Consider the following 55726-nt stretch of genomic DNA (forward strand, 5'->3'; position numbering starts at 1 on the left):
TATCCCCGAAGGAATAACTCCGCTCGACTTGCATGTATTAGGCACGCCGCCAGCGTTCGTCCTGAGCCAGGATCAAACTCTCCATAAAAGTGGCTTGTCCGAAAACTCGCCATTGTATGAATTCGCTTGTTAGCTCATTCAAAATACTAGCTTGCGAAACGTTAATTTCGCGATTTAAGACCATTTGACTGGTCGCTCATTGTTCAGTTTTCAAAGAACAAATTCCGTTGTTCATTCGCCCGTGTCTCAGCGGCGACTTGATTAATATATCACACGCTTTATAAACAATGCAAGGCTTTTTTTGATTTTTTTATCCACATGTTCATAACCCCTTAAAAAACCGTTGATATCAGCGGTATGTACGCATATTCAGGGCATAACGGGACAGCTCTTTCGGAGAGGCAATACGAGCATACATGCGGAAGATGACCTTATAGCGTTTGGCAATCGCGGTTTTAATATCGCCGTCTAGCCGGGAATCGTTCAAATCGAGCAGCATTTCGTCAAGTTCTTTGCGTAGTACGTAGTCGAGTTCTTTACATTCTTTGTCGTTGAACAGAATTCCGAGCATATCCGTTGGTGGCCCCCTTCAAATAATCGGCCGAAAAATATCGGCCAACATGAAGAAACTGCGATTAACGCCTGAAAACGGCACAATTACTTCATATTATCCAAATTTCAACAAAGCGAAACGAATATTCGCACTCCGAAATTTAGAAAAAGCGGCGCCTATCGCATGACACGATAAACGCCGCTTTATTGTTATGCTCAAATAATTGGAAATTTATTACTAACTAAGCAACCAAACTGTTACTGTACTCTCAATAACTGCTGCAACAATCAACATCACCACAATTAAAACCATAACCGGCAGCGTTCGCATCACGAACAGCTCAAGCTCTTGCCCCCAGCCTTTACGCTTCGTAAAGACGGTTCCAAGCCCCTGCAGCATCATTCTGCCAAACCGCAAACCATATGCACAAGCTATTATAATTGCCGCGATCTCGATGATACCGTGTGGCAGCAGCCCTTTAAACACCATTGTAAATACAGCTTCATTCCCCTGCTCCGCTGTCTTGTGAACCAAGTAACCGAGCAGCATGCCATTAATCGCTAAGAAAGCAATGGGTACGATCCCGAACAGCGAACCTACATACATGACCAGTATCGCTTTAATGGCATTATTGAAGAAGATAAACAGCATTAAGAATAAGGTCGGATGCGAGCTCGAATTAATATTTTCCGCAACCCCCTTCAGCCCACTGAGCTGACTGTTGATAAAGGAGTCTAAAACCGGGTTAGTTGCACCTACCACGATGCCGGCTAGCAGAAAAATCGTGCTGAACGCGATATAGTGCCGCATCGTCTGCAAATGTCGAAGGACTTCTCTTGGCGAAAACATAAGTAGGCGTCACCTCTTTGGGCTGTTTTTGGGATAACACGAATAAGTTGTTGGTACGAGCATAGATTGTACTAGAACAAGCCCTTATTGGAGAGGAGTGCAATTGTAATGAATATGTTTTATGTGATGAATGGACGGAAACTAAAGCGTTACTTTCTAGTCACCGTAGGTATTTTGTTTGCTGCGGGCGTTATTTACGCGGAGAAGGACAACATTACGGTGTTTGCTCCCAATCAGCCTGCGGCCATCTACAGCGTTCCGACAGATAAGAAGGTGATTGCCCTGACGTTTGACATCAGCTGGGGAGATAAACGCACGGAGCCGATCCTTGAAGTATTGAAGGAGAAAGGTGTGAAGAACGTCACGTTCTTCCTCTCATCGCCTTGGAGTCAAACCCACCCCGATATCGTCAAGAAGATCGTCGACGGCGGTTATGAAATCGGCAGTCATGGTCACAAGCATGACAACTACAGCACGTTCAGCGATGAAGAAATTCGCAGCCAGATCGAAACCGCTCAAACGATTTTGACGCAAGTTACCGGTAAGACACCAAGCCTGATCCGTATGCCTAATGGAGATTTTGACAAACGCGTCCTTCGTATTGCCGAGCAAATGAACTACAAAGTCATTCAATGGGATACCGATTCGCTCGACTGGATGAATATCGGCACGGACAAAATCATCAATCGTGTCGTCAGTAAAGCACATCCCGGGGATATCATTCTGATGCATGCCAGCGATTCCGTGAAGCAAACCCATGAAGCACTGCCTGCCATTATCGAACAGCTGCGCTCCAAGGGCTATGAATTTGTGACGGTATCGGAATTAATTGCCCAAACGGAGCTCCAAGGCAAGACGGTACAGGATAAAACAGCGATGTTCGAGCAGCTTGATGCTTCAGCCGAACAATAATAGCCCTTATACAGCCGGTTTCGCATTTGATGCGGAATCGGTTGTTTGTTGTTTGCGCACCAGTTTGTGCAGCCACAAGATTTGGTAGGCATTACAGACGAACATTGGGATGATCATAAATATCATTGCCGTTACATTGCTTTCCTCGCCTCTGAGGCTTGGCCATGCTTCGAGCAGCGTAACTACAACTTGTAGGAATAACGTCGGAATGAATGCATTATTGTTCGTTAGCTTGGCTTTGTAATAGGCTACTGCCCATGAGGCCAGTCCAAGTCCAAGCGGCAGCACCCAGAAAATCCAATTGTTATCGAGCTTCACGCGATCCTGGTAAAGCAAGTAGCCGATGCCGCCCAGTGCAAACAACGTCGTATACGCCTGAAGTGCGTTCCACATGTACTTTCTGCGGATGACGCTAAGTGCGATGTAATTCAAGGTCATGTAAGCAAAGAAGCCCATTTGACTGAATGCGCCGAAAAGCAGGCCGACTAGGGCCATCATGGCTGCATTAAAGCCTGCTGCCTCCAAGCCCATGAAGCCAAATGAAGCATCGGTCCATTGCATGATACTGCCGACAACAATGGTCACGACACCGCCAACGGCCATCGTACTCCAAAATAAGAAAAACAATTTGCGCAAGTTCACTATTTTCCACTCCTACAGGTTTGTTGAGATTGATGAATCCGGTATGTTTCAGGCGTTTATCGCCAGCGTTTCCGAATATGCCGAAACTATCCTTCATTTTACCATGTCCCATACAAAAAGCCATGCCGCTTCCATGATAATACGATGAACATTGTCGCATACTACACACAGCAACAGTTGCTTTTTCAGAAGGGAGACACTGACAGCATGGTTAAACGAATTACATGGCTTGGTGCCCTCATTGTCCTGACATTCAGCCTGTCAAGCTGCGGTACGCAGCAATCCAGCGCATCGAGTGAGCCCATCAGCTATAAAGACATGAAGTCTATGGTAATTGACATACTCAAAACCGAAGACGCGCAAAAAGCGCTCCAGGAATCGGCTTCCGCCGCAAGCGGCAACAACGGCACCAGCCTCCGGTCGTTGTCCGTGCAGGATCAAGAGCAGGTTCGACTGGCAGTCAAGGAAACGTTGGTGGCACCGGAGTACAGCAAGGTAATAGAGAAGTTGATGACCGATCCTCGTTTTGCTGGTGAATTCGCGAAGGCCGTAAATAAGCAAAATAAGCAAATTCACAAGGATTTGCTGAAGGATCCTACGTATCAGAAGGACCTCATTCAAGTGATGAAGAGTCCGGAAATGGACAAAATGATTCTTGAAGTGCTGCAAAGCACCCAATACCGGAAACAAACGATGTCGCTCATGCAGGAATCCATGCAAAATCCTCTGTTCCGTCTTGAAATTCTGGATCTGCTCAAGAAGGCGGTACAAGAGGAGCTTAAGCCTAAGCCGGATGAGAAAGTTACGAAACAAAAAGAAGGCGGCGATAAAAGCGGAGAAGGTGAAGGTGGCGGAGAAGGAGAAGGCGGCGGCGAGGGAGAAGGCGGCGGTGAAGGTGACAGCGGTATGAGTGATCAAGGCGGTTGATGATTAGATGACCAAAAAGCCGGTATCTCACACGATTAGGTGTGGGATACCGGCTTTTTCTACGTGATCGATTAGATCGGCTAGATTATGCTTCGCATTTCGCAATGACGCGGTCGGCGATGTCTAGGTAAATGCGGCCATTGTCCGTATCGGCTTTGTACACCGAAGGTGCGAAATCCGGCTCTGACGGATGGTTGTCCGGCGCGCCGAGCGGAATTTGAGCCAGCAGCTCGGCATTCAGCGATTCAGCCAGCCTTGCGCCGCCTCCGCGTCCGAATACATACTCATGCTCTCCATCCTTGCTTATAAAGTAGGACATGTTCTCGACGATACCGATAATCTCATGTTCGGTCTTAATCGCCATCGCCCCTGCGCGCGCAGCAACAAACGCGGCTGTCGCATGCGGCGTCGTGACGATGATTTCTTTGCTTTGCGGAATCAGCTGATGCACGTCAAGCGCTACGTCCCCTGTTCCCGGCGGCAGGTCCAGCAGCAAGTAATCCAGCTCGCCCCACTCGATCTCCGCAAAGAAATTGCGGAGCATCTTGCCCAGCATCGGCCCACGCCACACGATTGGCGCATTATCTTCTACGAAGAAGCCCATCGACATGACGCGTACGCCGAATTTCTCGATCGGGATGACGCGCTCATTCACGATCTGCGGGCGATCCTCGATGCCCATCATATCGGGCACGCTAAAGCCGTAAATATCCGCGTCGATGATCCCGACGCGTTTGCCCTTGCGGGCTAAGGCGACCGCGAGATTGACGGTCACCGTGGATTTGCCGACGCCGCCCTTGCCGCTGGCGACGGCGATGAACTGCACCCCGCTGCTGCTGCTCAGCAGCGGATGTGCCTCCAGCCCGGCCCCGTGCCCACGTACGGGGCCGGAGGCTGCAGCCTGCGGCTGCGCTGCCGCGGGCTTCGCTGCCGCAGGCGCGCCTTCGCCGGTGCGAAACCGGAAGTGCGCGGTTTCGGCCCCGGCGGCGGCAAGCGCTGCTTGCAGCGCAGCCTCGAGCGCGCGCTCAGCGCTCGCGCTTGCCCCAAGGACCGTCATCGAAACGTGACGGTCCTCCTTAACCATCACATCGCGGAAGGTAATCGCACCTTCCGCCATATAGGGGGCCGCCGCAGACTCAGCGGCCGCTAAAGCTTCTATGCGGGTCAACATGTTTAACCGTCTCCTCTTGTCCTTGAATAAGTGCTTATATTAATGGGTGTGTATGTACTTGCTCCATTATAACAAGACCAAGACCCTGTTCCAAGCCGTGGTTATTGGGGATCATTCGGTTCCGTGCCTGCGGCTGCTCCCCATTTCTCACCGGCAGTGAAGCGAAGAACACCTTGATAGATGGAAGCCGCAACCTTCTTCTGGTACTCGGCATCTGCAAGCCGCGCTGCTTCTCCCGGATTGGATAAGAATCCGACTTCCACTAAGGCGCTCGGCACTTCATCCATAGCCTTAAGCAGATATACCGTGTTAACAGTAGCAGCTACCCGCTCGGTATTTGCCAAATTGCGCTTAATTTCATCTTGAATCAAAGAAGCAAGGACCGCATTCTCCGGTAAATTCGGATAAAAGAACGTCTGAGCCCCAGACCAACGAGGGGAAGGGATACTGTTCATATGAATGCTGAGCAGCATGGCGGCGTTCTTTTCTTTTACAAATTTGGCGCGGTTCACTAAGTCCTGTGTCTTACGTTTGCTTATCTTCGACGTGCCTTCCTCAGCCAGATCGTAATCCCCTTCTCGTGTCATAACCACGATCGCGCCGGCTTGCTGCAAATAATCTCTCAGCTGCAAAGCTATGGCTAAATTCAAATCCTTCTCTACCATCCCCTGCTTGCTGACCGCTCCGCCATCAACGCCGCCGTGACCTGCATCTATCGCGATCACCTTACCGGATAAAGGCAGTGTCCAATACGTCCAGGTGCGTGTGGCTGGCACCTCCTGCGTGAGCAGAATCACAGTTAGTATAACCGCCGCCACGCCAAGGGAAATGCGTGCAGCACCGCGATACGTGATCCAGATGACGAAACGTTTCCGAACTCCGCGCATACAAAAGCCACCCCTATCTCCATCCGATGATCGTGCACAGGAGTCTGTCCTGTACTCTTTATCATCCTATGGGACGAGGTGGCTTGTTATGCTTTGATCAACTTCTTATTAATTAACTGGCTGCTCTGACATGCCTTCAATAAGAATTTTGGCGACTTCCGGACGCGAGAATTCCGGCGGTGGGCAAACACCATCACGCAGCAAAGCGCGAACTTTCGTACCCGACAGCGTCAGATGACTCTCTTTGTCATGCGGGCAGGTTTTGCTCGACGCCATATTGCCGCATTTGGTGCAGAAGAAGCTGTGCTCGAAATAAAGAGGAGTAATGCCAAGCTCATCCGCTGTAAAGGAACGCAATAGATCCTGGGCTTCATACGTGCCGTAGTAGTCGCCTACACCGGCGTGGTCGCGACCGACGATAAAGTGGGTGCAGCCGTAGTTTTTGCGAACCATAGCATGGAAGATCGCTTCACGTGGCCCAGCATAACGCATAGCCGCCGGGAACACGCCAAGGAATGTCCGATCAGCCGGATAGTAGTTCTCCAGCAAGGCGATATAACTCTTCATTCGAACATTTGCAGGAACATCATCCGACTTAGTTTCACCTACAAGAGGGTTCAAGAACAACGCATCTACGATTTCCATGGCACACTTCTGAATGTACTCATGTGCACGGTGAACCGGGTTACGCGTTTGGAAGCCGACAATCGTACGCCAGCCTTTCTCTGCGAAGATCCGTCTAGTCTCAGAAGGATCAAAATAAAACTCATTGAACTTCTCAGGCACCGGACGGTTAAGAACCGTAATCGGTCCGCCAACATACGTATTAGGTCGGCTGAACGTTTTGGCAACACCAGGGTGTTCGATGTCATCCGTCTTATACACATTAACAGCCTCATGCTTCTGATCAACGCTGTAAATGCTTTCGATATCAATAACGCCATAAACAATACCGTCTTCGCCTACAAGTGCTGCACGCTGGCCTGTAGAGAGCTCGGAGGCTTTCGCCTCTTCTACTGCCAATGTAATTGGAATGCTCCATACCGTGCCGTCTGCAAGGCGCATACGTTCAACTACCGAGCGGTAGTCAGCTTCATTCAAGAAACCGGTAAGCGGCGAGAATGCGCCAACTCCGATTAGATCCAAATCCGATACTGCCCATGTGTTAACAATGATGACCGGTAATGCTGCCGCTTCTGCCAGCAGCGCATCGCGCTCAGCTCCGCTTGCGACTCGGTTGATGAGTACGCCGCCATGTGGCTTAATGCTGCTCATGCTCTGAAAGCCCCCTCTTATTTATGCAATCCGCATTCTGTTTTTTCTTGACCGGACCAGCGGCCTGCACGTGGATCCTCACCAGGCATTACCTGACGTGTGCAGTGCTCACATCCGATACTCGGATAGTGATTGTCGTGAAGCGGATTGTAGTACACATTGTTCGTACGGATATAATTCCATACATCTTCGGAAGTCCAGTTCGCAATTGGATTGAATTTCACTAATCCAAACTTTGTATCGTATTCAATCTTCTTCGCGTTCGCGCGTGTAGGCGCTTGGTCACGGCGAATACCTGTAATCCACGCTTCATATTTGGAAAGGATTTGCGTCAGCGGATCTACCTTGCGAATATTGCAGCAATGGGATGCATCGCTCTTCCAGAGCTCTTCGCCAAATTGAGAAGCTTGCTCTTCCGGCGTAATTGCAGGCTTTACTTCTACAAATTTCAAATTGTAGATTTCCGCCATTTTATCGCGGGTTTCATAGGTTTCTTTAAAGTGGAAGTCCGTGTCCAGATAGAAAATATCCGTTTTCGGGCTGATTTTTTGCAGCATATCGACAAGTACGACATCTTCCGCACCGAAACTGCAGGCAAACGTAATGTTCGGGAAAGTTTCTACTGCGAATTTAATGATCTCCTGCGGCGATGCTGTTTCCAACTCTTCCGCTTTCTGCCTGATTAGTGCTTCCTTTTCAAACAAGTTCATGGTGAAGACCTCCATATTCAAATTCCTAGTAAACTAATCTACATTAAATTATACGTCGATTGCTCCATTTGTTCAATATTTTTAAATGATAACCGGAATATGAAAAAAATGCCTTCTCTGCATGCAGAGAAGGCATTTTCGTAAGTCGATATTAACGTTTGGAGAATTGTGGCGCGCGACGTGCTGCTTTAAGACCGTATTTTTTACGCTCTTTCATACGTGGGTCACGAGTCAAGAATCCTGCACGCTTCAAGGCTGGACGGAATTCCGGATCTGCTTTAAGCAGAGCACGGGAGATACCGTGACGGATAGCGCCGGCTTGACCGGAGATACCGCCGCCGTGTGCGATTACCAAGATATCGTATTTGCTTGCAGTCTCAGTAAGAGCAAGCGGTTGTTTAACGATCAGCTTCAGTGTTTCCAGACCGAAGTAATCATTCAAGTCACGTTTGTTAATAATGATTCGTCCTTCACCCGGCACGAGACGTACACGTGCTACAGAGTGTTTACGACGACCGGTTCCATAGTATTGAACTTGTGCCATGAAACTGTCCTCCCTCTATTTACCCGCGAAGTTCGTAAACTTCTGGATTTTGTGCTTGATGTGGATGTTCTGGTCCGGCATAAACTTTGAGCTTCATCTTCATTTTGTCGCCAAGACGATTCTTTGGAAGCATGCCGTAGATCGCTTGCTCCAATACTAGCTCTGGTTTGTTCTTGATCATGTCCTGAGCCGGAGTTACTTTAAGTCCGCCTTGGTACATGGAGTGACGGTAGTACATTTTGTTTTGAAGTTTTTTACCAGTAAGGTGAATTTTCTCCGCGTTGATGACAACTACAAAGTCACCAGTATCAACGTGTGGAGTAAAAGTCGGTTTGTGCTTGCCGCGGATCAGGCTAGCAGCTTCGCTCGCTAAGCGACCAAGCGTTTTGCCTTCTGCGTCAATGACAAACCATTTGCGATCAACTTCGCTGGACTTTGCCATATAGGTAATGCGCATGGATGTTCCTCCTTGTTCATTCAAACATTGGTTCTAAATTAATTTATAATGTTACGGTACGTTAGAGATGAATGGTGGATCGACCAAAGGTCTACTCTAAGCCATCATCTGTAACCGGCTCGATTCCATTCAAAAATGCTATTGTTGGTTGGCGATCTCAGTCGGGGCTGTGGGAGAGCCACTAAGAAAGCACAAGTTATATTCTACAACATAGGATTAACAAGTGCAAGCTATTTGTTTAGGCATTATGCCCTCAGAGCACTGGTAATACTCGTCAATCGTCGTAGGAAACTTCCCAAAGCATCAGACCGTGAGCCATCGCTGTCGGTCCGGCCGCAGTACGGTCCTTCGCATCAAGGATTCGCTCAAAGTCAGACACGGTCAGCTTCCCTTCCCCTACCCATAGTAAGGTACCCACAATGATTCTCACCATGTTATAGAGAAAGCCATCTCCAGTCACAAATAGATCCAATTTCCCTTCACCTTGTTCGATTCTCGCCTCTAGAATCGTTCGCACATGCGTACGCTTCGTAGAACGCAGCGATGCAAAGGAAGTGAAATCATGCTTGCCAACCACTTTGGACAACGCTTCCCTCATTTCAGGCAAGCGAAGAGGCATGGGATAATGGAACCGGTAATCCCGTTCGAATACATCTGCAAACTTATTGGTGTCGATGGAGTAGCGATACGTTTTTCGTTTCGCACTGTAGCTTGAATGAAAATCAAGGGGTACTTCATCGGCCTTTAAGATGGCGATGTCAACCGGCAGTCGTGAGTTCAAGGCAAGCGCCCAGCGACCGACCGGAATTGGCGAGGAGGTGACGAAATTAAACACCTGCCCCCTCGCGTGCACACCTGCATCCGTTCTGCCGGATGCCACGATATGAACCTTCTCACCGGTCAACACATGAATCGCTTGCACAAGTACGTCCTGCACCGTATTTCCGATGGGCTGCGTTTGAAAGCCATGATAATGCGTGCCTACATAGCTGACAACCATCCGTATGTTCTTCATCCCATATGGTCCCCCTAGTGAACGGTATCAAGGGCAACAAAAAAAGGTGGCCGCAAGGTCCACCCTTTCCGAAAGAAACTTTCGCGGGCGCCAGTATATGTCGCCAGCCGTTTCTTCTTGCTACGCGCGATCCACCAGTTCCAAGTAAACCATAGGTGCCGCGTCACCGCGACGTGGTCCTAGTTTCAAAATACGCGTATATCCGCCCGGACGTTCCGAGTAACGGGTAGCCAGTTCGGAGAACAATTTTTGAATTGCATCTTGTTCACCAGCTACCAAAGACTCACGGCGAACGAAAGCTGCAACTTGACGACGAGCGTGCAGATCACCACGTTTTGCAAGTGTGATTAGCTTCTCAGCGATTGGACGAAGCTCTTTTGCTTTCGCCTCAGTCGTTTGAATGCGCTCATACAAGAACAAGTCTGTAACGAGGTCACGGAACAATGCTTTCCGGGAGCTTGCGTCACGGCTCAATTTTGAATATGCCATCGATTTTCCCCTCCTTAAAACAGTCTATCGACCTTTAGTCTACGCTGCTTTTTATTCTTCCATGCGGAGGCCAAGACCCAGTTCTTCGAGCTTTTCTTGAACTTCTTCCAAAGACTTGCGTCCGAGGTTACGGACTTTCATCATGTCTTCTTCTGTTTTCGTGATCAGCTCTTGGACGGTGTTGATACCTGCACGTTTCAGACAGTTATAAGAACGTACCGAGAGATCGAGCTCTTCGATCGTCATCTCAAGTACTTTCTCTTTCTTGTCTTCTTCTTTTTCAACCATGATCTCAGCATCTTTCGCTTCGTCAGTCAAACCAACGAACAGATCCAGATGCTCAGTCAAAATTTTGGCGCCGAGGCTTACAGCCTCTTCCGGACGAATGCTTCCGTCGGTCCAAACTTCAAGTGTGAGCTTATCGTAGTTAGTCACTTGACCAACGCGAGTGTTCTCAACCGAGTAGTTTACACGAGTAATTGGTGTGTAGATGGAATCAACAGGAATGACGCCAATTGGTTGGTCTTCCCGTTTATTCCGATCTGCTTGCACATAACCGCGTCCGCGATTAGCAAATACCCGCATGTGGAGCCGTGCACCGGAGGCCAGCGTCGCGATATGAAGATCAGGGCTTAAAATCTCGACATCGCTGTCTGCGCGAATATCGCCAGCCGTAACGTTGCCATCGCCTTCCGCGTCAATCTCCAGTACCTTCTCTTCGTCGGAATGGATTTTCAGCGAGAGGCCTTTGAGATTCAGGATGATTTCGGTAACGTCCTCCATCACACCTGGAACCGTAGAGAACTCATGAAGTACACCATCGATTTGAACAGAGGTTACCGCTGCACCAGGCAGCGACGACAACAGGATTCGGCGAAGCGAATTCCCGAGCGTTGCTCCGTAGCCACGTTCAAGCGGTTCAACAACGAACCTTCCGTACGTGCCATCCTCGTTTAGTTCTACGGTTTCGATTTTCGGCTTTTCGATCTCAATCACAATAGTACCCTCCCTCAAAACGTCGCTCCGTTACCATTATCGCATAAGTAGTCAAATCATGTAGTATGGCAAACCTTCACAACCATTATTCACAAGTTGTAGTCATTTGATACCACAAATATTGACTATACGCGACGACGTTTTGGCGGGCGGCATCCGTTGTGCGGAACTGGAGTAACGTCTTTAATAAGGTTTACTTCCAGACCAGCTGCTTGTAGCGAACGAATCGCTGCTTCACGGCCTGCGCCAGGACCTTTAACCATTACTTCAACAGTTTTCATGCCGTGTTCCATTGCCGCTTTTGCTGCAGATTCAGCAGCCATTTGAGCTGCGAACGGCGTGCTCTTACGGGAACCTTTAAAGCCGAGGTTACCCGAGCTTGCCCAAGAAATCGCGTTTCCGTGCGGATCAGTAATCGTAACGATCGTATTATTGAATGTCGAGCGGATATGCGCTACGCCAGTATCAATATTTTTACGGTCACGACGTTTCGTACGAACCACTTTTTTTGGTTTAGCCATTTCGGTTATCCCTCCTTCTTATTTCTTCTTGTTCGCTACAGTCCGGCGAGGACCTTTACGCGTACGAGCATTTGTTTTCGTCCGTTGACCACGAACCGGAAGTCCACGACGGTGACGTACACCGCGGTAGCAGCCGATCTCGATCAGACGTTTGATGTTAAGCGAGATTTCGCGGCGAAGGTCGCCTTCTACTTTAACCGTTTTATCGATTGTTTCGCGAAGTTGGCTGACTTCATCTTCTGTCAGATCACGAACGCGAGTATTTTCGCTAATACCGGTTGCGCTAAGAATTTGATTAGCAGTCGTTCTGCCAATACCGAAGATGTATGTCAGAGCGATGACAACGCGCTTATCACGCGGTAAGTCTACACCAGCAATACGTGCCATGTATCGTTATTCCTCCTTATCCTTGTTTTTGTTTGTGTTTCGGATTTTCACAAATCACCATAACATTGCCTTTGCGGCGAATGACTTTACATTTCTCGCAAATCGGCTTGACCGATGGTCTAACCTTCATTGTGATTACCTCCCGAATTCTTTCGTCGGCAAGCCTTTTAAGGCCTACTTCCGATAGGTAATGCGTCCTCTAGATAAATCATAAGGCGACAATTGAATGACTACTTTATCTCCTGTCAGAATGCGGATAAAATGCATTCTCAGTTTGCCCGATACATGGGCGAGAATTTGGTGTCCATTCTCAAGTTCAACCTTGAACATGGCGTTAGGTAGTGGTTCGATGACCGTACCTTCGACTTCAATGACGTCTTCTTTGGCCATAGTCATTCTCCTTTCCCTTGCACAGCCTTCTGAATAGCATAACGCAGTTTAGCGTTAGTAACACGGCCGGTTTCCCGCATGCTGTCAGCCACTTCATGACTGACGACCGGTTGCATCAGAAGATGCAGTACGTTCTTCTTCTTCGATTGATCGAAGCGCCGCTTGTCTCCGTCAGCTACAAGGACGAAACGTTCATCCAGAACCTGAATGATGACGGCGTATGAGCCTCCGTCTTTTCCTTTAAGGACCTTAACTATACGGCCGATCTCCGGCATATGTTCCAATGCACTCAACCTGCCTGCTCCCTGGATAGGGTTAAGATTTCGCAGCCGTCCTCTGTGACGGCAACCGTGTGCTCGAAATGAGCGCATCGGCTGTTATCCTGTGTCACGACTGTCCAATTATCCTCCAGAGTACGCACATATCGCTCACCGATGTTGACCATCGGTTCTATCGCCAGCACCATTCCTGGTTTTAGACGAGGTCCGCGATCGGGTAATCCGAAATTCGGGATTTGCGGTTCTTCGTGCAGATCTGCACCAATGCCATGCCCCACAAAGTCTCGAACAACAGAAAAACCAGCAGCTTCAATCACTTGTTGAATCGCATGCGAGATGGTTAACAAACGAACATCCGGTTTCACGAGCGCGAGTCCTGCATAAAGCGATTGTTCTGTAATGTCGAGCAGCCGCTGAGACTCTTCACTAATACTGCCTACACCGTAGGTCCAAGCGGAATCGCCATGGTAGCCTTTATACTGTGCGCCAATATCTATGCTGATGATGTCGCCATCATGCAACTTACGTGATCCTGGAATACCGTGTACCAGCTCATTGTTTACAGAAGCGCAGATACTGGCAGGAAATTGATTGTACCCTTTAAAAGAAGGTATTGCGTCCTGACTGCGAATGTACGACTCAGCAATAACGTCCAATTCTTTGGTCGTAATGCCGGGACGAATAGCTTGTTTGAGCAAGCGATGCGTCTCCGATACAATTCGGCCAGCTATTCTCATTACTTGCAATTCCGATTCGGATTTGCAAATGATCATTCTGCTGTTCCCCGCAGGCAGCTAACGATGTCAGCTGTAACTTCGTCGATTTCTTTCTCGCCGTCTACTTCGCACAAAACGGCTTTACTTGTGTAGTACTCAAGTAATGGAGCTGTTTTGGAGATATATTCGTCGAGACGCGTGCCTACTTTTGCTTCCGTATCGTCTGACCGCTGGTACAGCTCGCCGCCGCATTTATCACAAACGCCTTCTTGCTTCGGCGGGTTGAACATAACATGGTAAGTGGAGCCGCATGCTTTACAAATGCGACGACCGGTCAGACGCGCAAGCAGTAGACCGCGGTCAACCTTCAAGTTAACAACATGATCGATACTGCGTCCCATTTCAGCCAACATCCCGTCCAGCGCCTCAGCTTGTTGCAGCGTGCGAGGAAATCCATCCAGCAGGAAGCCGCCATTACAATCCTCAAGTTGGAGACGTTCACGAACGATGCCGTTCGTAATTTCATCCGGGACAAGAAGACCTTGATCCACGAATTCTTTAGCCTTCAGACCAAGAGGTGTGCCTTGCTTCATTGCTAAACGGAAAGCATCGCCAGTGGAAATGTGCGGGACACTGAAAGTGTCCACGATACGTTCCGCCTGTGTGCCTTTGCCGGCGCCCGGAGGGCCCATGAATAAGATGTTCATTAGCGTGTTCCTCGCTTTAAACATAATAGGCTCGGCCGGGTCCCGCCACACAATTAGATGCGCGGAAGCCCGCTTGCGAACCTATTGTTATTTATTGATAAACCCTTTGTAGTGGCGCTTGATCAATTGCGTCTCGATTTGCTTCATCGTATCCAGTGCAACACCGATTACGATTAGCAGCGAGGTTCCGCCTAGCTTCACATCACGAGGCAAATCAGCGAGCGTGCCGAAGAGTACCGGCAAGATCGAGATGAGCGATAGGAAGATCGCTCCGCTGAGTGTGATCCGCGACATGACGCGCGTAATGTAGGAAGATGTAGGCTTACCAGGACGAATGCCCGGGATATAACCACCATTTTTCTTCATTTGATCGGCCATCTGCACCGGATTGATTTGCACAAACGTGTAGAAGAACGTGAAAGCGATAATCAGAATTACGTACAACACCATGCCAAGCGGCTTGTCGTAGTACATATGAGTTTGAACCCAAGATGCCCAAGCATGTGTCGACCAGAAGTTCGCGATCGTAACCGGGAACATCAGAAGCGATACCGCAAAGATAACCGGGATAACACCTGCACCGTTAACTTTCAGCGGAATGTGGGTAGATTGCCCACCGTACATTTTCCGTCCAACAACGCGCTTAGCGTATTGAACCGGAATTTTACGAATACCTTGTTGTACAAAGATAACGCCGACGATAATTGCGACGATCGCAATTACAATCACCACTACCTTGATAATGCTAAGGAAGATGTTGCTTGCATCAACAAACTCCGCTGTGTAGATCGAACGGATGTGAGAAGGAATTGCTGCTACGATACCGGCAAAAATCAAGACCGAGATCCCGTTGCCGATGCCTCTCTCTGTAATCTGCTCACCGAGCCACATGAGGAAGGCTGTTCCCGCCGTTAGAATTATCGCAATCATAATATAATCCGTAACCGTTGCACCAGGAATCATATCGTACTGATATTGCCGGTTAAAACCAATTGCAGTACCAAAACCTTGGACTAAACCAAGAACAATCGTACCGTAACGAGTAATCTGAGCAAGTTTACGTTTACCGTTCTCGCCTTCCTTCGCCCATTCGGCGAATTTAGGGATAACGTCCATCGACAGAAGCTGTACGATGATCGATGAGGTAATGTAAGGCATGATCCCGATCGCGAAGATCGAGAACTGGAACAGTGCCCCACCGGAAAACGTATTAAGCAAACCAAACAATTCAGAACCGGCCTGATCAGTTTGTGTAAATACATCTTTATTGACACCAGGAACCGGTATAAAGGAACCGATCCGGTAAACCAATAGGATGAACAGCGTGAACAGGATCCGCTTGCGAAGGTCTTCCACTTTCCAAATGTTGGACACGGTCTTGAACAATTAGATCACCTCGGTTTTACCGCCGGCAGCCTGGATTTTCTCTACCGCAGATTGAGAGAACTTGCTTGCTTTTACCGTAAGCTGAACAGTGATTTCGCCGTTACCCAAGATCTTGATTCCGCTCTGTGGGTTTTTAACGATACCTTGCTCAAGCAGAAGCTCAGGTGTTACCTCTGTGCCAGCTGCAAAGCTGTTCAACTCATCGATGTTCACAATCGCATACTCTTTACGGAACGGGTTGTTGAAGCCGCGTTTAGGCAAGCGACGGTACAATGGGTTTTGTCCGCCCTCGAAGCCTGGGCGAACGCCGCCACCGGAACGAGCATTTTGACCTTTATGACCACGACCGGCTGTCTTACCGTTGCCGCTACCGATACCGCGGCCTTTACGGAAGCCTTCTTTACGCGAACCCGGTGCTGGTGAAAGTTCATGCAATTTCATCGTACGTTGCACCTCCTTAATGTTTTACGCTGCTTTCTGTACGAGTTTGCTTCATCAGCAAAACTCGTCTTTGAAAGCATACTTTTGAAGCGGTATATCGTTTACGCCATTAAAGACGATTTAAGCTTGTACTTCTTCCACTTTAACCAAGTGGCTGACATGAGTGATCATGCCACGAATAGCCGGGCTGTCGCTGTGGACAACCGATTGACGAATCTTGCGAAGACCAAGCGTAGCAACTGTCGCACGCTGCTTCTCGTTACGACCGATCAGGCTGCGAACGAGGGTGATTTGCAATTTTGCCATCGTATTCTCCTCCTTAGCCCAAAAGCTCTTTCACGGTTTTGCCACGAAGTTTAGCAACGTCCTCGGCACGTTTCAGACGGGAAAGTCCTTCTAGTGTCGCGTTAACCATATTCATGGAGTTTGAAGAACCAAGCGATTTGGTTAGAATGTCGCCAACACCTGCAAGCTCAAGAACGGCACGAACCGGTCCGCCTGCAATTACTCCAGTACCTTCAGATGCTGGTTTAAGCAATACACGGCCAGCGCCGAAGTGTCCGAGTACTTGATGTGGGATTGTTGTTTTCACAAGTGGTACATGGATCAGGTTTTTCTTAGCATCTTCGATACCTTTGCGGATTGCATCCGGTACCTCGCCAGCTTTACCGATCCCTGCGCCAACATATCCTTTACCGTCACCTACAACTACCAGTGCGCTAAAGCTGAAACGGCGTCCGCCTTTTACTACTTTCGCTACACGGTTGATTTGAACTACTTTTTCAGTTAGTTCCAACGTATTTGGATCGATACGCAAGTCGACTTACCTCCTTCATAAGTATTATCGATTAAAACTCAAGTCCTGCTTCGCGAGCTGCATCAGCCAGTGCTTGAATTCTTCCATGGTACAAGTAACCGCCGCGGTCGAAAACCACTTGGTCTACGCCTTTCGCTTTAGCGCGAGAAGCGATAACTTCGCCGATTTTACGAGCAGCCTCGATGTTACCACCATTGCTGAATTGTTCTGCGATTTCTTTATCAAGCGTGGACGCTGAAGCGACCGTTACGCCTAGAACATCATCAATCAATTGTGCATAGATGTGTTTGGAGGAACGGAATACAGAGAGACGCGGACGCTGCGTAGTTCCGTTGATTTTCTTACGCACACGCAGGTGACGTTTGAGACGTGCTTTGTTTTTATCGCCTTTTGTAATCATTCGTTGTACACTCCTTTCCTTGTGCTTATGAAGCTATCCGATTAAGCAGCGCTAAGCGCCTGCTTATTTCTTCTTACCAGCTTTACCTTCTTTACGAAGGATACGCTCGCCTTCATACTTGATACCTTTACCTTTATACGGCTCAGGCTCACGTACGGAGCGAATTTTCGCAGCAGTTGCACCAACGAGTTCTTTATCGATGCCTCTAACAGTGATTTTCGTGTTCGATGGAACATCGAACTCGATTCCGCTCTCAGGAGTGATTTCAACTGGATGCGAGTAACCTACGTTAAGTACGATTTTCTCGCCAGTTTTGTTTGCACGGTAACCAACGCCTACTAGCTCAAGGTTTTTTGCAAAACCTTCAGTTACACCACTAACCATGTTAGCGATGACGCTGCGAGTTGTACCGTGTAGGGAACGATGCAATTTATTGTCAGAAGGACGCTCTACAGTAATTACGCTGTCTGCTACTACCACTTTCATATCCTTGTGGATTTCGCGGCTCAGTGTACCTTTAGGTCCTTTAACAGTGATCAAGCTGTTGTCCAAGTCGATGTTTACGCCACCTGGAACTTGGATCGGTTTACGGCCAATACGAGACATTGTTACACCTCCAATCGTTGTGACAGTTAATTACCAAACGTAGCAGACGACTTCGCCGCCGGATTTAACTTGGCGTGCTTCTTTATCAGTCATAATTCCTTGGGACGTGGAAATGATAGCCATTCCCAGGCCGCCCAATACGCGAGGCACTTCAGTGCTTTTCGTGTAAACGCGTAGACCCGGTTTGCTGATACGTTTCAGCCCCGTAATTACACGCTCTTGGTTCGGGCCGTATTTAAGGAAAATACGGATCATCCCTTGTTTGTTATCTTCAATATACTCGGCATCGCGGATAAAGCCCTCGCGTTTCAAAATTTCAGCGATTTGCTTCTTTACTTTCGAAGCAGGCATTTCTACGGTCTCATGACGCACAACGTTTGCGTTGCGAATGCGTGTAAGCATATCTGCGATCGGATCAGACATAACCATTGTGTAAACCTCCTTCCCGAACTAGGCTGATTACCAGCTTGCTTTTTTAACGCCAGGAATCTGGCCTTTGTATGCTAATTCACGGAAACAAATCCGGCAAATTTTAAACTTTTGCAAAACGGAATGCGGACGGCCGCAACGTTCGCAGCGTGTGTAAGCCTGCACTTTGAATTTAGGAGCACGTTGCTGCTTAACCTTCATCGAAGTTTTTGCCACTTGGTATTACACCTCCTGTGGATTACTTCGTAAACGGCATGCCCATTTGGGTCAGCAGTTCACGAGCTTCTTCGTCCGATTTTGCCGTCGTGACGATGACGACGTCCATACCGCGTACTTTGTCAACTTTATCATACTCGATCTCAGGGAAGATCAATTGCTCTTTCAAACCCAGAGTGTAGTTACCACGGCCATCAAACGCTTTGTTTGATACGCCGCGGAAATCGCGTACGCGTGGAAGTGTGACATTGAACAGTTTATCAAGGAAGTAGTACATACGCTCACCGCGTAGTGTTACTTTAACCCCGATCGGCATGTTCTCGCGAAGTTTGAAACCAGCGATCGATTTCTTGGAGCGAGTTACTACAGGCTTTTGACCAGAGATCAAACGCATGTCTTCAACAGCAACATCGAGAACTTTAGAGTTGGAAACAGCCTCACCAACACCCATGTTGATTACGACTTTCTCGATCTTAGGCACTTGCATTACTGTTGTATAGTTGAACTTCTGCATAAGAGCAGGAGTGATTTCATTCAGGAAACGATCTTTCATTCTTGCTGCCATGTAACGTGGACCTCCTTTCCGTATCGGTCAATTAATCAATTACCTCGCCGGATTTTTTAGCGATCCGGACTTTTTTGCCGTTATCAAGCACTTTATATCCGATCCGAGTTACTTTACCGCTCTTAGGATCGATGTGCATAACGTTGGAAACGTGAATCGCCGCTTCTTGCTCGATAATGCCGCCTTGCGGATTAGCTTGCGAAGGACGAGCATGTTTCTTCACCATATTGACGCCTTCAATCAGTACGCGGTTTTGGCGCGGATACGCAGCAATAACGCGGCCTTTTTTGCCTTTGTCTTTGCCCGTAATGACCATTACCGTGTCGTCTTTCTTCACGTGCAATTTATTGTTATGGGATTCTAACACTTTCTTCAACCGTGGCATGAGTTACACCTCCTGCGTGCTTGCGCGGAATGCGCAAAGTACTTTTTAGATAACTTCCGGAGCAAGCGATACGATTTTCATGAAGTCGCGGTCGCGAAGTTCACGAGCAACTGGTCCAAAAATACGTGTGCCGCGCGGGCTTTTGTCTTCTTTTACGATAACCGCTGCATTCTCATCAAATGCGATGTATGAACCGTCTTTACGGCGAACCGCACGTTTCGTACGTACGATAACCGCTTTAACTACATCACCCTTTTTGACAACGCCACCGGGTGTTGCTTGTTTGACGGAGCAGACGATCAAATCGCCGATATGGCCAACACGACGTCCAGTACCACCGAGCACACGAATGCACATCAGTTCTTTAGCGCCGGAGTTGTCAGCGACAGCTAAACGTGTAAATGGTTGAATCATTTCAACGTCCTCCTTTCGGGAAAATGCTTACTAGGAAGCATTTCTTACAAAATAACAGCAGCTTCAACGATTTCGACTAAACGGAACCGTTTGTCTTTGGATAGCGGGCGAGTTTCCATGACTTTAACGATATCACCGATCTTAGCTTGGTTGTTCTCGTCGTGCGCCTTGAATTTTCTCGTGTATTTAATACGTTTGTGGTATAGATCGTGTTTTTTGTAAGTTTCAATGGCAACAACGATTGTTTTGTCCATTTTATCACTCACGACTTTACCTACTTGAACTTTGCGGGCATTACGTTCGCTCATGTTCATCCTCCTTCCATGCATTCGTTATCGCTCACGGACAATCGCAGTTTAGCTGCTGATTCCGAGTTCTCTTTCACGAAGAACGGTTTTGGCACGAGCTATATCCTTACGTACGTCGCGGATGCGAGTTGGGTTTTCCAGTTGGCCGGTAGCCAATTGAAAACGAAGGTTGAATAGCTCTTCTTTGAATCCAGCGACTTTTTGTTCGAGTTCAACAGAGGTTAGGTTGCGGAAATCATTAGCTTTCATTTGCTTCACCACCCACTTCTTCGCGTTTCACGAACTTCGTTTTAACTGGGAGTTTATGTGCTGCAAGGCGCATAGCTTCACGTGCGATCTCTTCAGATACGCCAGCAAGCTCGAACATTATTTTGCCCGGTTTTACGACAGCAACCCATTTTTCTACGTTACCTTTACCGCTACCCATCCGGACTTCAAGAGGCTTTTGCGTAATTGGTTTCGCAGGGAAAATCTTGATCCATACTTTACCGCCACGTTTAATGTAACGAGTCATCGCAATACGCGCTGCTTCGATTTGACGGTTAGTGATCCATGAAGGCTCAAGTGCTTGTAGACCGTATTCGCCGAAGGCTACTTCAGTACCGCCTTTAGCGCGACCTTTCATATGACCACGTTGTTGCTTACGATGTTTGACACGTTTTGGTACCAACATGATTAGTTGCCTCCTTCCTGTGGAGCTTTCTTCTTAGTTGGAAGGATTTCACCGCGATAGATCCATACTTTAACGCCGATACGGCCGTATGTTGTCGCAGCTTCTGCTGTTCCATAATCAATGTCTGCACGCAGCGTATGAAGTGGAACTGTACCTTCGCTATAACCTTCTTGACGAGCAATCTCAGCGCCGCCCAAACGACCGCTAACGGCAGTTTTGATACCTTTCGCGCCCATACGGATTGTACGTTGGATGGATTGTTTCATTGCACGGCGGAACGAGATCCGACGCTCAAGTTGTTGTGCAATGCTCTCAGCTACGAGAATCGCATCAAGTTCTGGATGTTTGATCTCAGAGATGTTGATGTGCACTTTTTTGCCTTTAGCGATTTTCGACAGTTCGGAACGAAGGTTTTCAACTTCAGATCCGCCTTTACCGATTACCATACCAGGCTTAGCTGTATGAATTGTAACGTTAACGCGGTTAGCTGCACGCTCGATTTCGAACTTGGAGACAGCCGCATCTTTCAATTTGTTTTTGAGGTACTCACGGATTTTAACATCTTCCATGAGCAATTCGCCGAAGTCTTTGCCTGCGTACCATTTGGATTCCCAATCACGGATAATACCAACACGTAGACCGACCGGGTTTACTTTTTGTCCCACACGTTTTCCCTCCTTATTTTTCGGATACCACCAAAGTAATGTGGCTGGTTCTTTTGTTAATCCGGCTAGCACGACCCATTGCGCGCGGGCGGAAACGTTTCATTGTTGGCCCTTGGTTAACAAACACTTGTGTAATCACAAGTTTGTTCACGTCCAATTGGTAGTTGTGCTCCGCATTAGCAATTGCGGAATTCAGCAGCTTCTCAACGATTGGGGAAGCCGATTTTGGTGTGTGGCGCAGAATCGCGATTGCTTCGCCGACTTGCTTACCACGGATCAAATCAACAACCAGCTGAGCTTTACGAGGTGCAATGCGGACGTGGTTAGCGAACGCTTTAGCTTGTTGCATGGATGAACCTCCTCTCGACCTTTATTACCTAACTATTTAACCGATTAACGACGACCAGTCTTCTTGTCATCGTTACCGTGTCCTTTGTACGTACGAGTTGGCGCGAACTCACCGAGTTTGTGGCCAACCATATCTTCCGTCACATATACCGGCACGTGCTTCTTACCGTCATAAACAGCAAAAGTGTGTCCGATGAATTGCGGGAAAATTGTAGAACGACGCGACCAAGTTTTGACAACCGTCTTCTTCTCAGCCTCGTTCAGAACTTCAACCTTTTTCAGCAAGTAACCGTCAATAAACGGTCCTTTCTTCAAACTGCGACCCATGGATGATCCTCCCTTCACGCTAGCGTTACGCGACGCAGCGCGTCACGCTCATGACGCCGAGGCGCCTATTACTTCGTACGACGACGAACAATGTATTGGCTCGATGCTTTTTTCTTTTTGCGTGTTTTGAAACCAAGTGTCGGTTTGCCCCATGGAGACATTGGAGATTTACGTCCGATTGGCGCACGGCCTTCACCACCACCGTGTGGGTGATCGTTCGGGTTCATTACAACACCACGTACTTCAGGGCGTTTGCCCATCCAACGGGAACGGCCGGCTTTACCGATTTTCACGAGTTCGTGATCTTCGTTACCAACAGAACCGATTGTCGCACGGCATTTTTTCAGAATACGACGTACTTCGCCAGACGTCAAGCGAATTGTGACGTATTGCTCTTCTTTACCAAGAAGTTGAGCAGTTGTTCCAGCAGCACGAACCAATTGTCCGCCTTTACCTGGTTTTAGCTCGATGTTGTGGATAACTGTACCTACCGGGATGTTTTCAAGCGGCAACGCGTTACCGATCTTGATGTCTGCATCTGCTCCGGAAACGATCTTATCCCCAACTTTAAGGCCTTTAGGTGCGATGATGTAGGCTTTCGCTCCATCCACATAGTGGATAAGTGCGATGTTGGACGTACGGTTCGGATCGTATTCGATCGTCGCGACGTTACCTACGATACCGTCCTTGTTACGTTTGAAGTCGATGATCCGGTATTTACGTTTATGGCCGCCACCGTGATGACGAACCGTAATTTTACCTTGGTTGTTACGACCAGCTTTTTTGAAAAGCGGCGCAAGAAGCGATTTCTCCGGTGTGCTTGTGGTGATCTCTTCGAATGTCGAGACGGACATACCACGTCGCGCTGGAGATGTCGGTTTATACTTCTTAACTGGCACTTCGATTCCCTCCTTAACCGATATCTAACGTTCTTTCACGAGAAGCCATGGGCTTCTTCGCTACTTAAACTGTTTCGAAAAATTCTAGCTCGTTGCTATCTGCGCTCAATTGCACGATCGCTTTTTTCCACTCGGATGTATATCCGCTGTGTTTACCGTAGCGTTTAGGCTTAGCCGGCATGCGAAGCGTGTTCACGCTCGATACTTTCACTTTGAAGATCGATTGAATCGCAAGTTTGATCTCTGTTTTGTTAGAACGGATATCAACTTCGAATACATACTTCTTATTCGCCATGAAATCACTTGTTTGTTCAGTAATGATTGGGCGCTTGATAATATCGCGAGGATTTTTCATTACGCAAGCACCTCCTGTACTTTTTCAACCGCTTCTTTAGTGATAATCAGCTTGTCGTATTTCATAACGTCTAGAACATTGATGCCATCGGCTGCAACGAACTTCACGTTAGGAATGTTACGAGCTGCAAGTGCTACATTATCTTCGTAGCCAGCTGTTACAACCAGTGCTTTACGAGCCACTTTCAGGTTGTTCAGAATCGCTGCGAATTCTTTAGTCTTCGGTTGCGCGAACGCCAGTTGATCCAGAACGATAATTTCGTTGTCGATCACTTTGGAAGACAAAGCAGATTTGATTGCTAAGCGACGAACTTTCTTAGGAAGTTTGAAGCTATAGCTGCGTGGAGTTGGTCCGAATACTGTACCACCGCCAACCCATTGCGGGGAGCGAATGCTACCTTGACGTGCACGGCCTGTACCTTTTTGTTTCCAAGGTTTACGACCGCCACCGCGTACTTCGGAGCGTCCTTTAGTTTTGTGCGTACCTCTGCGTTCAGAAGCTTGCTGCAAAAGAACTGCGCTATGCAATACGTGAACGTTTGGTTCAATTCCGAATACCGCTTCGGACAATTCAACCTCGCCAACTTGCGAGCCATTCACGCTATAAAGTGCTACTTTCGGCATTTCATGTTCCTCCTTTCTTAGGTGATTATTTCTTCACCGTAGATTTAACTTTTACAAAACTATTTTTAGGGCCCGGAATGGAGCCTTTAACGAGCAATACATTACGTTCTGCATCGACGCGCACGATTTCAAGGTTTTGGATTGTAACAGTTTCGTTACCCATGTGACCTGGAAGGTGTTTGCCTTTTGGTACGCGGTTCGCTTGGATGGAACCCATCGAACCTGGACCACGGTGGTAACGCGAGCCGTGCGCCATAGGGCCGCGGCTTTGGTTCCAACGTTTGATGTTACCTTGGAAACCTTTACCTTTGGAAGTAGCTGTAACGTCAACGAACTCGCCAGCTGTGAATAGGTCAGCCTTCAATTCCTGGCCAACTTCATATTCAGCAATGTTGATGCTGCGGAATTCACGAACGTAGCGCTTAGGAGCCGTATCCGCTTTTTTAGCGTGGCCGATTTCTGGCTTAGTAGCTCTCGATTCTTTCTTGTCGGAGAAACCAAGTTGTACGGATACGTAACCGTCATTGTCTTGGTCCTTCTTCTGCAAAACAACACAAGGGCCTGCTTCGATAACCGTAACCGGGATTACGTTACCTTCAGGAGTAAACACTTGCGTCATTCCAAGTTTTTTACCTAAGATACCTTTCATGTTGACACCTCATTTCCTTTCCATTTTCAAATATGCATAACTTACAGTTTGATTTCGATATCTACACCGGATGGCAGATCTAAGCGCATCAATGCATCAACCGTTTGCGGCGTTGGGTTAACAATGTCGATCAAACGCTTATGAGTGCGCATTTCGAATTGCTCCCTAGAATCCTTGTACTTGTGTACCGCACGCAGAATGGTGATGATTTGCTTCTCAGTAGGAAGCGGAATCGGCCCAGACACGCCTGCACCGGAACGTTTCGCAGTTTCAACAATCTTCTCTGCGGATTGATCCAGAATTCTATGATCGTATGCTTTCAAGCGAATACGAATCTTTTGCTTAGCCATATAAGTCCCTCCTTCTATCGCCCAATTTAGTATCGGACATACTCCGCAAGAAAACCCGACACGCCCCTCATGGCAAAGGAGCCGTGTGTGTCGGCAACCTCTTGCATCATCGCAACGTCACAGACCAACGCTCACTATTATATCTGAAACGATGGGCGAATGCAACAAAATTATCGACTTTCTTGAAAAGAATTAACTGGGATCCATAGATCGCTACGCTGCGCGGGAAATGGCCTTCGGCTGCTGTTGAAATTGAGTTTCTTCATTAATTAATTGCTTCAGCTGTAGATACTCAATTTCAAAGGCAGCACGTAAACTCTCCGGCTCATTTCCCACTCCGCTACGCTTTGTGGATTCCCGAGAACATTCATAATCAATAAAGCCACAAGAGAAAAGGTCAAAATAAAAAATGGCTTATATAATGAAGCCATTTATCGATAACAGCATGAACTTTGTTCTCTTTGTTTCTGCGCGTCTTTGTCTTCACTTATATTAATGAATGTGCGGCTTTTTCGCAAACATCAAAATTTAGTAATAAAAAAGCCCCCACGGATGTGGGGGCTTTATGAGCTGCAGCTTACGCTGCAGGTTCATTATTTTTGGATGGAAGCTACAGCGCCGGCGCCTACAGTACGGCCGCCTTCACGGATCGCGAAGCGAGTACCATCTTCCAGAGCGATTGGAGCGATAAGCTCAACCGTTACTGTGATGTTGTCGCCTGGCATAACCATCTCAGTACCTTCAGGCAAGCTGATGATACCAGTTACGTCAGTTGTACGGAAGTAGAACTGTGGACGGTAACCTGTGAAAAAAGGTTTGTGACGTCCGCCCTCTTCTTTAGTCAGAACGTAGATTTGAGCTGTAAAGTTCGTGTGTGGTTTAACGGAACCTGGCTTAGCAAGTACTTGACCACGCTCGATGTCTTTACGGTCTACACCACGAAGCAATGCGCCGATGTTGTCACCAGCTTGTGCGGAATCAAGCAATTTGCGGAACATCTCTACGCCTGTTACAACGCATTTGCGAGTTTCTTCAGCAATACCGATGATTTCAACTTCGTCAGATACTTTAACTACGCCACGCTCAACGCGTCCTGTAGCAACTGTACCACGACCTGTGATTGTGAACACGTCCTCAACTGGCATAAGGAACGGCTTGTCAGTGTCACGTTGTGGAGTTGGGATGTAAGTATCAACGTGCTCGAACAGCTCGATGATTTTGTCAGCCCATGGGCCATCTGGGTTTTGAAGAGCTTCACGAGCAGCGCCACGGATGATTGGAGTATCATCACCTGGGAACTCATATTCGCTAAGAAGGTCGCGAACTTCCATCTCAACCAATTCAAGCAACTCATCATCTTCAACCATGTCGCATTTGTTCAGGAATACGACGATGTAAGGTACGCCTACTTGGCGGGAAAGAAGGATGTGCTCACGCGTTTGCGGCATTGGGCCGTCAGCTGCGGATACAACCAGGATTGCTCCGTCCATTTGTGCAGCACCAGTGATCATGTTTTTAACATAGTCGGCGTGACCTGGGCAGTCAACGTGTGCATAGTGACGGTTAGGAGTTTCATACTCAACGTGAGCTGTGGAGATTGTGATACCGCGCTCGCGCTCTTCTGGAGCTTTGTCGATTTGGTCGAATGCTACAGCAGCACCACCGTATCTTTTCGAAAGAACTGTAGTGATTGCAGCCGTCAAAGTTGTTTTACCATGATCGACGTGACCAATTGTACCAATGTTAACGTGCGGTTTATTACGTTCAAATTTAGCCTTAGCCATTGAACTATTCCTCCTTAATAAGTAGAAGATTATGTGATCGGCTGTGCGGGAGCTTAATGCCCCCACTTTCAGCCAAAGTGCAACTTATGAGATACAAGTTGTTTAAGAGCTACTAGTTAGCAGCGCCTTTGGATTTGGAGATGATCTCTTCCGAGATCGAACGTGGTACTTCTTCATAGTGCGAAAGCTCCATGGAGAACACGCCGCGACCTTGTGTACCGGAACGAAGTGTAGTGGAGTAACCGAACATCTCAGCCAGAGGCACCTTAGCGCGAACGATCAACGCACCATGGCGTGTGTCCGAACCTTCGATACGACCGCGGCGGGAGCTCAACATACCCATTACGTCGCCCATGTACTCTTCAGGAACGCTTACTTCTACTTTCATGATAGGCTCAAGCAAGATCGGAGAACATTTGTCCTTCGCTGCTTTAAGTGCCATCGATCCAGCAATTTTGAACGCCATCTCCGAGGAGTCAACGTCATGGTAGGAACCGTCGACTACGACTGCTTTGATGTCAACAACCGGGAAGCCGGCGATAACACCATTTTTCATCGACTCTTCGATACCTGCTTGAATTGGAGCGATAAACTCACGCGGGATGGAGCCACCCACAGTTTTGTTTTCAAATACAAAACCGGTTCCTGGCTCTTGCGGTGAGAATTCAACCCAACAATGACCGAACTGACCGCGACCGCCGGATTGGCGAACGAATTTACCTTCGACCTTCGCAGCCGTTTTGAACGTCTCACGGTAAGCAACTTGCGGCTTACCAACGTTTGTTTCGACTTTGAATTCACGAAGCATACGGTCAACTAGGATTTCAAGGTGAAGCTCGCCCATACCAGCGATGATCGTTTGGCCGGTCTCTTCGTCCGTGTGAGCACGGAACGTAGGATCTTCCTCAGATAGCTTTTGAAGAGCAATACCCATTTTGTCTTGGTCAGCTTTAGTCTTAGGCTCAACCGCAAGCTGGATAACCGGCTCAGGGAAGTTCATCGACTCAAGGATAACCGGGTGCTTCTCATCACAAAGCGTATCACCAGTAGTTGTATCTTTCAAACCTACAGCTGCTGCGATATCACCGGAGTAAACTTCGCTGATCTCTTGACGGCTGTTAGCGTGCATTTGAAGGATACGACCGATCCGCTCACGTTTGCCTTTCGTTGCATTCACAACGTACGAACCGGAGCTAAGAACGCCGGAGTATACGCGGAAGAACGTCAGTTTACCTACGTAAGGGTCAGTCATGATTTTGAACGCCAATGCTGCGAAAGGCTGGTCATCAGCAGACTTGCGAATCGTCTCCGTACCATCTTCAAGGGTACCCTTGATATCCGGAACGTCGATTGGCGACGGCAAGTAGTCAACAACTGCATCAAGCATCAATTGAACGCCTTTGTTACGGTACGAGGAACCCACGATTACTGGGAAGATCTTAACTTCGCAAACACCTTTACGAAGTGCGGATTTAATCTCGGCAACAGTGATTTCTTCGCCTTCGAGATATTTCATTGTAAGCTCTTCATCAAGCTCAGCAACTTTCTCGATCAATTCAAGACGAAGTTCTTCAACTTTGTCTTTGTATTCTGCAGGGATTTCAATTTTCTCCGGATCTTTACCAAGATCGTCTTTGTATTTGTAAGCAACTCGTTCAACCAAGTCGATTACACCTACGAAGTCGTTCTCTGCACCGATCGGCAATTGAATTGCCACTGCATTTGCGTTAAGACGCAGGCGCATATCATTAACAACGTTAAGGAAGTCTGCACCGATAATATCCATTTTGTTGACGTAAGCGATCCGCGGTACGCCGTAACGGTCAGCTTGACGCCAAACGGTTTCGGATTGCGGCTCTACGCCTTCTTTAGCACTGAAAACACCAACGGCCCCGTCCAATACACGCAGGGAACGTTCAACTTCAACAGTGAAGTCAACGTGCCCCGGGGTGTCGATAATATTAATGCGGTGACCATTCCATTGAGCAGTAGTAGCAGCGGAAGTAATCGTGATTCCGCGCTCTTGTTCCTGCTCCATCCAGTCCATCGTCGCTGCACCTTCGTGCACCTCGCCGATTTTGTGGGTACGGCCTGTGTAGAACAGGATCCGCTCTGTTGTGGTAGTTTTACCTGCATCAATATGCGCCATGATCCCGATATTACGCGTATTTTTCAAGGAGAACTCTCTTGCCATAATTCAGTCTCCCTTCGATTAAGCGAATTCTACCAACGATAGTGAGCGAACGCTTTATTCGCTTCAGCCATTTTGTGTGTATCTTCGCGTTTTTTCACGGATGAACCAGTGTTATTGGAAGCATCGATGATTTCAGCTGCCAAACGCTCTTCCATCGTTTTCTCACCGCGGTTACGTGAATAGTTCACGAGCCAACGGAGACCAAGCGCTGTACGGCGTTCCGGTTTAACTTCAATTGGTACCTGGTAGTTCGAACCGCCTACACGACGTGCCTTAACTTCAAGTACTGGCATGATGTTCTTAATTGCTGCTTCAAAAACTTCCATCGGTTCTTTACCCGTACGCTCGTTGATAAGTGTGAACGCATCATACAAAATTGTTTGAGCGACACCGCGCTTACCATCGATCATGATACGGTTGATCAAGCGAGTTACAAGCTTGCTGCTGTACAACGGATCTGGCAATACATCACGTTTTGCTACTGGACCTTTGCGTGGCATGTGGAAGTCCCCCTTTCTTCTAGTTTTTCATTTTAGGATGAGGATAACCGTCACCGGCTATGCCTTATTTTTTAACTTTAGGACGTTTAGTTCCGTATTTGGAACGAGCTTGTTTACGGTTGTTAACACCCGCTGTATCAAGCGCACCGCGAACGATATGGTAACGAACACCCGGAAGATCTTTTACCCGGCCGCCGCGTACCAATACTACGCTATGCTCTTGCAGGTTATGTCCAATACCGCCGATGTAAGCTGTAACCTCAACGCGGTTAGTCAAACGTACACGCGCATATTTCCGCAAAGCGGAGTTCGGTTTTTTCGGAGTCATCGTACCTACACGTGTACAAACCCCACGTTTTTGTGGTGAACTAAGGTTTGTCTCTTCACGTTTCAATGCGTTGAAACCTCTTTGCAGGGCTGGCGATTTCGATTTAACGACTTTCGCTTCACGGCCTTTGCGAACGAGTTGGTTAATTGTTGGCATGTTGCATCCCCCTTCCTCACTTAGTAAAACATTTCAAGACATATTGGCTATTTAAGCCCACAGATCCAGGCGGTTCATAAAGAAACAAACGAAAGTTTCTACCTTGTCATTCAACTCGGTAAAAACGATACTTCTTTATTCGATTTCCGGTATAACCGCTGCCATCGCTGCACCAACTTCAATTCCACAGGTTTCCCCAAGGTCCTTCATTGATTCAGACCAGATGATTGGCACTCCCGATGATTCGCAAAGCCGAACAATACTGTTCTTCAGCCGCGGATCTGTATCTTGTGCTACGTAGACTTCAGTGGCTAATCCTTGCTCAACCATCTTCGTCGTTTGCTTGCTACCAATTACAAATCGCATCTCAACCATCCTTCCAAGTCAGCCAAAACTAGAACGATCAAGTTTCGTTAATGACATGCGTAGAGGTTGTGCGATTTGGCACACTACGACATATTAGCATCTAGGCTTGGTAATTGTCAAGCATGACTCATTAAGAATTACAGGAGAAAATGGATTTTCATGACAAGGCATGACGGCGCAAAGAGCGGCAGGCTACCTTCCGTTTGCAACGGTGCAGCCCCGCACGCTCTTTGTCCTCACGCTGCCTTATATCACATTCCGATTAAGACTCAACCGGTACGCTCTCTGCTTCAACTTGCAGTTCTTCCATGCCTGGTTCATCATCCATGCCAGCTACATGCACGCTGCGATAACGCTGCATACCTGTACCTGCCGGGATGAGCTTACCAATGATAACATTCTCTTTCAAACCAAGCAACTGGTCGACTTTACCTTTGATAGCGGCGTCAGTCAAGACACGAGTTGTCTCTTGGAATGAGGCTGCGGACAAGAAGGAGTCCGTTTCCAGAGAGGCTTTAGTAATACCCAGCAATACCGGTTTCGCAACCGCCGGCTCTTTACCGGAGAGAATTGCGTCGCGGTTAGCCGCTTCGTACTCATGAATATCAACAAAAGCACCTGGCAGCAACGTTGTGTCGCCAGCTTCTACGATACGGATTTTGCGAAGCATTTGCTTCACCATAACCTCGATATGCTTATCGTTGATTTCTACCCCTTGGTTCCGGTATACGCGTTGAACTTCCTGAAGGATATAGTTCTGAACGCCACGGATACCTTTAATACGGAGCATATCCTTCGGATCGATCGAACCATCTGTGAGCTCATCGCCAGCTTCAATCTGTTTGCCTTTGACTACGCGGATACGCGAGCCGTAAGTAACAGCATAAACTTTGGATTCTGCTTCACCTTGGACTTCGATTTCACGGCGGTCTTTCGTCTCGCGGATGTCTTTAATAACACCGTCGATTTCGGAAATGATCGCTTGACCTTTCGGGTTACGTGCTTCGAAAAGCTCTTGGATACGCGGCAAACCTTGCGTAATATCGTCTCCGGCAACACCGCCGGTATGGAAGGTACGCATTGTAAGCTGTGTTCCCGGTTCCCCGATGGATTGTGCAGCGATAATACCGACCGCTTCACCGATCTCAACGAATTTACCTGTTGCCAAGTTACGTCCGTAGCAAATTTTACATACGCCATGACGAGCACGGCAGCTAAGAACGGAACGGATTTGCAGGCTTTCTACTCCAGCAGCGATAAGTTCCTCTGCTTTATTGGAATCGATCAACTGGCTGCGGTGTAGAATGATTTCGCCGTTTTGTGGATTACGAACAGTTTCAAAGGAGTAACGGCCTTCAATACGATCGTAGAGATCTTCGATAACCTCTTTACCGTCTTGAATTTTACTTACTCTAAAGCCTTTGTCTGTTCCGCAATCATCTTCACGAACGATTACATCTTGCGCAACGTCAACCAGACGACGAGTCAGGTAACCGGAGTCAGCTGTACGCAATGCAGTATCGGCAAGACCTTTACGAGCACCATGCGTCGAGATGAAGTACTCGAGTACGGTTAGGCCTTCACGGAAGTTGGACTTGATTGGCAATTCGATAATCCGACCGGATGGATTCGCCATCAAACCACGCATACCGCCGAGCTGTGTAATTTGCGATTTGTTACCCCGTGCTTTTGAATCCACCATGAGCATGATGGAGTTGTAACGATCCATCGATTTCATGAGAATTTCAGTGATTTGATCTTTGGTTTTGCTCCAAATTTCAATGACACGGTCATAACGCTCTTCGTTTGTAATCAAACCACGACGGTATTGATTCGAAACGACTTTTACTTTCTCTTCGGACTCTCTCAAGATCTCAACCTTCTCAGGAGGTACGATAACGTCGGATACCGCAACCGTAATACCCGCACGAGTCGAGTACGTAAAGCCCAGTTCCTTAATCTTGTCGAGCATGACCGAAGTTCTTGTTGTATGGTATTGACGGAAGCACTCTGCAATAATCAAGCCGAGATACTCTTTACCAACGCCGCCAATTTGAGCCAAACCATCCATGAATTTAAGCAAATCTGCACCCTTATCATGGACAAAATATTTATCCGGGGTACCTTGCAGCAGGTTCACCTTGGTAGGTTCATTGATGAAAGGGAAATCCGGCGGGTAAATTTCGTTGAAGATGACTTTACCAACAGTGGTGCAGATCAGCGTCTTCTGCTGTGCATCCGTGAAGGACGTTTTCTTCAGAACTTTAACCGGGATAAATATACGTGCATGCAGGGATACAATACCGCGTTGGTATGCAGAGATCGCTTCGTTTACAGTAGCAAATACAGAACCGCTGCCTTTACCTTCTTTGTTGTCCATCGTCAGGTAGAAGCTTCCGAGAACCATATCCTGTGAAGGCGTTACGACCGGCTTGCCGTCTTTCGGGTTCAAAATGTTACCCGATGCAAGCATGAGCAAACGTGCTTCAGCTTGCGCTTCAGCAGAGAGCGGTACGTGAACAGCCATTTGGTCACCGTCAAAGTCCGCGTTATAAGCGGTACATACGAGCGGGTGAAGTTTAATTGCGCGACCTTCAACCAAAATCGGTTCGAACGCTTGGATACCCAAACGGTGAAGGGTCGGAGCACGGTTGAGTAGAACCGGGTGCTCCTTGATTACTTCTTCCAGCACATCCCAAACTTCTGGGCTAACACGTTCAACTTTGCGTTTTGCACTCTTAATGTTGTGTGCAAGACCTTTGTTAACGAGTTCCTTCATTACGAATGGCTTGAAGAGCTCAAGCGCCATTTCTTTCGGCAATCCGCATTGGAACATTTTCAAGCTAGGACCTACGACGATAACGGAACGACCGGAATAGTCAACCCGTTTACCGAGCAAGTTCTGACGGAAACGTCCTTGCTTACCTTTGAGCATATGGCTGAGCGATTTAAGCGGACGGTTACCTGGACCCGTTACCGGGCGACCACGGCGGCCGTTATCGATCAAAGCATCAACCGCTTCTTGAAGCATACGCTTCTCATTCTGCACGATAATATCCGGCGCACCGAGATCGAGCAGACGTTTCAGACGGTTGTTACGGTTAATTACACGACGGTACAAGTCATTCAGGTCAGACGTTGCAAAACGTCCACCATCAAGCTGTACCATTGGACGAAGTTCCGGTGGAATGACCGGCAGCACATCAAGAATCATCCATTCCGGCATATTGCCGGAGTTGCGGAATGCTTCGATAACTTCAAGACGTTTGATCGCACGGTTACGACGTTGGCCTTGAGCGGTACGAAGATCTTCTTTCAATGTTTCAAGCTCACGCTCAACATCGATGTCTTGAAGCAGTTTCTTCACAGCTTCTGCACCCATGCCGGCATGGAAGCCATAGCCGTACTTCTCACGGTAGCTGCGGTATTCTTTCTCGGACAACAGCTGCTTTTTCTCAAGCGGCGTATCGCCTGGATCCGTAACCACATATGATGCAAAATAGATGATCTCTTCAAGCGAACGAGGCGACATATCAAGTGCCAGCCCCATACGGCTTGGAATTCCTTTGAAGTACCAGATATGGGATACAGGAGCCGCTAGCTCGATATGTCCCATACGCTCACGACGAACTTTCGCACGCGTTACTTCAACACCACAACGGTCACAGACGACGCCTTTATAACGAACGCGCTTGTATTTACCGCAATGACATTCCCAGTCTTTCGTCGGTCCGAAAATCTTTTCGCAGAAAAGACCTTCTTTCTCCGGTTTTAAAGTCCTGTAGTTGATCGTTTCCGGTTTCTTTACTTCTCCGCGGGACCACGATCGGATTTTATCCGGAGATGCCAATCCAATCTTCATATACTCGAAGTTGTTCACGTCCAACAAGGAGCAACCCTCCTTCGTCATGGTTCACTAATATGCTGTATTTAACGCCGTTAACGGCTAAAGGAGCACAGCTCAAGCGGCTCCTTCAGCCTTACATCCGCCCGTGAAGTTGGATTCGGCATGCTTATGACTTCCGGCAGGAAAGCAACGATTACTCGACGCCTACTTCTGCACCTTCCAAGTTGAGGTTGAGCTTGTCAGTTGCTGCATCATCCTCGTCGTCCATCTCTTTCATTTCGATCTCTTCTTCATTCTCAGATAGGATCTTAACGTCCATACCTAAGCTCTGAAGCTCTTTGATCAAAACTTTGAAGGATTCAGGCACGCCCGGTTCCGGAACGTTCTCGCCCTTCACGATAGACTCGTACGTTTTGACACGGCCGACGACATCATCTGATTTCACGGTCAAAATCTCTTGCAATGTATATGCGGCGCCATAGGCTTCAAGCGCCCAAACTTCCATCTCCCCGAAACGCTGACCGCCGAACTGTGCTTTACCACCCAGCGGCTGCTGAGTAACAAGCGAGTAAGGACCAGTGGAACGAGCATGGATTTTGTCATCAACCATGTGCGCCAGTTTAATCATGTACATGACGCCTACTGTTACTTCACGCTCGAAAGGCTCACCGGAGCGTCCGTCGTAAAGAACGGTCTTACCGTTACGCTGCATGCCTGCTTCTTCCATGGAGTCAAACACGTCATACTCACGCGCTCCATCGAATACCGGCGTTGCAGCATGGATGCCAAGGCGCTTACAAGCCATACCAAGATGGACTTCGAGCACTTGACCGATGTTCATACGCGAAGGTACGCCCAGCGGGTTAAGAACAACCTCTACCGGCGTTCCGTCCGGTAGGAACGGCATATCTTCTTCTGGGAGGATACGGGCGATAACCCCTTTGTTACCATGGCGTCCTGCCATCTTATCCCCTTCAGAGATCTTACGTTTCTGTGCGATGTAGGCACGAACCAATTGGTTAACGCCAGGTGGCAATTCGTCGCCGTTCTCACGTGTAAACACTTTAACGTCGACAACGATACCGTCGGTACCGTGAGGTACCCGCAAGCTGGTATCGCGAACTTCACGCGCTTTCTCACCGAAAATCGCATGCAGCAAACGCTCTTCGGCCGTCAGCTCTGTAACCCCTTTAGGCGTTACTTTACCGACGAGAATGTCCCCTGCGCTAATCTCGGCACCGACACGGATAATACCGCGCTCATCCAAGTTGCGGAGCGCTTCTTCGCCGACGTTCGGAATGTCGCGTGTAATTTCTTCCGGTCCAAGCTTCGTGTCACGCGCTTCCGACTCATATTCTTCAATATGAATGGACGTGTAGACATCCTCTTTAACCAGTTTCTCGCTTAGTAGGATCGCATCCTCATAGTTGTAGCCTTCCCACGTCATGAACGCAACGACAACGTTACGTCCGAGCGCTAATTCGCCCATTTCGGTGGAAGGACCATCCGCAAGGATATCACCTTTCTTCACGATGTCGCCTTTACGGCAGATCGGACGCTGGTTAATACAAGTACCTTGGTTAGAGCGCATAAACTTATGCAGCTTCGATTTCACCAAGTCTCCTGTTACCGGCTTACCGTCAATCATCTCAACGCGGCGCAGCCAGATCTCATTGGCCGACACGCGTTCGATAACGCCATCGTATTTTGCAACGATACATACGCCTGAATCTTTAGCAGACTTATGTTCCATGCCCGTACCGACAAGCGGAGACTTCGGAATAAGCAGTGGAACAGCCTGCCGCTGCATGTTGGATCCCATGAGCGCACGGTTGGAGTCATCGTTCTCAAGGAACGGAATGAGCGCCGTAGCGACGGATACAACCTGTTTAGGCGATACGTCCATATAGTCAACACGTTCAGTAGGCATGGTCAAAATATTGTCAGCCTGTTTGTTGTAACGAACGATAACCGCATCGTCGAGGAACTTGCCTTCGCCCGTAAGCTTAGCATTCGCTTGCGCGATAACGTAGTTATCTTCTTCATCAGCAGTCAGGTAGGCAATTTGCTCCGTAACGATAGCCGTCTTCGGATCTACCCAGCGGTAAGGAGCTTCGATAAAGCCATATTCATTAATACGCGCGAATGTCGACAAGGAGTTGATCAAACCGATGTTCGGTCCCTCCGGCGTCTCAATCGGACACATACGGCCATAGTGAGAGTTATGAACGTCACGAACCTCAAAGCCCGCACGCTCACGCGTCAAACCGCCGGGTCCGAGTGCAGACAGACGACGTTTGTGCGTCAGCTCAGCAAGCGGATTGGTTTGGTCCATAAACTGCGATAGTTGGGATGAACCAAAGAACTCTTTAATCGACGCGATAACAGGACGGATATTGATAAGCGCCTGCGGTGTAATCGCATTAGCATCCTGGATGGACATACGCTCACGAACAACACGTTCCATACGGGACAAACCGATACGGAACTGGTTCTGAAGCAGCTCGCCAACCGAACGAAGACGACGGTTACCTAGGTGGTCAATATCATCCGTGCTGCCTACGCCGTGCAGCAAATCTATGAAATAATTGATGGAAGCGATTATATCAGCAGGTGTAATATGCTTAACAGCTTTGTCGATAATGCCGTTGGCAATGACCTTAATCACTTTAGTCTCATCAAGCGGGGAGTATACACTCACCGTTTGAAGCGGAATACTATCCGCATCAAGAACGCCATTTGCCACATTGTACGTTTTGAAGCCTACATTGTTCTCCAGATGAGGGATTAGCTCATCCAGCAAACGACGGTCGATCATTTGGCCAGCTTCCGCCAGGATTTCCCCTGTAGAAGGATCAAACAACGTTTCCGCAAGCCGTGTGTTGAACAGACGGTTCTTAATGTGCAGCTTCTTATTGATTTTGTAACGACCTACGTTTGCCAAATCATAACGCTTTGGATCAAAGAAGCGTGCTACCAGCAAGCTCTTTGCATTATCAAGCGTAGGCGGCTCACCCGGACGGAGTCTTTCGTAAATCTCGATAAGAGCTTTTTCCGTGGAATCGGTGTTATCCTTATCCAGCGTGTTGCGAATATATTCGTCATGGCCCAGCAATTCTAAAATTTCAGCATCCGTGCCGAATCCAAGCGCGCGAAGAAGTACTGTAACCGGGATCTTCCGAGTGCGGTCAATACGAACATAAATAATGTCCTTCGCATCGGTTTCAAGTTCCAGCCACGCACCGCGGTTTGGAATCACCGTAGCCGTATAATTTTTCTTGCCGTTTTTGTCCACTTTCGTGCTAAAGTAAACGCTAGGTGAACGAACCAATTGGCTGACGATAACGCGTTCCGCGCCATTAATAATAAATGTGCCCGTCTCGGTCATCAGCGGGAAATCACCCATGAACACTTCTTGCTCTTTCACTTCACCGGTTTCCTTGTTAATGAGTCGAACCTTAACACGCAGCGGTGCTGCATAAGTCACGTCGCGTTCTTTCGACTCATCGACAGAGTACTTAGGCTCGCCAAGTGAATAGTCGATGAACTCAAGCATCAAATTACCTGTAAAATCCTGAATCGGCGAAATGTCTTGGAAAAGCTCAAGCAAGTCCTTCTCCAAAAACTTCTCGTACGATTTTTGTTGGATTTCAATCAGGTTCGGAACTTCGAGCACCTCGCGGATGCGGGCATAGCTTCTACGCGTGCGACGCCCATACTGAACAAGTTGTCCTGCCAACTTAACCTCACCCCTCATGTCTGCTTCACAGAAAGTGAACAATGACCTTGTATAAACAAGCTTAAACAGTTCGCTAATCGTACCCCTAAATGTGCGAGCATGACCGCGAACGTTTATCACATTGTTAAAACCAGAATGTGCAGCAGGCAAATTCTGATTCAAATAAAGAAAAGCCCTTATCGAGAAATCGAAAAAAGAGCATGCTTCTGTCAGCCACAACTCTGTGGTACAATAAACCACAAAAGTCTCATATCAAGTAATTTTGACCCAAAATGTAAACCATTATACGTCAAACCCGCTGTTTCTATTCATTTAAAATAGCGCTTGACATTTTAGCGGACTAAAGAGATTGTGCCCATTTTAATGCTGACATTTTATAATGATATCACATCAGAAAAGTCAAGTCAACAAAATGTTGCGTTTTTCCCTAGACTTCCTTCTGCGCCCTAAATATGCGATAACCCTTCTCTTTCGTAACCTCTTCCACGTTTCCGAAAATCGCTTCGAGCTTCGCTGCCGCAGAGGGTGCTCCTTGCTTCTTCTGAATGACCACCCACATCGCCCCGCCCGGAACTAACAGCTTCGCACCTTCTTCAAATATCCGATGAACAACCTCTTTGCCCGCCCGAATCGGCGGATTTGTTATGATCGCGTCGAAGGTTTGACCCATCACCCGTTCATAGATGTCGCTCTGCAATACCGTAGCGTTCAAGACTCCATTTAACTTCAAGTTCTCCGTTGCCAGCGCAACGGCACGTTCATTAATGTCGATCATCGTCACATGCCCTTGTTCAGCCAGCTTCGCTGCTGTAATTCCCATTGGCCCATAACCACAGCCGACATCCAGCACCTTCGCTTGCTTATCCAGCTGAAGCGCTTCGACAAGCACTCGACTGCCAAAATCTATGCCGGTTTTCGAGAAAACGCCTGCATCCGTCATAAAACGCAGCTTATATCCGCGAAGCTCGGTCTCAAGAAGATGCCGATCATGCGCGATACCCGGCGTACGTGTGTAATAATGGTCTGACATCATATCCCTCCCATCCGGAACAACCTTAAAATCAAGGAAACCCCTTGAAGCCGAAGCTTCAAGGGGTTTCCGCTATAAGCGGTTATTACTTCACTTCTACGGAAGCGCCTGCTTCTTCAAGCTTAGCTTTGATAGCGTCAGCGTCTTCTTTGGAGATTCTTTCTTTAACTGCTTTAGGAGCGCCGTCAACAAGGTCTTTCGCTTCTTTCAGGCCAAGACCTGTGATTTCGCGAACTGCTTTGATAACGTTGATTTTGGAAGCGCCAGCGTTGTTCAAGATTACGTCGAACTCAGTTTGCTCTTCAACTGCAGCTACTGCTGCACCTGCTGCTGCAACTGGTGCTGCTGCAGTTACGCCGAATTCTTCTTCGATTGCTTTAACTAGGTCGTTCAGTTCAAGAACGTTCATGCCTTTAATGGCTTCCAAGATTTGCTCTTTACTCATGAGTGAAACCTCCAATAGTTTGTTTTGTTTTTGTTTTATTTCAATTATTTAAAATGAATGCTGAGTCAGCCACAGGCTGCCTCAAACCAATCATTTCTAAGCTTCTTGTTTCTCTGCAACAGCTTTAACTGCAAGAGCAAAGTTGCGCATTGGAGCCTGAAGCACGCTGAGAAGCATGGACAGCAAACCTTCTTTGGAAGGTAGATCCGCCAGTGCTTTGATTTCTTCCGCGTTGAAGACTTGACCTTCAACTACGCCGCCCTTAAGTTTAAGTGCGTCGTTTTTCTTAGCGAAATCAGCCAAAATCTTAGCTGGAGCAACTGCATCCTCTTTGCTGAAAGCGATAGCCGTAGGGCCAGCCAGAACAGCATCCAATTCAGACAGTTCCGCTTGTGCAGTCGCACGACGAACGAGGGAGTTTTTCAATACTTGGAACTCGATGTTCGCTTCGCGCAATTGTTTACGGAGCTCAGTTACTTGCTTCACGTTAAGACCACGGTAATCAGCAACAACTGTGCAGGAACTCTCGCGAAGTTTAGTCGTGATGTCTGCAACAGCCAGCTCTTTACCTTGAATGATTTTTGCGTTTGCCATAATGTACACCTCCCGTTATGTTGTCAACATCCCGATTAATGCAGCGGAATCCTTCCACGCGATGCATGAGAAAGGCCCCCGCAGACGTAGCGAAGGCCATGATGGTCCGTAAATCACTTCCTGCCAATCGGCGAAAAGCGCACAAACACGTTTATCATAACACCTCGGTAGGAAATTAAGCCGAGTAGGCACCTACTGTCTTCGGTATGCATATTCGATTATCAATTTCTGTTTCTCTTAGCGGAACGAAGCAGCGTTCAAACGAGCGCCAGGACCCATTGTCGAGGAAACAGAAATACCTTTCAGGTAAACCCCTTTAGCTGCAGCCGGTTTTGCACGGTTCAGCGCATCGATCAGTGTTTTCAAGTTTTCGTTCAGCTTTTCGGAGTCGAACGATACTTTACCGATTGGTGCATGGATTTGACCTGCTCTGTCAAGACGGTATTCAATCTTACCAGCCTTGATTTCTTGTACGGCTTTAGTAACGTCAAACGTTACTGTACCCGCTTTAGGGTTAGGCATAAGGCCTTTACCGCCGAGGATACGGCCGAGCTTACCAACTTCAGCCATCATGTCCGGAGTAGCAACGCAAACGTCGAACTCGAACCAGCCTTGTTGGATTTTTGCGATTACGTCAGCATCGCCAACATAATCTGCGCCTGCTGCTTCTGCTTCTTTGGCTTTATCGCCCTTAGCAAAAACGAGTACGCGTTTTGTTTTACCAGTACCGTGAGGAAGTACAACTACGCCACGAACTGCTTGGTCTTGTTTCTTAGGGTCTACACCCAAACGTACAGCAACTTCAACCGTTTCGTCGAATTTAGCTGTAGCGGCTTTCTTAACGAGTTCAATCGCTTCAGCAGCCTCGTATGTTGCTTCAACATCGATCAGCTTAACAGCTTCAAGATATTTTTTACCGTGTTTAGCCATTAGAATTCTCCTCCTTATGTGGTAGTAACGGAAAATCCTCCCTGCGAAAGGGAGATCCTCCCACCTGAGCGAAGCAGCGCTTCGTCAGTCAGACAACGCCATCTGGTGTGTCTTCTGTCAGCCGTTAACGACTAGTCTTCAACTACAACGCCCATGCTGCGCGCTGTACCTTCAACCATGCGCATAGCTGCTTCTACAGAAGCTGCGTTGAGGTCAGGCATTTTTTGTTCAGCGATCTCACGAACGACAGAACGTTTAACCGTCGCAACTTTCTTCTTGTTCGGCTCACCGGAACCTTTAGCAATCTTAGCAGCAACGCGAAGAAGTACTGCAGCCGGCGGCGTTTTCGTTTCGAAAGTAAACGAGCGATCTTCAAAAACAGTGATTACAACTGGGATAATCAAACCAGCTTGATCTGCAGTACGAGCGTTAAACTCTTTACAGAAAGCCATGATGTTAACCCCTGCTTGACCTAGCGCTGGACCGATCGGCGGAGCCGGATTCGCTTTACCCGCTGGAACTTGCAGTTTAACCAACTTGATGACCTTTTTTGCCATGATGAACACCTCCTTGCCGTAATAATCACACGCTAGTCCAAGAATCCGCGATTAGACTTTCTCTACTTGATTGTAGTCAAGCTCAACCGGCGTTTCTCTTCCGAACATGTTGACATGCACCTTCAGCTTACTCTTGTCGAGCAGAATTTCTTCCACTGTTCCGACAAAGTTAGCGAACGGCCCGACTTTAACACGCACCGTTTCCTTCAGATCGAATTCGATCTTAGGCTTCGGCTCTTCCATGCCCATATGGCGCAAAATTTGTTCCACTTCATCAGGCAGAAGCGGCGTAGGTTTTGAACCTGAGCCAGTCGAACCGACAAATCCGGTTACGCCGGGTGTGTTGCGAACGACATACCAGGAATCATCCGTCTGAACCATTTCCACAAGAACATAGCCGGGGTAAACTTTACGCATGACGGTTTTCTTCTTGCCGTCCTTGTCTACCACTTCTTCTTCCATAGGAACAAGCACACGGAAGATCTTGTCTTCCATGCCCATCGATTCAACACGTTTCTCCAAGTTCGCTTTTACTTTGTTCTCATACCCTGAATAGGTGTGAACAACATACCATCTTTTCTCCATCGTTTCCATAACAAGCCACCCTTGGCCCCTTCTTAAACAATCAGTTCGACCAATGCGGAAATTCCGATGTCAAGGACCCAGAAGTAAACTGTCACCGCTATAATCGTAAAGAATACTACGAGTGTATAGCTTGTCAATTCCTTACGGCTTGGCCAGCGGACTTTCTTTAATTCCGCGAAGCTGTCGGTGAAGAAGGAAAAAGTCGACCCGAAGCTTTGCTTCAGCTTAGCTAAAAATGCCACGTCCACCAACCTCCATAATGACCTTATCGAGTTTCGCGATGAGGAGTATGCTCGTTACAATACTTGCAAAACTTCTTCATCTCAATACGGTCGGGGTGATTCCGTTTGTTCTTGCTGGAAGCATAGTTTCTTTGTTTGCAGTTTGTGCAAGCCAACGTAATAATTACCCGCATTGCTGACACCTCCCGAACTTACCATAAATAAATAAAGTGTGAAACGTTGTATGTGAACCCAGCCTGATTTTGATCCCATAATAAAAAAAGACCTATTTAGGGCTACCAAAACACTTTATCACAAGCAATAGGTAGTGTCAACGGAAAACTATTCCTGCACACTTGCTATTCTTGTGCTGCTTGCTCACATCTCAGACAGGGCGACAACAACACAAAAAGAGCCGACAACTTCCATTCCGCAGTAAACAGTATGATCCGGACAAGGACAATTCAAACCTCGAAAAGCCCTCCCATTAAAAAAGAGCCGCAATCGGCTCCCTGGTTTCATCCATTTAGCTACCAATATCACGCAATTCCAAATACCGTTCGAGCTTCCGTTTCACCCGTTGAAGCGCATTATCAATGGATTTCACATGCCGATCCAAATCAACGGCAATCTCTTGATAGGATCTTCCATCCAAATAGAGCATAAGCACTTTACGTTCAAGATCACTGAGGATCTCGGACATTTTATCCTCAAGACCAACAAACTCTTCTTGATTGATAATGAGTTCTTCCGGATCCGAAACTCTCGTTCCGCAAATGACGTCAAGCAGCGTGCGATCCGAATCTTCGTCATAGATTGGTTTGTCGAGCGAAACATAAGAATTAAGCGGGATATGCTTCTGACGGGTTGCCGTCTTAATCGCCGTAATGATCTGCCTTGTTATGCACAGTTCAGCAAAGGCTTTGAAAGAAGCTAGCTTATCACCCTTAAAATCTCGAATCGCCTTATAAAGGCCAATCATGCCTTCTTGGACGATATCTTCGCGGTCGGCCCCAATCAAGAAGTAGGAACGCGCTTTGGCACGGACAAAGTTCTTGTATTTATTAATTAAATATTCCAGCGCTTCGCTGTCACCCTCGCGAACCGTCTCGACAATGTCTTCGTCCGTTTTGCAGTCATAATCCAGCGTTTTCCATTCTCTGAGGTCGATGCTCACGAACAATCCCTCCGGCTCGAAAGGCGTACAATGCCCAAAACTATCAGTAGCTTAATCTATAAACCGGCGCGCAATGTCTCATAACTAGAGCAAATAACATATCTGAAACAACCTTCTACAACGTACCCTACGTGTAGAAACTTAGACTCAGTATACATTATGTAACCTTCAACCGTCAATGACGATCCCTCTGAAAACATGCTAATTATCTAGCAAAAATGGGAATTCCAACCGACATATAAGAGATTTTCAACCTATTCTCTCCCATACCGATAACGTGAAAGTCTAGCGCTTACATTTGACCTCTGCGCCATCGTTCCAGTTTCATTCGAACATCCATGCTAATATTGCCATCCAGCTCATTGCGAACCGTCGTTTTCTGTTCGACCTTTCGCTCAATCGCTTTGCGGTTTTGCTGGATTTCGATAAGCAGCTCCCTGGCAGATTTCCGCAAGGCGCCTTTCCCGAAAGTGACTGCCTGCTCCGCCATATCCGATGTCGCGACATGAATGTTGCGGCTTCGAAGAGCAAGCTCCGACGCAAGACGCTCAATACAAGCATCGGCTGTTTCCTTCTCCTTCGTAAACACGACAGTCAGCCTATGCTGTTTGAACGTGGAGCCAACTCCGGGAACTTGATGCGCATCGAATACCACAATGACCTTCATACCGGTGAAGCCTTGATAGTCCGCCAGCATTTCCAGCAGCCGATCCCGCGCATCCTCTAAATCCCTGTCACCTATAGCGGAAAGAACCGGCCAAGCACCAATCATATTGTAGCCGTCAACCAGCAGTACGTCTTCCCGGCGCTTCATCGCCTACTTGGCGAGGCGCTGCCGCAAGACTTCGTACATCAGCACACCTGCTGCAACGGACGCGTTTAGTGAGTTCAATTGGCCGTTCATCGGAAGCTTGATGAGGAAATCGCATTTCTCACGAATCAGTCTGCCAATCCCATTCGCTTCATTGCCAATGACAATCGCAAGCGGCATATCGAACTTCGTAGAAGATGAGTAAACATCCTGCTTCGCGCCAACGTCAGCACCCGCTACCCAAATACCCGCTTCTTTCAGCTTATCGATTGTTTGTGCCATATTTGTAATCCGAGCAACCGGCATGTACTCTACTGCCCCGGCGGATGTTTTGGCAACCGTCGCTGTCAGTGAAGCAGAACGCCGCTTCGGAATAATTACACCATGAACACCGGTACATTCCGCAGTCCGTAGAATAGAACCCAAGTTATGCGGATCTTCAATCTCATCGAGCAGCAGGAAGAATGGCAGTTCGCCGCTTTCTTTGGCCCGCGCAAGAAGCTCTTCAATTTCGTAGTACCGGTAAGCTGCCGCTTGGGCAACAACACCTTGGTGCGGAACGCCTTCCACCATTTGGTCCAGCTTCCGCTTGTCCACGATCTGTACGACAAGACCCGCTTTCTTCGCTTCCAGCATAATCGGCTGAGCTGCCTTCTGTGCTTGCTCAGCCACCCAAATTTTGTTGATTTCGCGTCCGGAGCGCAGTGCTTCCATTACGGGATGCTTACCTGCGATCCATTCCTGTGTATCATCTTCAACCTCGCGCATCATTAACCTCCTTAAATATGTCTCTACTCTCTGCTGCTTCTATTCGTCAAAAGCGATCGCCATCAGCTCACGCAGCCGGCTCACTTTCTTGCCATAATACAAATACCCAATTAAGCATTCCAGCGCCGTCGCCTGCTGGTAGTCGGCCGGGTCCGCGTTCTTAGGCGAGGTGCCTGACTTGGCATTACGTCCTCGCCTTACGATATCCGCTTCTTCCTCGGTCAGAATCGGCTGCCACTTCTCCAGCAGGATCCGCTGCGCTTTAGCCGAGACAAACTGCGTAGCCTGACGATGGAGATGGTGCAGCTTATGATTGGGCTGCGAAATGAGATATTGTCGTACCATCATCTCAAACACCGCATCCCCAATGTAAGCCAGCACGATGGGATTCATTAATTGAACCGGTTTGTTCGGGGAGTGGAACCATAAGCTCTCTTCGATGCCCAAACCGATTCCACCGCTTCCTCCGATACCGATATCCGAATGTCCGTTATCCTTGTTATCCATCATTTCCGCCGCCACCGGATACCTTGCGGAGTATCCTCTAGTACGATCCCGAGCGCAGACAGCTGGTCGCGAATTTCATCGGCCCGCTTCCAATTCTTACTGGTCCGCGCTTCTGTCCGCTGCACGATAAGAGCATCGATATCGGCATCGAGCAGTTCTTCTTCTGCTTCCAACAGTCCCAGTACACGGTCAAAATCTTGGAACGCCGTCAGCAGCAGCTCAAGCTCCTCTGCCGATACAACCGAACGCTGCAGAAGCAGGTTCGCTTCGCTTACCAGCTCGAACATCGCGGTAATGGCATCCGGCGTGTTGAAGTCGTCGTCCATCTTCGCATTGAACTGCTCGCGAATCGCAGCGATTCGTTCTTTGAGTTGATCAAGCGCCGCCCCGTCCGGCACGCTTACCGCAACGGAAAGACGGTGTTTCACATTCGAAACGGAATTCAAGATCCGCTCAATGCTGTTCTCTGCTTGCGCAATCGTTTCGTCGCTGAAGTTAAGCGGACTTCTATAATGCGCCGACAGCATAAAGTAGCGAATAACAGCCGGTTTAATGCGAGTAAGCATCTCCTGCACCGTGATCCCGTTACCGAGTGACTTGGACATTTTCTCATTGTTGATGTTGATGTAACCATTATGCATCCAATAGTTCGCGAGCGGCTTGCCTGTCACAGACTCGGATTGTGCAATTTCACATTCATGATGCGGGAACTGCAGGTCATGGCCGCCGCCATGGATGTCCAGCGTATCGCCCAGATATTTGCGCGCCATCGCAGAGCACTCAATATGCCAGCCCGGGCGTCCCGCTCCCCATGGGCTATCCCATTTGATTTCTCCGGGCTTCGCAGCTTTCCATAGTACAAAGTCTTGACCGCTTTCTTTGCGCTCATCCACGCCGATCCGAATACCCAGCTGCAGCTCATCCATATTCTGATGCGAAAGCTTGCCGTAATCAGGGAACGTACTCGTACGGAAAAATACATCTCCGCCGTTCTCATACGCATGGCCGCCATCGATGAGCGACTGGATAAAGGCAATAATTTCATCCATATGTTCGGTAACACGCGGATTAAGCGTAGCTTTGTGGATACCCAGTCCTTCGATATTCTCGTTAAACGCATGAATAAACCGCTCTGCTACTTCAGGAACCGTTGTGCCCAGCTGCTCCGCTTTACGAATCAGCTTATCGTCCACATCCGTAAAGTTCACGACGTAATTTACTTCGTAAGCAGCCGACTCCAGATAGCGGCGCACGACATCGAAGAAAATCGCCGGACGGGCATTCCCGATATGGATATAATCATAAACCGTTGGTCCGCACACGTACATTTTCACTTTGCCGGGCTCAAGCGATTGAAAAATTTCCTTCTCACGTGTCATTGTGTTATATATACGCAGGCTCATTATCTCGTTTCTCCTCCAGCAACTGGCTCTTTGCGTCGTTCTCTTTCTTGCTCCAGCTCTATTCTTAACTCAGACACTTCCTTCTGCATCGCCCGCAGCATCTCAATGACCGGATCCGGGAGCTGGGTATGATCCAGGCGGTCCCCTACCCGAGTGCCATTGCGTTTAATTACTCTGCCGGGAATACCGACCACTGTGCTGTTCGAAGGAACTTCACGCAGCACAACGGAATTTGCCCCAATATTCACATTGTCTCCAACCTTGAAGGAGCCTAGAACCTTTGCCCCTGATGCGATGACCACATTGTTGCCGATGGTCGGGTGACGCTTCCCTCTTTCTTTCCCCGTCCCGCCAAGCGTTACCCCTTGATAGATAACCACATTATCGCCGATTTCGCAGGTCTCCCCAATGACTACACCCATGCCGTGGTCAATAAACAGCTTTTCCCCGATTGTCGCGCCCGGATGAATTTCAATGCCTGTAAAAAATCGGCTGGTCTGCGAGATGACGCGTGCAAGTGTGTACCACTTGCGTTTGAAGAGCGCGTGTGCGATTCGGTGCGACCATATCGCATGAAGACCTGAATAAGTGAACACGACTTCCAGCTTATTGCGGGCAGCAGGATCATTCTCTAGTATCGTCTCAATGTCAGACGCCAAGCTTCGAAACATCGAAATTCCCCCTCTCCGGTATCGACAATAATACAAAAAGCCCCCGCAGCCCAAAGGCTGCAGAGGCGTAATCACGCGGTCCCACTCTGCATCGGAACGATTAGTTGTACTTCTTGGTATCGTTCGTCTTATAGTCCGTAACGAGGACCAATCGTCACCACCCACCCTGCCGATAACGGCAGCTCGGAGATGCGGCTCCCAGGCGCAACGTTTATTCCCAAGAATAAGCGACTCACACCCAGTCATTCGAACACCGCTATACTACTGTATCTGCGGCTCCGTTTGAAGGTCGCCCTCTCTGGTATTCCTGTATTGAAATAAACAATCCTGTTCTAAGCCTTATCGTTCTAAATTAATTCAAGTATAGCCGAGGACTTCCTAACTGGCAAGTAGTCAAACGCCTATCACGTCCAGGTATTCGTGGAAATTAATAGGCTGATGCCATTAACCCAGTCGCCCTTGCAAACGCTGTTCAACCTTTGCTTGACCCAACAATGCTATAGTCTGATTCAAGTCTGGCCCGTGAGTTTGACCCGTCAGAGCGGCGCGAATCGGCATAAAGAGCTGCTTGCCCTTGAAGCCCGTTGCTTGCTGGACCGATTTGATGGCTGCTTTGATTCCATCTACATCGAAGGCTTCCATCGCTTTCACTTGATCCAAGAAAGCTTGCAGGACAACCGGTACCTGCTCCTCCGCCAAGACGGTCTTAGCCTCATCCTCGTCTGCCGCTTCCGGCAAGAAGAAGAGCTCGGTAAGCGGAACAATATCCGCTGCAAACCGCAGCTTATCTTGATAAAGAGCAACCAGATCACGCGCCCAATCATGCTCGCTAGCGCTTAACGCCGCAGGCAAACGTCCCGCTTCTTGAAGATGCGGGATACACAGCTCCACAATACGCGGAACGTCCGATTTCTTCATGTACTCATTATTCATCCAGCTCAGCTTGTTCGTATCGAACACGGCAGGGCTTTTGCTCAAACGATTAGCTGTAAAGACGGACACCAATTCCTCGCGCGTGAACATCTCCTGCTCACCTTCTGGCGACCAGCCGAGCAAGGTAATGAAGTTGAACATCGCTTCCGGCAAATAACCAAGTTTATCGTATTGCTCGATAAACTGGATAATGGACTCGTCGCGCTTGCTCAGCTTCTTCCGGTTCTCGTTGACGATCAGCGTCATATGACCGAATACCGGCGGCTCCCAGCCGAACGCTTCATAAATCATCAGCTGACGCGGCGTGTTGGAGATATGATCCTCTCCGCGCAGGACATGGCTGATGGCCATCAGATGATCATCCAATGCGACAGCGAAGTTGTATGTTGGGATGCCGTCCTTCTTCACGATGACGTAGTCACCGATGCCATCGGACTCGAAGCTGATTTGACCTTTCACCAGATCGTTAAACGTGTAGGTCCGGTTCTCCGGTACACGGAAGCGGATGCTCGGGATACGGCCTTCCGCTTCAAAAGCAGTACGCTGCTCATCCGTCAAGCTGCGGTGCTTACCGGAATAACGCGGCATTTCCCCGCGTGCCGTCTGCTCTTCCCGCTCCTGCTCCAGCTCCTCCTCGGTGCAGTAGCACTTGTAAGCAAGACCCTTGTCGAGCAGTTCTTGCCAGTACTCGCGGTACAGATCAAGACGCTCTGTCTGGCGGTAAGGGCCGTAACCTCCGCCGACGTCGATGCTTTCATCCCAATCGATCCCAAGCCATTTCAAATACGTAAGCTGGTTTTCTTCACCGCCCGCCACATTGCGTTTCACGTCGGTATCTTCGATCCGTATAATGAATTTGCCGCCTAAATTACGCGCAAACAGATAGTTGAATAAGGCCGTTCTGGCATTGCCGATATGTAAATGACCTGTTGGTGACGGTGCATATCGTACTCTGATTTGTTCTGACATCTTGTATTACTCCTCCCGGACAACTAATTGTATTGCAGAATCATAGCACAACTTTTACAAGGCAGACAACCGATTGCGCGGCAATCCCTTCGCCGCGGCCGGTGAATCCCAGCTGCTCCGTTGTGGTTGCTTTCACATTCACCTGCGAGAGATCCTCTGCTTCCAGCGCCCCTGCAATAATCTCGACCATCTGCGGAATGTAAGGCAGCATCTTAGGACGCTGCGCGATGATCGTGGAATCGATATTTCCTAACTTATAACCGCGCTCTTTCACCAATCCCCAAATATGCTGCAGCAGCTTCAAGCTGTCTGCATCCTTAAACGCCTGGTCGGTATCCGGGAAATGCTTCCCGATATCGCCAAGTCCCAGTGCCCCCAGCACCGCATCGCTGATCGCATGCAGCAATACATCGGCATCGGAATGCCCCAGAAGTCCGCGCTCGTACGGAATGGTTACGCCCCCAATGATACAAGGCCGTCCCTCCACTAACTGATGCACATCAAACCCTTGTCCTACTCGAATCATGATTCCGATCCCCTCTCCCGCTCTCGGCTTGCCAGCAGAAACTCCGCATACGGCAAATCCTCCGGTGTTGTAATCTTAATATTCGTATAATCGCCTTCCGCAACCGTTACCGTGACACCTAGTCGTTCTACAGCCATCGCGTCATCCGTCCCAAGAAACTGCTCCGCGGCCGCTTGATCAAGCGCCTGCTGCAGCAAGGAACGACGAAAAGCCTGCGGCGTTTGAATCGCCCACAAGCTTCGCCGATCCGGTGTCGCCGTAATGGCGCCGGTTTCATTCACTTGCTTAATGGTATCTTTAACAGGTACGGCAAGCACAGCCGCTTCTGTCTGAAGAGCTTTGTGCATACATGACCGAACCGCATTCTCCGTCACAAAAGGCCGGACACCGTCATGAACCATGACCCAGTCGACCGAGTCGCTTAACGCTGCAAGTCCAAGATGAACCGAGTGCTGGCGCTCGCTGCCGCCTGCTGCCACTTGCTTCACTTTGTGCAGCCCATATTCCGTTACGAATGCCCGGCATCGGTCCACATCCTGCTGACCGACGATAAGCGCCACTTCCGCAATGTCATCCATGGCTTGAAATCGTTCAAGGGTATGAACCAGAATAGGCTTGTCCCGCAAGAGCAAATATTGTTTGCTCTCCGCTGTGCCCATTCTGGCACCTCGGCCCGCCGCCACAACGACGACGCCCCATTTTGCACCTGCTGCTTCCATGCCTTCAACCGCCCCGCGTGTATACTTCTGGCTAAATGCTGCATCCCCAATCTTACGATTGTTCACGCAAACCAATTAGCCTTATCATACCGCGTTACAGCGCTTTTTCCAACAATTTCGGCTTCGCGAAAATCATTCTGCCCGCAGAAGTTTGCAGCACGCTCGTCACGAGCACCTCCATCGTCGTTCCGATGTAGTCCCTGCCGCCTTCTACCACAATCATCGTACCGTCATCCAAATACGCGACTCCTTGGCCATGTTCTTTGCCGTCCTTAATGACTTGAACGACAATCTCTTCACCTGGGAGCACGACCGGTTTCACTGCATTCGCAAGGTCATTGATATTTAACACCGATACGCCTTGCAGCTCACACACTTTGTTCAGGTTAAAGTCATTCGTGACGACTTTACCATGCAGCACTTTCGCCAGCTTCACGAGCTTGCTGTCCACTTCGCCCTCTTCGGCTTCACCTTCATAGATCAGCACTTTCACGTCGAGCTCTTTTTGAATCTTGTTCAGGATATCAAGCCCTCTGCGCCCTCTGTTCCGTTTGAGCAAATCCGACGAATCGGCAATATGCTGCAGCTCTTCCAGTACAAACTCCGGAATGACCAGCGTCCCCTCGATGAACCCTGTTTTGCAAATGTCTGCAATTCGGCCATCGATGATGACACTCGTATCCAGAATCTTGTGCTCCTCATAACTGCTTTCCTCTTCCACCCGGGAAGCATTGCTCCGCCGTTCGAAGAGCCCTCTCAGACTTTCGGTAAATTCCTCACGTTTGTTTAAACCGATCCGCAGTCCTGCATACCCTAAGAACAACGTCAGTAGTAGAGGAATGAATAGGCCTGCTCCCGATAAACCAGATAAAACCGGATACAATAGCGCAGACAGCGCAAGTCCGCCAATCAATCCGCCGCCGCCTGCTACCAGTTCGCCTGTCGGAATGGCTGACGCCCGCTCCGCTCCCTGCCGCATCCATTTGAGGATGGAGCCTGCCAATATCGTTGCTGCTGCAAGGCCGCATAACGCGCCAATGCCGACGTTCATGTAATAGCTTCCTGAATGCTGCATAAGACCGGTAGACGATTCCGCCCAGCTCACACCGCCGCTCAGGGAGCTGTTCATTTGAGCGCCCAGAACTCCGCCGAACAATAGACCAATCAGTTGAATCATTCGTTTCATCATATAAATCCACCTCCATTACAATTATGTTCCAATTCTGGTTACGTTAATCGCCTACATGGGCGAAAGCATTAGAATTTATTAACCTATAGCGAAAAGCGGACAAAAAGGTGAAATCCATTTTGTAATGCACCGCGGGGAGGCTTATAATAAAAGAAAAGCAATCCATTCCTGAAATGAGGTGGAATCGATGAACGCACCAACACTGGAGCAATTTCAGCAGCAGGTGTCTGAACTCCTGTTGCGACATCGCAGCTTGTTAGACGTCATGTCAAAGTACGGCCAGTCCGGCGCTTCCGTGAATCGGGCAGTTGCCAAATCCGTTACGGAATGCGGATGTATCGAATTAAATGCCCGGAAGCAGCAGTTTGCGGATGACTTTAATTTGGAACAAGCCAAAACAAAGCTTCATCATCACATTTCAGGCGAGCTATGCGAACATTGCAAAGAGGCCATTCAGAACGAGCTCGGTCGGAATTTGTTCTATATGTCCGCGATGGCGAATCTGCTCGACATTCAACTCGAAGACGTCATTGAACACGAATCCGATAAATGCAGCACGCTCGGCTTATTCAATCTTACTTAGTCTTTACCCACCCGTTGGCATAATCAGCGGTAAACGCAAGAAAGACCGCCTTGTACATCCCCTTAGGGGACAGACAAGGCGGTCTTTCTTAATTCGTAGCTTATGCGCTATGTTCGCTGTGAACCGCTTCTTCTTGGCGCTGGCTTTCCATTAAACGCTTGCGTTTCCTGCTTGGGAGACGGCGATCAACGTTTTTTTTTAGGCCGTACAGCGCGTAGAGTACCAGCGGAACGAATAGGATCTTCGATAGATGATGTGGGAACAAGATGCCGAGCACGACAGAGACCGCAACAATAATCGGTACGACCCAGATCGCGTTCTTCGGAATACCGAGCTTCTTAAAGTTCGGGTAACGAACGGTGCTGACCATCAGGAACGACAAGACAAGCGTACTTGCCATCAGGACGGATACGGCAATATCTTTGTGGAACAAAGCCAGTGTGGCAAGTACGCCGCCAGCGGCTGGAATCGGCAAGCCAATGAAATAACCAGGCATACCGGAAATGACGTTGAATCTCGCTAGCCGTAATGCTCCACAAATCGGGAACAATGCGGTGATAATCCAAGCCGGAGCCGGGGTCAGTTCTTGGAAAGCGACACTATACATAATGAAAGCAGGTGCAACTCCAAAAGAAATTACATCCGACAGTGAATCTAATTCTTTACCAAATTCGCTTTGAGCGTTAAGTGCGCGGGCCACTCGGCCATCAACACCATCCATCAGCATCGCGATAATAACCATCATCGCAGCTACCTCAGGCTTCGCATTCTCAGGAAATATGAGAATAATGGCGACAATACCCAGAAATAAATTCGCCACCGTAAAAAGACTCGGTATTGACTTCGTAATCATTTGCTCCACCTCATCTTTACTATGCCCTAAAACCGCAATTTGCAGTAGTGCAGGCAAACTGAGAAAATAACTTCCACCAGAAGTTTAAGGGGTGCAATACGGCTAATTGTCAGTTGTAACCAGTGTCCGTCTGCATTCCCTCATTGTATGGGATTTAAATTTGTCTGTCAATGAACATCTGCTCTTGAATCCGCTTCAAGCCTTCCTTAATCGCACGTGCTCGAACTTCCCCAATGCCGTCTACCGAGTCCAATTCTTCAATCGTTGCCATCAAAATATGAGGCAAATATCCGAATCGCTCCACGAGATTGTTCATGATAACCTGCGGCAATCTTGGAATGCGACTTAGCAGACGATACCCGCGCGGCGCAACCATTTCTTCTGAAGCAGCGCTTAGTCCGGTATAACCGAGCAGCTTCATGATTTGCCCCAGTTCCAGCAGCTCCTCGGAATTCAGCTTGCGAATGCTTGCGCGAATTTCACGGATGCGGTCCTCGTTCGGATCCTTCACGTAATCTTTGAGGAGGAACCATGCTTCCTCTTCAACGCCGCCTACAAGCTCTTCCATCTGCATGCTGATGAGTCGGCCTTCCGTACCGAGTTCATTGACATAACGCTTGATTTCCATTTTGACGCGGATAACCATCTCTACCCGCTTAATGACATGGGCGACCTCTTGCAAGGTGACCATTTCTTCAAACTCCAGCGCGGATAGGTTCGTAAAGGACTGGTTCAGCACCACTTTGTATTTCTCAAGCGTCTGAATCGCCTGATTAGCCTTCGTCAGGATAACGCCCATTTCCTTTAGGGAATACCTGAACTGACCTTGATAAAGCGTAATAACGTTCCGCCGCTGGGAGATGGATACAACCAGCTTGCCTGTTTGTTTCGCCACTCGCTCCGCGGTCCGATGACGAATTCCTGTCTCGCTGGAGGAGATGGAGCTGTCTGGAATCAGCTGGGTATTGGCATAGAGAATACGTTTGCGATCTTCGCTAAGTATAATGGCGCCATCCATTTTGGCCAGCTCGTATAAATAGTTCGGGGAAAAATCGCAATTGATGGAGAAGCCGCCGTCCACGACTTCCATCACTTCCGGACTGTAGCCGACGACGATGAGCGCCCCGGTCTTCGCTCGCAGCACATTATCGAGGCCTTCCCGGAACGCCATGCCCGGTGCGACCATCTGGAGCAGCTGATTCACCATTTCTGCTTGGTTTGACTCTTTCATCGATTTCTCCCCCCTCTATCCGAATGCCTTGGACAGCGCATCTGCAACCGTCTCAACACCGATGATTTCTATGCCGGCAGGCGGGGTCCAGCCCTTCAAGCTCTTCTGAGGCATAATGACCCGCTTAAATCCCAGCTTCTGTGCTTCCTTTACACGCTGCTCAGCGCGGGATACGCCCCGCACCTCGCCTGTTAAGCCAATTTCTCCGAAGAATACATCGAACGGTCTGGTCGGCGCATCGCGGAAGCTGGATGCAATACTGACGGCCGCAGCCAGATCGACAGCCGGCTCATCAAGCCGGATACCTCCGGCCACATTGAGGTAAACATCCTGCGTCTGCAGAAACATGCCCATTCGTTTCTCCAGCACGGCAACAATCAAGGTCATTCTGTTGTGGTCGATACCCGTTGCCATCCTGCGCGGCGAGGGGAAATTGGTTGACGCGACAAGCGCCTGAAGCTCGACCAGCACCGGTCTTGTGCCCTCCATACTCGCCACGACAGAAGAACCGGATACGCCAAGCGGTCGTTCCGATAAGAACAGCTCCGACGGATTATTAACCTCCCGCAGTCCTTCTTCTACCATTTCGAATATCCCGATTTCATTGGTAGAACCGAACCGATTCTTAACGGCCCTAAGCAATCGGTACGAATGATGACGTTCGCCTTCGAAATAGAGCACGCAGTCGACCATATGCTCGAGCATCCGGGGACCTGCAATCGCGCCTTCCTTCGTAACGTGGCCAACCAATACGGTCGCAATTCCCTTAATCTTAGCAACCCGCATAAAGTGAGCCGTACATTCCCGTACCTGTGAAACGCTTCCCGG

Annotated in this window: 72 protein-coding genes, 1 rRNA gene and 1 other annotated feature (1 of these 74 cut by a window edge); of the genes, 3 read left to right on the top strand and 70 right to left on the bottom strand. The window is 48.6% G+C overall.

Features of this window, described 5'->3' with window-relative positions:
- The 3 genes from BLW29_RS28985 to BLW29_RS28995 form a co-directional block, all read right to left on the bottom strand.
- Positions 1–88 (bottom strand): 16S ribosomal RNA (locus BLW29_RS28985); the annotation flags it as partial.
- Positions 89–349: 261 nt separating this feature from the next.
- The gene (locus BLW29_RS28990; RefSeq protein ID WP_090986273.1) at positions 350–571 is read right to left on the bottom strand and encodes a hypothetical protein; all 222 of its coding nucleotides are present in this window, start codon (positions 569–571) and stop codon (positions 350–352) included.
- Positions 572–790: 219 nt separating this feature from the next.
- On the bottom strand, positions 791–1402 hold the full coding sequence (locus BLW29_RS28995) for a stage II sporulation protein M (RefSeq protein WP_090986274.1): 612 nt from the start codon (positions 1400–1402) through the stop codon (positions 791–793).
- 108 nt (positions 1403–1510) lie between these two features.
- Here BLW29_RS28995 and pdaB point away from each other — a divergent pair, with 108 nt between their 5' ends.
- On the top strand, positions 1511–2314 hold the full coding sequence (gene pdaB / locus BLW29_RS29000; RefSeq protein WP_090986276.1) for a polysaccharide deacetylase family sporulation protein PdaB: 804 nt from the start codon (positions 1511–1513) through the stop codon (positions 2312–2314).
- Positions 2315–2320: 6 nt separating this feature from the next.
- Here pdaB and BLW29_RS29005 read toward each other — a convergent pair whose 3' ends face one another.
- Entirely contained in the window at positions 2321–2956 is a 636-nt protein-coding gene (locus BLW29_RS29005; RefSeq protein ID WP_177186858.1) for a KinB-signaling pathway activation protein, read from the bottom strand.
- A 207-nt stretch (positions 2957–3163) separates the two neighbouring features.
- Here BLW29_RS29005 and gerD point away from each other — a divergent pair, with 207 nt between their 5' ends.
- Positions 3164–3883 carry a spore germination lipoprotein GerD gene (gene gerD / locus BLW29_RS29010; protein ID WP_090986278.1) on the top strand — a complete coding sequence of 240 codons (720 nt, stop codon included), beginning with the start codon at positions 3164–3166 and terminating at the stop codon, positions 3881–3883.
- A gap of 85 nt (positions 3884–3968) precedes the next feature.
- On the opposite strand, the gene BLW29_RS29015 is transcribed toward gerD, so the two are convergent.
- From BLW29_RS29015 to BLW29_RS29325, 63 genes are all read right to left on the bottom strand, one after another.
- A complete protein-coding gene (locus BLW29_RS29015; protein ID WP_090986280.1) occupies positions 3969–5054 on the bottom strand; it encodes a P-loop NTPase in 1086 nt (361 codons plus the stop codon).
- Between the two features lie 101 nt (positions 5055–5155).
- A complete protein-coding gene (gene cwlD / locus BLW29_RS29020) occupies positions 5156–5941 on the bottom strand; it encodes an N-acetylmuramoyl-L-alanine amidase CwlD (protein ID WP_090986282.1) in 786 nt (261 codons plus the stop codon).
- A gap of 108 nt (positions 5942–6049) precedes the next feature.
- The gene (gene sat, locus BLW29_RS29025; RefSeq protein WP_090986284.1) at positions 6050–7216 is read right to left on the bottom strand and encodes a sulfate adenylyltransferase; all 1167 of its coding nucleotides are present in this window, start codon (positions 7214–7216) and stop codon (positions 6050–6052) included.
- Positions 7217–7233: 17 nt separating this feature from the next.
- Entirely contained in the window at positions 7234–7926 is a 693-nt protein-coding gene (locus BLW29_RS29030; protein ID WP_090986287.1) for a phosphoadenylyl-sulfate reductase, read from the bottom strand.
- A 151-nt stretch (positions 7927–8077) separates the two neighbouring features.
- The gene (gene rpsI, locus BLW29_RS29035) at positions 8078–8470 is read right to left on the bottom strand and encodes a 30S ribosomal protein S9 (RefSeq protein ID WP_090986288.1); all 393 of its coding nucleotides are present in this window, start codon (positions 8468–8470) and stop codon (positions 8078–8080) included.
- 19 nt (positions 8471–8489) lie between these two features.
- Entirely contained in the window at positions 8490–8927 is a 438-nt protein-coding gene (rplM, locus tag BLW29_RS29040) for a 50S ribosomal protein L13 (RefSeq protein ID WP_090986290.1), read from the bottom strand.
- Between the two features lie 274 nt (positions 8928–9201).
- Complete coding sequence (truA, locus tag BLW29_RS29045; protein ID WP_090986292.1) at positions 9202–9942, bottom strand: tRNA pseudouridine(38-40) synthase TruA; 741 nt, start codon at positions 9940–9942, stop codon at positions 9202–9204.
- A 120-nt stretch (positions 9943–10062) separates the two neighbouring features.
- On the bottom strand, positions 10063–10431 hold the full coding sequence (gene rplQ / locus BLW29_RS29050; RefSeq protein WP_090583277.1) for a 50S ribosomal protein L17: 369 nt from the start codon (positions 10429–10431) through the stop codon (positions 10063–10065).
- Between the two features lie 51 nt (positions 10432–10482).
- A complete protein-coding gene (locus BLW29_RS29055; protein ID WP_090986294.1) occupies positions 10483–11427 on the bottom strand; it encodes a DNA-directed RNA polymerase subunit alpha in 945 nt (314 codons plus the stop codon).
- 125 nt (positions 11428–11552) lie between these two features.
- The gene (gene rpsK, locus BLW29_RS29060; RefSeq protein WP_090986296.1) at positions 11553–11948 is read right to left on the bottom strand and encodes a 30S ribosomal protein S11; all 396 of its coding nucleotides are present in this window, start codon (positions 11946–11948) and stop codon (positions 11553–11555) included.
- An 18-nt stretch (positions 11949–11966) separates the two neighbouring features.
- On the bottom strand, positions 11967–12335 hold the full coding sequence (rpsM, locus tag BLW29_RS29065) for a 30S ribosomal protein S13 (RefSeq protein ID WP_090986298.1): 369 nt from the start codon (positions 12333–12335) through the stop codon (positions 11967–11969).
- A gap of 16 nt (positions 12336–12351) precedes the next feature.
- Positions 12352–12465, bottom strand: a complete 114-nt coding sequence (gene rpmJ / locus BLW29_RS29070; protein WP_003333770.1) for a 50S ribosomal protein L36 — start codon at positions 12463–12465, stop codon at positions 12352–12354.
- 44 nt (positions 12466–12509) lie between these two features.
- A complete protein-coding gene (gene infA / locus BLW29_RS29075; protein ID WP_015847200.1) occupies positions 12510–12725 on the bottom strand; it encodes a translation initiation factor IF-1 in 216 nt (71 codons plus the stop codon).
- A gap of 2 nt (positions 12726–12727) precedes the next feature.
- Positions 12728–13000 (bottom strand): KOW domain-containing RNA-binding protein, encoded by a 273-nt coding sequence (locus BLW29_RS29080; RefSeq protein ID WP_090986392.1) that lies wholly within the window; start codon positions 12998–13000, stop codon positions 12728–12730.
- Positions 13001–13014: 14 nt separating this feature from the next.
- Entirely contained in the window at positions 13015–13776 is a 762-nt protein-coding gene (map, locus tag BLW29_RS29085; RefSeq protein ID WP_090986300.1) for a type I methionyl aminopeptidase, read from the bottom strand.
- Complete coding sequence (locus BLW29_RS29090; protein ID WP_090986302.1) at positions 13773–14426, bottom strand: adenylate kinase; 654 nt, start codon at positions 14424–14426, stop codon at positions 13773–13775. The genes map and BLW29_RS29090 overlap by 4 nt, the downstream gene beginning before the upstream one ends.
- Before the next feature lie 87 nt (positions 14427–14513).
- Positions 14514–15812 carry a preprotein translocase subunit SecY gene (gene secY, locus BLW29_RS29095; RefSeq protein WP_090986304.1) on the bottom strand — a complete coding sequence of 433 codons (1299 nt, stop codon included), beginning with the start codon at positions 15810–15812 and terminating at the stop codon, positions 14514–14516.
- Entirely contained in the window at positions 15813–16253 is a 441-nt protein-coding gene (gene rplO, locus BLW29_RS29100; protein ID WP_090986306.1) for a 50S ribosomal protein L15, read from the bottom strand.
- A gap of 120 nt (positions 16254–16373) precedes the next feature.
- Positions 16374–16559, bottom strand: a complete 186-nt coding sequence (rpmD, locus tag BLW29_RS29105; RefSeq protein WP_090986308.1) for a 50S ribosomal protein L30 — start codon at positions 16557–16559, stop codon at positions 16374–16376.
- Between the two features lie 13 nt (positions 16560–16572).
- Positions 16573–17070 (bottom strand): 30S ribosomal protein S5, encoded by a 498-nt coding sequence (rpsE, locus tag BLW29_RS29110; RefSeq protein ID WP_090986309.1) that lies wholly within the window; start codon positions 17068–17070, stop codon positions 16573–16575.
- 31 nt (positions 17071–17101) lie between these two features.
- Positions 17102–17470, bottom strand: coding sequence for a 50S ribosomal protein L18 (gene rplR, locus BLW29_RS29115; protein WP_090986311.1), 369 nt, complete (start codon positions 17468–17470; stop codon positions 17102–17104).
- A 63-nt stretch (positions 17471–17533) separates the two neighbouring features.
- Complete coding sequence (rplF, locus tag BLW29_RS29120; RefSeq protein ID WP_090986312.1) at positions 17534–18076, bottom strand: 50S ribosomal protein L6; 543 nt, start codon at positions 18074–18076, stop codon at positions 17534–17536.
- Between the two features lie 30 nt (positions 18077–18106).
- Complete coding sequence (gene rpsH, locus BLW29_RS29125; protein WP_090986314.1) at positions 18107–18505, bottom strand: 30S ribosomal protein S8; 399 nt, start codon at positions 18503–18505, stop codon at positions 18107–18109.
- Between the two features lie 30 nt (positions 18506–18535).
- Positions 18536–18721 carry a type Z 30S ribosomal protein S14 gene (locus tag BLW29_RS29130; protein ID WP_090583249.1) on the bottom strand — a complete coding sequence of 62 codons (186 nt, stop codon included), beginning with the start codon at positions 18719–18721 and terminating at the stop codon, positions 18536–18538.
- A gap of 22 nt (positions 18722–18743) precedes the next feature.
- Positions 18744–19286, bottom strand: coding sequence for a 50S ribosomal protein L5 (gene rplE, locus BLW29_RS29135; protein WP_090986316.1), 543 nt, complete (start codon positions 19284–19286; stop codon positions 18744–18746).
- A gap of 31 nt (positions 19287–19317) precedes the next feature.
- Entirely contained in the window at positions 19318–19671 is a 354-nt protein-coding gene (gene rplX, locus BLW29_RS29140) for a 50S ribosomal protein L24 (RefSeq protein WP_090986318.1), read from the bottom strand.
- Between the two features lie 45 nt (positions 19672–19716).
- On the bottom strand, positions 19717–20085 hold the full coding sequence (gene rplN, locus BLW29_RS29145) for a 50S ribosomal protein L14 (protein ID WP_090583243.1): 369 nt from the start codon (positions 20083–20085) through the stop codon (positions 19717–19719).
- 44 nt (positions 20086–20129) lie between these two features.
- Positions 20130–20393: a 30S ribosomal protein S17 gene (gene rpsQ / locus BLW29_RS29150; protein WP_090986321.1), complete on the bottom strand. Its 264-nt coding sequence runs from the start codon at positions 20391–20393 to the stop codon at positions 20130–20132.
- 48 nt (positions 20394–20441) lie between these two features.
- Entirely contained in the window at positions 20442–20642 is a 201-nt protein-coding gene (rpmC, locus tag BLW29_RS29155; protein ID WP_090583239.1) for a 50S ribosomal protein L29, read from the bottom strand.
- Positions 20632–21066, bottom strand: coding sequence for a 50S ribosomal protein L16 (rplP, locus tag BLW29_RS29160; RefSeq protein WP_090986323.1), 435 nt, complete (start codon positions 21064–21066; stop codon positions 20632–20634). The genes rpmC and rplP overlap by 11 nt, the downstream gene beginning before the upstream one ends.
- Before the next feature lie 2 nt (positions 21067–21068).
- The gene (gene rpsC, locus BLW29_RS29165) at positions 21069–21731 is read right to left on the bottom strand and encodes a 30S ribosomal protein S3 (RefSeq protein ID WP_090986324.1); all 663 of its coding nucleotides are present in this window, start codon (positions 21729–21731) and stop codon (positions 21069–21071) included.
- Positions 21732–21744: 13 nt separating this feature from the next.
- A complete protein-coding gene (gene rplV / locus BLW29_RS29170) occupies positions 21745–22080 on the bottom strand; it encodes a 50S ribosomal protein L22 (RefSeq protein WP_090986326.1) in 336 nt (111 codons plus the stop codon).
- Positions 22081–22124: 44 nt separating this feature from the next.
- Positions 22125–22406: a 30S ribosomal protein S19 gene (gene rpsS, locus BLW29_RS29175; RefSeq protein WP_090986328.1), complete on the bottom strand. Its 282-nt coding sequence runs from the start codon at positions 22404–22406 to the stop codon at positions 22125–22127.
- Positions 22407–22474: 68 nt separating this feature from the next.
- Complete coding sequence (gene rplB / locus BLW29_RS29180; protein ID WP_090986330.1) at positions 22475–23305, bottom strand: 50S ribosomal protein L2; 831 nt, start codon at positions 23303–23305, stop codon at positions 22475–22477.
- A gap of 64 nt (positions 23306–23369) precedes the next feature.
- Positions 23370–23660, bottom strand: coding sequence for a 50S ribosomal protein L23 (gene rplW / locus BLW29_RS29185; protein WP_090986332.1), 291 nt, complete (start codon positions 23658–23660; stop codon positions 23370–23372).
- Positions 23660–24283 (bottom strand): 50S ribosomal protein L4, encoded by a 624-nt coding sequence (gene rplD, locus BLW29_RS29190; protein WP_090986334.1) that lies wholly within the window; start codon positions 24281–24283, stop codon positions 23660–23662. Before rplD ends, rplW begins: the two co-directional genes overlap by 1 nt.
- 25 nt (positions 24284–24308) lie before the next feature.
- Positions 24309–24932 (bottom strand): 50S ribosomal protein L3, encoded by a 624-nt coding sequence (rplC, locus tag BLW29_RS29195; RefSeq protein WP_090986336.1) that lies wholly within the window; start codon positions 24930–24932, stop codon positions 24309–24311.
- Positions 24933–24973: 41 nt separating this feature from the next.
- A complete protein-coding gene (gene rpsJ, locus BLW29_RS29200) occupies positions 24974–25282 on the bottom strand; it encodes a 30S ribosomal protein S10 (RefSeq protein WP_005544556.1) in 309 nt (102 codons plus the stop codon).
- A gap of 593 nt (positions 25283–25875) precedes the next feature.
- Entirely contained in the window at positions 25876–27066 is a 1191-nt protein-coding gene (tuf, locus tag BLW29_RS29205; protein WP_090986338.1) for an elongation factor Tu, read from the bottom strand.
- A 112-nt stretch (positions 27067–27178) separates the two neighbouring features.
- Positions 27179–29260: an elongation factor G gene (fusA, locus tag BLW29_RS29210; protein WP_090986339.1), complete on the bottom strand. Its 2082-nt coding sequence runs from the start codon at positions 29258–29260 to the stop codon at positions 27179–27181.
- Positions 29261–29289: 29 nt separating this feature from the next.
- Positions 29290–29760 (bottom strand): 30S ribosomal protein S7, encoded by a 471-nt coding sequence (rpsG, locus tag BLW29_RS29215; RefSeq protein ID WP_090986341.1) that lies wholly within the window; start codon positions 29758–29760, stop codon positions 29290–29292.
- Between the two features lie 64 nt (positions 29761–29824).
- Complete coding sequence (rpsL, locus tag BLW29_RS29220; protein WP_090583216.1) at positions 29825–30244, bottom strand: 30S ribosomal protein S12; 420 nt, start codon at positions 30242–30244, stop codon at positions 29825–29827.
- Between the two features lie 135 nt (positions 30245–30379).
- On the bottom strand, positions 30380–30610 hold the full coding sequence (locus BLW29_RS29225; RefSeq protein WP_090986343.1) for a ribosomal L7Ae/L30e/S12e/Gadd45 family protein: 231 nt from the start codon (positions 30608–30610) through the stop codon (positions 30380–30382).
- A gap of 262 nt (positions 30611–30872) precedes the next feature.
- Complete coding sequence (rpoC, locus tag BLW29_RS29230; RefSeq protein WP_090986345.1) at positions 30873–34499, bottom strand: DNA-directed RNA polymerase subunit beta'; 3627 nt, start codon at positions 34497–34499, stop codon at positions 30873–30875.
- A gap of 151 nt (positions 34500–34650) precedes the next feature.
- A complete protein-coding gene (rpoB, locus tag BLW29_RS29235) occupies positions 34651–38214 on the bottom strand; it encodes a DNA-directed RNA polymerase subunit beta (protein WP_177186859.1) in 3564 nt (1187 codons plus the stop codon).
- Positions 38215–38623: 409 nt separating this feature from the next.
- Positions 38624–39226 (bottom strand): class I SAM-dependent methyltransferase, encoded by a 603-nt coding sequence (locus BLW29_RS29240; RefSeq protein WP_090986349.1) that lies wholly within the window; start codon positions 39224–39226, stop codon positions 38624–38626.
- A gap of 85 nt (positions 39227–39311) precedes the next feature.
- Positions 39312–39671, bottom strand: a complete 360-nt coding sequence (gene rplL / locus BLW29_RS29245; protein ID WP_090986351.1) for a 50S ribosomal protein L7/L12 — start codon at positions 39669–39671, stop codon at positions 39312–39314.
- 96 nt (positions 39672–39767) lie between these two features.
- Complete coding sequence (rplJ, locus tag BLW29_RS29250) at positions 39768–40265, bottom strand: 50S ribosomal protein L10 (RefSeq protein WP_090986353.1); 498 nt, start codon at positions 40263–40265, stop codon at positions 39768–39770.
- A 59-nt stretch (positions 40266–40324) separates the two neighbouring features.
- Positions 40325–40488, bottom strand: a sequence feature (ribosomal protein L10 leader region).
- Positions 40489–40502: 14 nt separating this feature from the next.
- Positions 40503–41195 carry a 50S ribosomal protein L1 gene (rplA, locus tag BLW29_RS29255; RefSeq protein WP_090986355.1) on the bottom strand — a complete coding sequence of 231 codons (693 nt, stop codon included), beginning with the start codon at positions 41193–41195 and terminating at the stop codon, positions 40503–40505.
- 131 nt (positions 41196–41326) lie between these two features.
- Positions 41327–41752: a 50S ribosomal protein L11 gene (gene rplK, locus BLW29_RS29260; RefSeq protein WP_090986357.1), complete on the bottom strand. Its 426-nt coding sequence runs from the start codon at positions 41750–41752 to the stop codon at positions 41327–41329.
- 51 nt (positions 41753–41803) lie between these two features.
- Positions 41804–42337: a transcription termination/antitermination protein NusG gene (gene nusG, locus BLW29_RS29265; RefSeq protein ID WP_090986393.1), complete on the bottom strand. Its 534-nt coding sequence runs from the start codon at positions 42335–42337 to the stop codon at positions 41804–41806.
- Between the two features lie 32 nt (positions 42338–42369).
- On the bottom strand, positions 42370–42579 hold the full coding sequence (gene secE, locus BLW29_RS29270) for a preprotein translocase subunit SecE (RefSeq protein WP_090986359.1): 210 nt from the start codon (positions 42577–42579) through the stop codon (positions 42370–42372).
- A 23-nt stretch (positions 42580–42602) separates the two neighbouring features.
- Positions 42603–42752, bottom strand: coding sequence for a 50S ribosomal protein L33 (gene rpmG, locus BLW29_RS29275; RefSeq protein WP_090583192.1), 150 nt, complete (start codon positions 42750–42752; stop codon positions 42603–42605).
- 332 nt (positions 42753–43084) lie between these two features.
- Entirely contained in the window at positions 43085–43735 is a 651-nt protein-coding gene (gene sigH, locus BLW29_RS29280; RefSeq protein WP_090986361.1) for an RNA polymerase sporulation sigma factor SigH, read from the bottom strand.
- Positions 43736–44027: 292 nt separating this feature from the next.
- On the bottom strand, positions 44028–44549 hold the full coding sequence (locus BLW29_RS29285; RefSeq protein ID WP_090986363.1) for an NYN domain-containing protein: 522 nt from the start codon (positions 44547–44549) through the stop codon (positions 44028–44030).
- Positions 44550–44552: 3 nt separating this feature from the next.
- A complete protein-coding gene (rlmB, locus tag BLW29_RS29290) occupies positions 44553–45317 on the bottom strand; it encodes a 23S rRNA (guanosine(2251)-2'-O)-methyltransferase RlmB (RefSeq protein WP_256209043.1) in 765 nt (254 codons plus the stop codon).
- A gap of 36 nt (positions 45318–45353) precedes the next feature.
- Positions 45354–45824, bottom strand: coding sequence for a Mini-ribonuclease 3 (locus BLW29_RS29295; RefSeq protein WP_371264827.1), 471 nt, complete (start codon positions 45822–45824; stop codon positions 45354–45356).
- Positions 45821–47224 carry a cysteine--tRNA ligase gene (gene cysS, locus BLW29_RS29300; RefSeq protein ID WP_090986366.1) on the bottom strand — a complete coding sequence of 468 codons (1404 nt, stop codon included), beginning with the start codon at positions 47222–47224 and terminating at the stop codon, positions 45821–45823. The genes BLW29_RS29295 and cysS overlap by 4 nt, the downstream gene beginning before the upstream one ends.
- A complete protein-coding gene (gene epsC / locus BLW29_RS29305; protein WP_090986368.1) occupies positions 47224–47895 on the bottom strand; it encodes a serine O-acetyltransferase EpsC in 672 nt (223 codons plus the stop codon). Before epsC ends, cysS begins: the two co-directional genes overlap by 1 nt.
- A gap of 444 nt (positions 47896–48339) precedes the next feature.
- A complete protein-coding gene (gene gltX / locus BLW29_RS29310; RefSeq protein ID WP_090986370.1) occupies positions 48340–49797 on the bottom strand; it encodes a glutamate--tRNA ligase in 1458 nt (485 codons plus the stop codon).
- 40 nt (positions 49798–49837) lie between these two features.
- Positions 49838–50323: a 2-C-methyl-D-erythritol 2,4-cyclodiphosphate synthase gene (gene ispF / locus BLW29_RS29315; protein ID WP_090986371.1), complete on the bottom strand. Its 486-nt coding sequence runs from the start codon at positions 50321–50323 to the stop codon at positions 49838–49840.
- Positions 50320–51042: a 2-C-methyl-D-erythritol 4-phosphate cytidylyltransferase gene (ispD, locus tag BLW29_RS29320; protein ID WP_090986397.1), complete on the bottom strand. Its 723-nt coding sequence runs from the start codon at positions 51040–51042 to the stop codon at positions 50320–50322. The genes ispF and ispD overlap by 4 nt, the downstream gene beginning before the upstream one ends.
- Positions 51043–51136: 94 nt before the next feature.
- Positions 51137–52231, bottom strand: coding sequence for a PIN/TRAM domain-containing protein (locus tag BLW29_RS29325; RefSeq protein WP_090986373.1), 1095 nt, complete (start codon positions 52229–52231; stop codon positions 51137–51139).
- Positions 52232–52418: 187 nt separating this feature from the next.
- Here BLW29_RS29325 and BLW29_RS29330 point away from each other — a divergent pair, with 187 nt between their 5' ends.
- Positions 52419–52814, top strand: a complete 396-nt coding sequence (locus tag BLW29_RS29330; RefSeq protein ID WP_090986375.1) for a nucleoside triphosphate pyrophosphohydrolase family protein — start codon at positions 52419–52421, stop codon at positions 52812–52814.
- A 100-nt stretch (positions 52815–52914) separates the two neighbouring features.
- Here BLW29_RS29330 and pssA read toward each other — a convergent pair whose 3' ends face one another.
- From pssA to radA, 3 genes are all read right to left on the bottom strand, one after another.
- Positions 52915–53667, bottom strand: a complete 753-nt coding sequence (gene pssA / locus BLW29_RS29335; protein WP_090986376.1) for a CDP-diacylglycerol--serine O-phosphatidyltransferase — start codon at positions 53665–53667, stop codon at positions 52915–52917.
- 154 nt (positions 53668–53821) lie between these two features.
- Positions 53822–54898, bottom strand: a complete 1077-nt coding sequence (disA, locus tag BLW29_RS29340; protein WP_090986378.1) for a DNA integrity scanning diadenylate cyclase DisA — start codon at positions 54896–54898, stop codon at positions 53822–53824.
- A gap of 15 nt (positions 54899–54913) precedes the next feature.
- Positions 54914–55726 carry the 3' portion of a DNA repair protein RadA gene (radA, locus tag BLW29_RS29345; RefSeq protein WP_090986380.1) on the bottom strand. The gene runs 555 nt beyond the window's last position, so only the last 813 of its 1368 coding nucleotides appear in the window; the start codon falls outside the window, past its right edge; it ends in the stop codon at positions 54914–54916.

It is taken from the genome of Paenibacillus sp. CF384 (assembly GCF_900106745.1).
Classification (GTDB): Bacteria; Bacillota; Bacilli; order Paenibacillales; family Paenibacillaceae; genus Paenibacillus_Z.

Coding starts and splice junctions, on each gene's coding strand:
- BLW29_RS28990 (WP_090986273.1), bottom strand. CDS start 571: ATGCTCGGAATTCTGTTCAACGACAAAGAATGTAAAGAACTCGACTAC.
- BLW29_RS28995 (WP_090986274.1), bottom strand. CDS start 1,402: ATGTTTTCGCCAAGAGAAGTCCTTCGACATTTGCAGACGATGCGGCAC.
- pdaB (WP_090986276.1), top strand. CDS start 1,511: ATGAATATGTTTTATGTGATGAATGGACGGAAACTAAAGCGTTACTTT.
- gerD (WP_090986278.1), top strand. CDS start 3,164: ATGGTTAAACGAATTACATGGCTTGGTGCCCTCATTGTCCTGACATTC.
- BLW29_RS29015 (WP_090986280.1), bottom strand. CDS start 5,054: ATGTTGACCCGCATAGAAGCTTTAGCGGCCGCTGAGTCTGCGGCGGCC.
- cwlD (WP_090986282.1), bottom strand. CDS start 5,941: ATGCGCGGAGTTCGGAAACGTTTCGTCATCTGGATCACGTATCGCGGT.
- sat (WP_090986284.1), bottom strand. CDS start 7,216: ATGAGCAGCATTAAGCCACATGGCGGCGTACTCATCAACCGAGTCGCA.
- BLW29_RS29030 (WP_090986287.1), bottom strand. CDS start 7,926: ATGAACTTGTTTGAAAAGGAAGCACTAATCAGGCAGAAAGCGGAAGAG.
- rpsI (WP_090986288.1), bottom strand. CDS start 8,470: ATGGCACAAGTTCAATACTATGGAACCGGTCGTCGTAAACACTCTGTA.
- rplM (WP_090986290.1), bottom strand. CDS start 8,927: ATGCGCATTACCTATATGGCAAAGTCCAGCGAAGTTGATCGCAAATGG.
- truA (WP_090986292.1), bottom strand. CDS start 9,942: ATGAAGAACATACGGATGGTTGTCAGCTATGTAGGCACGCATTATCAT.
- rplQ (WP_090583277.1), bottom strand. CDS start 10,431: ATGGCATATTCAAAATTGAGCCGTGACGCAAGCTCCCGGAAAGCATTG.
- rpsK (WP_090986296.1), bottom strand. CDS start 11,948: ATGGCTAAACCAAAAAAAGTGGTTCGTACGAAACGTCGTGACCGTAAA.
- rpsM (WP_090986298.1), bottom strand. CDS start 12,335: ATGGCACGTATTGCTGGTGTAGACTTACCGCGTGATAAGCGCGTTGTC.
- rpmJ (WP_003333770.1), bottom strand. CDS start 12,465: ATGAAGGTTAGACCATCGGTCAAGCCGATTTGCGAGAAATGTAAAGTC.
- infA (WP_015847200.1), bottom strand. CDS start 12,725: ATGGCCAAAGAAGACGTCATTGAAGTCGAAGGTACGGTCATCGAACCA.
- BLW29_RS29080 (WP_090986392.1), bottom strand. CDS start 13,000: ATGCCGGAGATCGGCCGTATAGTTAAGGTCCTTAAAGGAAAAGACGGA.
- map (WP_090986300.1), bottom strand. CDS start 13,776: ATGATCATTTGCAAATCCGAATCGGAATTGCAAGTAATGAGAATAGCT.
- BLW29_RS29090 (WP_090986302.1), bottom strand. CDS start 14,426: ATGAACATCTTATTCATGGGCCCTCCGGGCGCCGGCAAAGGCACACAG.
- rplO (WP_090986306.1), bottom strand. CDS start 16,253: ATGAAATTGCATGAACTTTCACCAGCACCGGGTTCGCGTAAAGAAGGC.
- rpmD (WP_090986308.1), bottom strand. CDS start 16,559: ATGGCAAAATTGCAAATCACCCTCGTTCGCAGCCTGATCGGTCGTAAC.
- rplR (WP_090986311.1), bottom strand. CDS start 17,470: ATGATTACAAAAGGCGATAAAAACAAAGCACGTCTCAAACGTCACCTG.
- rplF (WP_090986312.1), bottom strand. CDS start 18,076: ATGTCTCGTATTGGCCGTAAACCGATCCAAGTTCCAGGTGGCGTAAAC.
- rpsH (WP_090986314.1), bottom strand. CDS start 18,505: ATGGTTATGTCTGATCCGATCGCAGATATGCTTACACGCATTCGCAAC.
- rplE (WP_090986316.1), bottom strand. CDS start 19,286: ATGGCAGCAAGAATGAAAGATCGTTTCCTGAATGAAATCACTCCTGCT.
- rplX (WP_090986318.1), bottom strand. CDS start 19,671: ATGCCACGGTTGAAGAAAGTGTTAGAATCCCATAACAATAAATTGCAC.
- rplN (WP_090583243.1), bottom strand. CDS start 20,085: ATGATTCAACCATTTACACGTTTAGCTGTCGCTGACAACTCCGGCGCT.
- rpsQ (WP_090986321.1), bottom strand. CDS start 20,393: ATGAGCGAACGTAATGCCCGCAAAGTTCAAGTAGGTAAAGTCGTGAGT.
- rpmC (WP_090583239.1), bottom strand. CDS start 20,642: ATGAAAGCTAATGATTTCCGCAACCTAACCTCTGTTGAACTCGAACAA.
- rplP (WP_090986323.1), bottom strand. CDS start 21,066: ATGTTGGTACCAAAACGTGTCAAACATCGTAAGCAACAACGTGGTCAT.
- rplV (WP_090986326.1), bottom strand. CDS start 22,080: ATGCAACAAGCTAAAGCGTTCGCTAACCACGTCCGCATTGCACCTCGT.
- rpsS (WP_090986328.1), bottom strand. CDS start 22,406: ATGGGTCGCAGTTTGAAGAAAGGACCGTTTATTGACGGTTACTTGCTG.
- rplW (WP_090986332.1), bottom strand. CDS start 23,660: ATGAAAAATCCTCGCGATATTATCAAGCGCCCAATCATTACTGAACAA.
- rplD (WP_090986334.1), bottom strand. CDS start 24,283: ATGCCGAAAGTAGCACTTTATAGCGTGAATGGCTCGCAAGTTGGCGAG.
- rplC (WP_090986336.1), bottom strand. CDS start 24,932: ATGAAAGGTATCTTAGGTAAAAAACTTGGAATGACGCAAGTGTTTACT.
- rpsJ (WP_005544556.1), bottom strand. CDS start 25,282: ATGGCTAAGCAAAAGATTCGTATTCGCTTGAAAGCATACGATCATAGA.
- tuf (WP_090986338.1), bottom strand. CDS start 27,066: ATGGCTAAGGCTAAATTTGAACGTAATAAACCGCACGTTAACATTGGT.
- fusA (WP_090986339.1), bottom strand. CDS start 29,260: ATGGCAAGAGAGTTCTCCTTGAAAAATACGCGTAATATCGGGATCATG.
- rpsG (WP_090986341.1), bottom strand. CDS start 29,760: ATGCCACGCAAAGGTCCAGTAGCAAAACGTGATGTATTGCCAGATCCG.
- rpsL (WP_090583216.1), bottom strand. CDS start 30,244: ATGCCAACAATTAACCAACTCGTTCGCAAAGGCCGTGAAGCGAAAGTC.
- BLW29_RS29225 (WP_090986343.1), bottom strand. CDS start 30,610: ATGCGATTTGTAATTGGTAGCAAGCAAACGACGAAGATGGTTGAGCAA.
- rpoB (WP_177186859.1), bottom strand. CDS start 38,214: ATGAGGGGTGAGGTTAAGTTGGCAGGACAACTTGTTCAGTATGGGCGT.
- BLW29_RS29240 (WP_090986349.1), bottom strand. CDS start 39,226: ATGTCAGACCATTATTACACACGTACGCCGGGTATCGCGCATGATCGG.
- rplL (WP_090986351.1), bottom strand. CDS start 39,671: ATGAGTAAAGAGCAAATCTTGGAAGCCATTAAAGGCATGAACGTTCTT.
- rplJ (WP_090986353.1), bottom strand. CDS start 40,265: ATGGCAAACGCAAAAATCATTCAAGGTAAAGAGCTGGCTGTTGCAGAC.
- rplA (WP_090986355.1), bottom strand. CDS start 41,195: ATGGCTAAACACGGTAAAAAATATCTTGAAGCTGTTAAGCTGATCGAT.
- rplK (WP_090986357.1), bottom strand. CDS start 41,752: ATGGCAAAAAAGGTCATCAAGTTGGTTAAACTGCAAGTTCCAGCGGGT.
- nusG (WP_090986393.1), bottom strand. CDS start 42,337: ATGGAGAAAAGATGGTATGTTGTTCACACCTATTCAGGGTATGAGAAC.
- rpmG (WP_090583192.1), bottom strand. CDS start 42,752: ATGCGGGTAATTATTACGTTGGCTTGCACAAACTGCAAACAAAGAAAC.
- BLW29_RS29285 (WP_090986363.1), bottom strand. CDS start 44,549: ATGAAGCGCCGGGAAGACGTACTGCTGGTTGACGGCTACAATATGATT.
- rlmB (WP_256209043.1), bottom strand. CDS start 45,317: ATGATGCGCGAGGTTGAAGATGATACACAGGAATGGATCGCAGGTAAG.
- BLW29_RS29295 (WP_371264827.1), bottom strand. CDS start 45,824: ATGATGGATAACAAGGATAACGGACATTCGGATATCGGTATCGGAGGA.
- cysS (WP_090986366.1), bottom strand. CDS start 47,224: ATGAGCCTGCGTATATATAACACAATGACACGTGAGAAGGAAATTTTT.
- epsC (WP_090986368.1), bottom strand. CDS start 47,895: ATGTTTCGAAGCTTGGCGTCTGACATTGAGACGATACTAGAGAATGAT.
- gltX (WP_090986370.1), bottom strand. CDS start 49,797: ATGTCAGAACAAATCAGAGTACGATATGCACCGTCACCAACAGGTCAT.
- ispF (WP_090986371.1), bottom strand. CDS start 50,323: ATGATTCGAGTAGGACAAGGGTTTGATGTGCATCAGTTAGTGGAGGGA.
- ispD (WP_090986397.1), bottom strand. CDS start 51,042: ATGGAAGCAGCAGGTGCAAAATGGGGCGTCGTCGTTGTGGCGGCGGGC.
- BLW29_RS29325 (WP_090986373.1), bottom strand. CDS start 52,231: ATGATGAAACGAATGATTCAACTGATTGGTCTATTGTTCGGCGGAGTT.
- BLW29_RS29330 (WP_090986375.1), top strand. CDS start 52,419: ATGAACGCACCAACACTGGAGCAATTTCAGCAGCAGGTGTCTGAACTC.
- pssA (WP_090986376.1), bottom strand. CDS start 53,667: ATGATTACGAAGTCAATACCGAGTCTTTTTACGGTGGCGAATTTATTT.
- disA (WP_090986378.1), bottom strand. CDS start 54,898: ATGAAAGAGTCAAACCAAGCAGAAATGGTGAATCAGCTGCTCCAGATG.